This is a genomic window from Corallococcus sp. AB038B (assembly GCF_003668955.1).
GTDB classification, from domain to species: domain Bacteria; phylum Myxococcota; class Myxococcia; order Myxococcales; family Myxococcaceae; genus Corallococcus; species Corallococcus exiguus.
This window is the reverse complement of sequence record NZ_RAWO01000001.1, coordinates 1,852,516-1,909,436: the sequence shown is the minus strand read 5'-3', so window position 1 is coordinate 1,909,436 and position 56,921 is coordinate 1,852,516. Positions and strand designations below refer to the sequence as shown.

The 56,921-nt window shown below is 69.1% G+C and carries 47 protein-coding genes (2 of these 47 only partly in view); 34 read left to right on the top strand and 13 right to left on the bottom strand.

Annotated features, from left to right (window positions below; translation table 11 throughout):
• Positions 1–497, bottom strand: partial view of an endonuclease I family protein gene (locus D7Y04_RS07960; RefSeq protein WP_121758817.1) — the 5' portion only. 331 nt of this gene lie to the left of the window's left edge; the window shows 497 of its 828 coding nt (coding positions 1–497); its start codon is at positions 495–497; its stop codon lies beyond the left edge, outside the window.
• 278 nt (positions 498–775) lie between these two features.
• Between D7Y04_RS07960 and D7Y04_RS07955 the strand changes: the two genes are divergently transcribed.
• The 3 genes from D7Y04_RS07955 to D7Y04_RS07945 all read left to right on the top strand — a co-directional run bounded on the left by D7Y04_RS07955 (position 776) and on the right by D7Y04_RS07945 (position 3,582).
• Positions 776–1,738, top strand: coding sequence for a TIGR01777 family oxidoreductase (locus D7Y04_RS07955; protein WP_121758816.1), 963 nt, complete (start codon positions 776–778; stop codon positions 1,736–1,738).
• Between the two features lie 2 nt (positions 1,739–1,740).
• Positions 1,741–2,622 (top strand): alpha/beta hydrolase, encoded by an 882-nt coding sequence (locus tag D7Y04_RS07950; RefSeq protein ID WP_121758815.1) that lies wholly within the window; start codon positions 1,741–1,743, stop codon positions 2,620–2,622.
• Positions 2,623–2,985: 363 nt separating this feature from the next.
• Positions 2,986–3,582 (top strand): hypothetical protein, encoded by a 597-nt coding sequence (locus D7Y04_RS07945; protein ID WP_121758814.1) that lies wholly within the window; start codon positions 2,986–2,988, stop codon positions 3,580–3,582.
• A 10-nt stretch (positions 3,583–3,592) separates the two neighbouring features.
• Here the strand turns inward: D7Y04_RS07945 and D7Y04_RS07940 are convergent, their stop codons facing one another.
• Entirely contained in the window at positions 3,593–4,663 is a 1,071-nt protein-coding gene (locus D7Y04_RS07940) for a helix-turn-helix transcriptional regulator (RefSeq protein ID WP_121758813.1), read from the bottom strand.
• 185 nt (positions 4,664–4,848) lie between these two features.
• On the opposite strand from D7Y04_RS07940, the gene D7Y04_RS07935 reads away from it, so the two are divergent.
• Positions 4,849–5,187 (top strand): TerB family tellurite resistance protein, encoded by a 339-nt coding sequence (locus tag D7Y04_RS07935; protein ID WP_169822413.1) that lies wholly within the window; start codon positions 4,849–4,851, stop codon positions 5,185–5,187.
• Between the two features lie 51 nt (positions 5,188–5,238).
• On the opposite strand, the gene D7Y04_RS07930 is transcribed toward D7Y04_RS07935, so the two are convergent.
• Positions 5,239–6,609, bottom strand: coding sequence for a TAXI family TRAP transporter solute-binding subunit (locus D7Y04_RS07930; RefSeq protein ID WP_121758812.1), 1,371 nt, complete (start codon positions 6,607–6,609; stop codon positions 5,239–5,241).
• Between the two features lie 150 nt (positions 6,610–6,759).
• On the opposite strand from D7Y04_RS07930, the gene D7Y04_RS07925 reads away from it, so the two are divergent.
• The 8 genes from D7Y04_RS07925 to D7Y04_RS07890 all read left to right on the top strand — a co-directional run bounded on the left by D7Y04_RS07925 (position 6,760) and on the right by D7Y04_RS07890 (position 20,510).
• Positions 6,760–8,289, top strand: coding sequence for an ELWxxDGT repeat protein (locus D7Y04_RS07925; RefSeq protein WP_121758811.1), 1,530 nt, complete (start codon positions 6,760–6,762; stop codon positions 8,287–8,289).
• A gap of 76 nt (positions 8,290–8,365) precedes the next feature.
• Positions 8,366–9,442 carry an MBL fold metallo-hydrolase gene (locus tag D7Y04_RS07920; protein WP_121758810.1) on the top strand — a complete coding sequence of 359 codons (1,077 nt, stop codon included), beginning with the start codon at positions 8,366–8,368 and terminating at the stop codon, positions 9,440–9,442.
• 59 nt (positions 9,443–9,501) lie between these two features.
• Entirely contained in the window at positions 9,502–10,404 is a 903-nt protein-coding gene (locus tag D7Y04_RS07915; RefSeq protein ID WP_121758809.1) for a glycoside hydrolase family protein, read from the top strand.
• Between the two features lie 93 nt (positions 10,405–10,497).
• Positions 10,498–12,462, top strand: coding sequence for a serine/threonine-protein kinase (locus D7Y04_RS07910; protein WP_121758808.1), 1,965 nt, complete (start codon positions 10,498–10,500; stop codon positions 12,460–12,462).
• A 108-nt stretch (positions 12,463–12,570) separates the two neighbouring features.
• On the top strand, positions 12,571–14,460 hold the full coding sequence (locus tag D7Y04_RS07905; protein WP_121758807.1) for a serine/threonine protein kinase: 1,890 nt from the start codon (positions 12,571–12,573) through the stop codon (positions 14,458–14,460).
• A gap of 101 nt (positions 14,461–14,561) precedes the next feature.
• Positions 14,562–16,436 carry a serine/threonine-protein kinase gene (locus D7Y04_RS07900; RefSeq protein WP_121758806.1) on the top strand — a complete coding sequence of 625 codons (1,875 nt, stop codon included), beginning with the start codon at positions 14,562–14,564 and terminating at the stop codon, positions 16,434–16,436.
• Between the two features lie 49 nt (positions 16,437–16,485).
• Entirely contained in the window at positions 16,486–18,420 is a 1,935-nt protein-coding gene (locus D7Y04_RS07895; RefSeq protein ID WP_121758805.1) for a serine/threonine-protein kinase, read from the top strand.
• A gap of 62 nt (positions 18,421–18,482) precedes the next feature.
• Positions 18,483–20,510, top strand: a complete 2,028-nt coding sequence (locus tag D7Y04_RS07890) for a serine/threonine-protein kinase (RefSeq protein ID WP_121758804.1) — start codon at positions 18,483–18,485, stop codon at positions 20,508–20,510.
• On the opposite strand, the gene D7Y04_RS07885 is transcribed toward D7Y04_RS07890, so the two are convergent.
• Positions 20,507–21,310, bottom strand: coding sequence for a pseudouridine synthase (locus D7Y04_RS07885; RefSeq protein ID WP_121758803.1), 804 nt, complete (start codon positions 21,308–21,310; stop codon positions 20,507–20,509). The genes D7Y04_RS07890 and D7Y04_RS07885 overlap by 4 nt on opposite strands.
• A 136-nt stretch (positions 21,311–21,446) precedes the next feature.
• Here D7Y04_RS07885 and D7Y04_RS07880 point away from each other — a divergent pair, with 136 nt between their 5' ends.
• Entirely contained in the window at positions 21,447–22,736 is a 1,290-nt protein-coding gene (locus tag D7Y04_RS07880; RefSeq protein WP_121758802.1) for a threonine/serine exporter ThrE family protein, read from the top strand.
• A 10-nt stretch (positions 22,737–22,746) separates the two neighbouring features.
• On the opposite strand, the gene D7Y04_RS07875 is transcribed toward D7Y04_RS07880, so the two are convergent.
• On the bottom strand, positions 22,747–23,163 hold the full coding sequence (locus tag D7Y04_RS07875) for a DoxX family protein (RefSeq protein WP_120576085.1): 417 nt from the start codon (positions 23,161–23,163) through the stop codon (positions 22,747–22,749).
• 137 nt (positions 23,164–23,300) lie between these two features.
• Between D7Y04_RS07875 and D7Y04_RS07870 the strand changes: the two genes are divergently transcribed.
• Positions 23,301–24,476, top strand: coding sequence for an AI-2E family transporter (locus tag D7Y04_RS07870; protein ID WP_121758801.1), 1,176 nt, complete (start codon positions 23,301–23,303; stop codon positions 24,474–24,476).
• Positions 24,477–24,493: 17 nt separating this feature from the next.
• On the opposite strand, the gene D7Y04_RS07865 is transcribed toward D7Y04_RS07870, so the two are convergent.
• On the bottom strand, positions 24,494–26,680 hold the full coding sequence (locus tag D7Y04_RS07865) for a peptidase (RefSeq protein ID WP_121758800.1): 2,187 nt from the start codon (positions 26,678–26,680) through the stop codon (positions 24,494–24,496).
• Positions 26,681–26,840: 160 nt separating this feature from the next.
• On the opposite strand from D7Y04_RS07865, the gene D7Y04_RS07860 reads away from it, so the two are divergent.
• Positions 26,841–28,535: a S28 family serine protease gene (locus D7Y04_RS07860; protein WP_120599383.1), complete on the top strand. Its 1,695-nt coding sequence runs from the start codon at positions 26,841–26,843 to the stop codon at positions 28,533–28,535.
• 75 nt (positions 28,536–28,610) lie between these two features.
• On the opposite strand, the gene D7Y04_RS07855 is transcribed toward D7Y04_RS07860, so the two are convergent.
• From D7Y04_RS07855 to D7Y04_RS07845, 3 genes are all read right to left on the bottom strand, one after another.
• Positions 28,611–29,231, bottom strand: a complete 621-nt coding sequence (locus tag D7Y04_RS07855) for a glutathione S-transferase family protein (RefSeq protein WP_121758799.1) — start codon at positions 29,229–29,231, stop codon at positions 28,611–28,613.
• A 101-nt stretch (positions 29,232–29,332) separates the two neighbouring features.
• Positions 29,333–31,054, bottom strand: a complete 1,722-nt coding sequence (locus D7Y04_RS07850; RefSeq protein WP_121758798.1) for a lamin tail domain-containing protein — start codon at positions 31,052–31,054, stop codon at positions 29,333–29,335.
• A gap of 178 nt (positions 31,055–31,232) precedes the next feature.
• The gene (locus tag D7Y04_RS07845; RefSeq protein WP_121758797.1) at positions 31,233–31,706 is read right to left on the bottom strand and encodes a YqaA family protein; all 474 of its coding nucleotides are present in this window, start codon (positions 31,704–31,706) and stop codon (positions 31,233–31,235) included.
• Between the two features lie 163 nt (positions 31,707–31,869).
• Here D7Y04_RS07845 and D7Y04_RS07840 point away from each other — a divergent pair, with 163 nt between their 5' ends.
• Positions 31,870–32,202: a hypothetical protein gene (locus D7Y04_RS07840; protein ID WP_120597129.1), complete on the top strand. Its 333-nt coding sequence runs from the start codon at positions 31,870–31,872 to the stop codon at positions 32,200–32,202.
• Between the two features lie 9 nt (positions 32,203–32,211).
• On the opposite strand, the gene D7Y04_RS07835 is transcribed toward D7Y04_RS07840, so the two are convergent.
• On the bottom strand, positions 32,212–33,585 hold the full coding sequence (locus D7Y04_RS07835) for an amidohydrolase family protein (protein ID WP_121758796.1): 1,374 nt from the start codon (positions 33,583–33,585) through the stop codon (positions 32,212–32,214).
• 187 nt (positions 33,586–33,772) lie between these two features.
• Between D7Y04_RS07835 and D7Y04_RS44375 the strand changes: the two genes are divergently transcribed.
• The 8 genes from D7Y04_RS44375 to D7Y04_RS07795 all read left to right on the top strand — a co-directional run bounded on the left by D7Y04_RS44375 (position 33,773) and on the right by D7Y04_RS07795 (position 43,001).
• Complete coding sequence (locus tag D7Y04_RS44375) at positions 33,773–35,089, top strand: putative sensor domain DACNV-containing protein (protein ID WP_120597131.1); 1,317 nt, start codon at positions 33,773–33,775, stop codon at positions 35,087–35,089.
• A gap of 52 nt (positions 35,090–35,141) precedes the next feature.
• Positions 35,142–35,711, top strand: a complete 570-nt coding sequence (locus D7Y04_RS07825) for an imm11 family protein (protein WP_121758795.1) — start codon at positions 35,142–35,144, stop codon at positions 35,709–35,711.
• 50 nt (positions 35,712–35,761) lie between these two features.
• Positions 35,762–37,099, top strand: coding sequence for an AHH domain-containing protein (locus tag D7Y04_RS07820; protein WP_121758794.1), 1,338 nt, complete (start codon positions 35,762–35,764; stop codon positions 37,097–37,099).
• A 6-nt stretch (positions 37,100–37,105) separates the two neighbouring features.
• Positions 37,106–37,675 carry an imm11 family protein gene (locus D7Y04_RS07815; protein ID WP_121758793.1) on the top strand — a complete coding sequence of 190 codons (570 nt, stop codon included), beginning with the start codon at positions 37,106–37,108 and terminating at the stop codon, positions 37,673–37,675.
• Positions 37,676–37,744: 69 nt separating this feature from the next.
• Positions 37,745–39,136, top strand: coding sequence for a PLP-dependent aminotransferase family protein (locus D7Y04_RS07810; RefSeq protein ID WP_121758792.1), 1,392 nt, complete (start codon positions 37,745–37,747; stop codon positions 39,134–39,136).
• 34 nt (positions 39,137–39,170) lie between these two features.
• Positions 39,171–41,399, top strand: a complete 2,229-nt coding sequence (locus D7Y04_RS07805; protein ID WP_121758791.1) for a DPP IV N-terminal domain-containing protein — start codon at positions 39,171–39,173, stop codon at positions 41,397–41,399.
• A 136-nt stretch (positions 41,400–41,535) separates the two neighbouring features.
• Positions 41,536–42,480: a PAS domain-containing protein gene (locus D7Y04_RS07800; RefSeq protein ID WP_233601298.1), complete on the top strand. Its 945-nt coding sequence runs from the start codon at positions 41,536–41,538 to the stop codon at positions 42,478–42,480.
• A gap of 65 nt (positions 42,481–42,545) precedes the next feature.
• Complete coding sequence (locus tag D7Y04_RS07795; protein ID WP_121758790.1) at positions 42,546–43,001, top strand: TfoX/Sxy family protein; 456 nt, start codon at positions 42,546–42,548, stop codon at positions 42,999–43,001.
• Here D7Y04_RS07795 and D7Y04_RS07790 read toward each other — a convergent pair.
• Positions 42,988–44,631, bottom strand: coding sequence for an AMP-binding protein (locus D7Y04_RS07790; RefSeq protein WP_121758789.1), 1,644 nt, complete (start codon positions 44,629–44,631; stop codon positions 42,988–42,990). The genes D7Y04_RS07795 and D7Y04_RS07790 overlap by 14 nt on opposite strands.
• A 261-nt stretch (positions 44,632–44,892) precedes the next feature.
• Here D7Y04_RS07790 and epsC point away from each other — a divergent pair, with 261 nt between their 5' ends.
• Positions 44,893–45,738, top strand: coding sequence for a serine O-acetyltransferase EpsC (epsC, locus tag D7Y04_RS07785; RefSeq protein WP_121758788.1), 846 nt, complete (start codon positions 44,893–44,895; stop codon positions 45,736–45,738).
• Positions 45,739–45,781: 43 nt separating this feature from the next.
• The gene (gene cysK / locus D7Y04_RS07780) at positions 45,782–46,702 is read left to right on the top strand and encodes a cysteine synthase A (RefSeq protein ID WP_120576109.1); all 921 of its coding nucleotides are present in this window, start codon (positions 45,782–45,784) and stop codon (positions 46,700–46,702) included.
• Positions 46,703–46,733: 31 nt separating this feature from the next.
• On the opposite strand, the gene D7Y04_RS07775 is transcribed toward cysK, so the two are convergent.
• Together D7Y04_RS07775 and D7Y04_RS07770 are read right to left on the bottom strand one after the other, a co-directional pair.
• Positions 46,734–47,873, bottom strand: coding sequence for an aminotransferase class V-fold PLP-dependent enzyme (locus D7Y04_RS07775; protein ID WP_121758787.1), 1,140 nt, complete (start codon positions 47,871–47,873; stop codon positions 46,734–46,736).
• A 58-nt stretch (positions 47,874–47,931) separates the two neighbouring features.
• Complete coding sequence (locus D7Y04_RS07770) at positions 47,932–48,582, bottom strand: hypothetical protein (RefSeq protein ID WP_121758786.1); 651 nt, start codon at positions 48,580–48,582, stop codon at positions 47,932–47,934.
• Positions 48,583–48,715: 133 nt separating this feature from the next.
• Between D7Y04_RS07770 and D7Y04_RS07765 the strand changes: the two genes are divergently transcribed.
• From D7Y04_RS07765 to D7Y04_RS07730, 8 genes are all read left to right on the top strand, one after another.
• On the top strand, positions 48,716–49,453 hold the full coding sequence (locus D7Y04_RS07765; protein ID WP_233601297.1) for a TetR/AcrR family transcriptional regulator: 738 nt from the start codon (positions 48,716–48,718) through the stop codon (positions 49,451–49,453).
• An 87-nt stretch (positions 49,454–49,540) separates the two neighbouring features.
• Complete coding sequence (locus D7Y04_RS07760; RefSeq protein WP_121758785.1) at positions 49,541–50,779, top strand: acyl-CoA dehydrogenase family protein; 1,239 nt, start codon at positions 49,541–49,543, stop codon at positions 50,777–50,779.
• A gap of 2 nt (positions 50,780–50,781) precedes the next feature.
• Complete coding sequence (locus tag D7Y04_RS07755) at positions 50,782–51,861, top strand: phosphotransferase family protein (RefSeq protein WP_120576114.1); 1,080 nt, start codon at positions 50,782–50,784, stop codon at positions 51,859–51,861.
• 2 nt (positions 51,862–51,863) lie between these two features.
• Entirely contained in the window at positions 51,864–52,556 is a 693-nt protein-coding gene (locus D7Y04_RS07750) for a histidine phosphatase family protein (protein WP_121758784.1), read from the top strand.
• A gap of 27 nt (positions 52,557–52,583) precedes the next feature.
• Positions 52,584–53,873 carry a LamB/YcsF family protein gene (locus D7Y04_RS07745; RefSeq protein WP_121758783.1) on the top strand — a complete coding sequence of 430 codons (1,290 nt, stop codon included), beginning with the start codon at positions 52,584–52,586 and terminating at the stop codon, positions 53,871–53,873.
• Positions 53,870–54,796: a biotin-dependent carboxyltransferase family protein gene (locus D7Y04_RS07740; RefSeq protein ID WP_121758782.1), complete on the top strand. Its 927-nt coding sequence runs from the start codon at positions 53,870–53,872 to the stop codon at positions 54,794–54,796. The genes D7Y04_RS07745 and D7Y04_RS07740 overlap by 4 nt, the downstream gene beginning before the upstream one ends.
• Positions 54,793–56,157, top strand: a complete 1,365-nt coding sequence (locus D7Y04_RS07735; RefSeq protein ID WP_121758781.1) for a hypothetical protein — start codon at positions 54,793–54,795, stop codon at positions 56,155–56,157. Before D7Y04_RS07740 ends, D7Y04_RS07735 begins: the two co-directional genes overlap by 4 nt.
• A gap of 467 nt (positions 56,158–56,624) precedes the next feature.
• A protein-coding gene (locus tag D7Y04_RS07730; protein WP_121758780.1) for a hypothetical protein crosses the window boundary here: on the top strand, positions 56,625–56,921 show its start. Its footprint extends 423 nt past the window's final position; the window shows 297 of its 720 coding nt (coding positions 1–297); the start codon lies at positions 56,625–56,627; its stop codon lies beyond the right edge, outside the window.

Here is a 56,921-nt window from a genome sequence, read left to right as displayed (position 1 = left end):
TTGGCCTTGCTGTCGGTGGGGAACAGGTGGTGCAGATCCGCCTTCGCCGCGCCCGTGGCGCCCTTGGACTGGGGCCAGGTGTGCTCGGTGTTCATCACGTTGCTGTTGGGGATCTTGTTCGTCGCCACTTCCTTGCCCGTGTAGACGCACTTCACCTTGCCGTCGTGGTTGTCGAGCGTGGTGAAGATGATCTTCCGGGCCTGGTTGTAGCCCAGGTCCTTGTGCTTGCTGACCGCGTCGTGCAGGGCGTTGATCAGCGCCTGGTCCTTCAGCCCGTCGTAGCGGGGATCCGACTTGGGCGGCACGTCCTCCACCGGCACCTGCGGCGCGGGAACCGGCGTCGTGGGCGTCGTCGGGGCCTTCTTCGCCGACGCTCCGGACTCGAACGTGGAGACCGAAGAGAACGCCTTCGGGATGATACGGGCCGTGGAAGTCGTGGCCGACGCGGAGTTGGTCGAGGGGCGGGTCGCGGAGAGCGGGCGGGACGGGATGATCATGACGGCCCTCAAGATTCGAGGTGGGGGATGACCCATTTTCGTCCGGACGCGCCCCCGGTTGCGTGACGCATCGCATTTTCCCTTCGGGCCGGTGGGTTTCTTCCGCCCGACCCGGGACATCCCGGGAAATGCCCCACCACCGGGCTCCGGAGCCGGGGAAAAGCGGGGCTCATCGACGGCACCAGGACGGCCTGGGGGCCCATTTCCGGGAGCCGGGCGGCCCGGACGGGGTGCGCGCTATGCCTCCGGGTGTCGCAATCCATGAGGGGGTTTCGTCCATGAAGGTCGTGATTCCGGGTGGCACGGGACAGGTGGGCGCCCTGCTGGCGCGGGCGTTCACCGCGCGAGGGGATGACGTCGTCCTCATCAGCCGGGGAGGCCGGGGTGAGGCGCGCACGGTGTCCTGGGATGGACGCACCCTGGGTGATTGGGCGAAGGAGGTGGATGGCGCCGACGCGGTCATCAACCTGGCGGGACGCAGCGTGAACTGCCGCTACTCGGAGGAGAACCTGCGCCAGATGATGGACTCGCGGGTGGACTCCACGCGGGTGGTGGGCCAGGCCATCCAGCAGGCCGCGAAGCCGCCGCGCGTGTGGCTGCAGATGAGCACCGCGACGCTGTACGCGCACCGGATGGACGCGCCCAACGACGAGGCCACCGGGCTCATTGGCGGAGACGAGCCGGGCGTGCCCGCGTACTGGAAGCGCAGCATCGACATCGCGCAGGCATGGGAGCGCACACTGGCGGAAGCCAACACGCCCCACACACGCAAGGTGGCGCTGCGCACGGCGATGGTGATGAGCCCGGACAAGGAGGGCATCTTCGACGTGCTCCTGGGCCTGACGCGCCGGGGGCTGGGTGGCCCCGCGGGCAGCGGCCGGCAGTACGTGTCGTGGATCCACGGCCAGGACTTCGTGCGCGCGGTGCAGCTGCTGCTGGAGCGCGACGACCTGGACGGGCCGGTGAACCTGGCCGCGCCGAATCCCCTGCCCCAGCGCGAGCTGATGGCGAAGCTGCGTGAGGCGGCGCACGTGAGCGTGGGGCTGCCAGCGGCGAAGTGGATGCTGGAGGTGGGCGCGTTCTTCATGCGCACGGACACGGAGCTGCTGCTCAAGAGCCGCCGCGTGGTGCCTGGCCGGCTGCTGGACGCGGGATTCACCTTCGAATATCCCGACTGGGGGACCGCCGTGACGAACCTCGTCGAGCGCTGGCGCGCCGGGAGCGGGCCCGTCCGGAGCTGACCGTGTCCACGAAGCCGTACCGCGTCCGCTGGGGTCGCATCGCCGCGCTGGGGCTCGCCCTGGGCGCGCTGGGTACGGGCGGCTTCACGGCGGCGCGAGGCCTTCGCACGGCCCAGGCGATGTTGCACCCGGCGCGCGTCCCCGTGACGCGGCCCTCGGGCCCGGACGCGCTGCCGGGCCTGGAGGACGTGTCCTTCGAGGCCGCGGGGCGGAAGCTCCAGGGGTGGTACGTCCCGTCGCGCGACGGGACGGCGGTGGTGCTGGTGCATGGCTTCGCGGACAACCGCACGCGGCTCCTCTTCGAAGCCCGGGTGCTGTCGGAAGCGGGGCACGGCGTCCTGCTCTTCGACCTGCACGGCCAGGGCGAAAGCGAAGGCGACACGATTGGTTGGGGCGACAGCGAGCGCGAGGACGTGCGCGCGGCCCTGGCCTTCGTGCGGGCCCGGCCGGACGTCACCCCGGGCCGCGTGGGCCTGTTTGGATTTTCCATGGGCGGGACGGCGGCCCTGCTGGTGGCGCAGGAGGACGCGAGGGTGAAGGCGGTGGCGGCGGCGGGAGCGTTCCCGGACCTGGCGGGGGACATGGGCTCCCACTACGGCCTGAGCACCTGGGCGGTGCTGTGGGGGCTGCGCCGTTCCGGCATCGACGTGGACGCCGTGCGCCCCGTGGACGGCATGTGCCGCCTGGAAGGCCGGCCGCTGCTGCTCATCAACGGCGGCAGCGACCCGGACGGCCCCCAGAAGCTGGACGGCCGCCTCTACCGCGCCGCCTGCGAGCCCCGCGAGCAGTGGCTGGTGCCCCAAGCCGCCCATGGCGAGTACGCCCAGAAGGACCCCGAAGGCTACGCCCGCCACCTGCGCGACTTCTTCGCCCGCGCGCTCTGAACGCTGCCCTGTTCAACTTCTCACGCCTTGAGAGGACGTGAACGGGCCGCGCCAGAGGGAAAAGCCATCCAGGGATTGGACAGACATGCTCCAGTTCCTGGAAAGCCCTCCAGGGATTGGACAGACACTCCTGCTTTTGGAAAGTCTTTTCCGTTTACCGGACGAAAAGCGCCGTCCTGGGGGGTTGGATTCACAGCCCGCCCGGGTGCTTCAGCAACGGCCGTCTCACTCTCGCGCCCAGAGGGGAATCGCTAACGGAAATCGCCCTGGAGGCGATCCACGATTAATTCCTTTCAACAAATCTCCTTTGAAACCCGCAGCGCATTGCTGTGTACGAAGCACAGGAAGTGGGGGGGTAGTCGCATGAACGACTTGATGAACATGGTGGATGAGGTCCTGGGCAGCGCGACCGGTGGCGGCCTGGAGCAGCAGGCGCGGCACGCCGAGGCGTCGCTCCTGTCCATCACCGCGGAGACCCGGACGACCCCCTCGGCGCCTCCGGAAGCGAAGCTGAACGTCGAGGTCGTCAAGATGCTGTTCCAGTTCATCACCCGGGACAGCGACGTGGACCCGGTGGAGTTCGCCCAGGTGGTCTCCACGGCCCGGGCGCTGGGCGTGGCCGAGTTGGACATCACCATCCTCGGCCGGTGCGTCCACGAGGGCTGGCCCCTGCCCCCGCCGAACCTGGGCATGCTGCGCACGGCGCCCGCCGCCGTCCTCCAGGCCATCCAGATGCTCCTCCGTGGCAGCCGGACGAACGCGTCGGGCCTGGAGATGCAGCGTCAGCTGCGCGAGCTGCTCGGGGGCGCGCACGCTCCGTCCCCGTCCGCCAGGCCGATGCAGCTGGCCCCCCAGCAGCCGCGTCCGACGCCGGCGATGCCGCTGCGCCTCCTGATGTCCCCCCAGCGCCGGATGCTGATGGCCTTCCCCCGGAAGCAGCTCGGACGGCGCTCCGCCTGAGGCTGGCCGCCTACCCGCGGCGGCCCTTGGCGACGAACTCCCCGCGGCTGTGGATGCCGGTCTTCTCGAACAGCGACTTGATGTGGACCTTCACCGTCTCCACGGAGCACCCCAACCGGGAGGAGATCTCCTTGTTCGCCAGCCCCTCGTGAAGACAGTCCGCCACGCGTGACTCCTGGGCGGTGAGCTTCTCCTTCCAGTCCGGACGCAGCCAGTGGACCCGCTCGTGCATCCGCACCTGCCACAGGTTGCGGCCCCCCCAGCTGACGGCGGAGGGACTGAACGTCACGTCCAGCCGGTCCGCGCCGCGCTCCAGCGTGAGGGACTCCAGCCGTGGATCCACCGCGACATCGAAGCGGGACAACGCCCTCACCCGCTCCGCCCAGGCGCGGGGAACCCCGTCGCTGAGCTCGTGGGGCGCGAACCACTGCTCCAGCAGCGGAATGGCCGGCCCCGTGTCCGCCACCTTCCGCCCCAGGCTGTTGAGCACCAGCACCGGGTTCGCGCCCATCGCGATGGCCTTCAGCAGGTCCCGCTCGAAGCGGACGGCGTAGAGCTCCTGGAGCCGCGCCACCGCCCGGGAGATGTACGGGATGATCTGCTGCAGGAACCACTGCGCCCGGAGCGTGAAGGGCCGGGAGGATTCCCGGTACATCGCGACGCCGCCCTTCAGGTCCTGCTCCGTAAAGAGGAGTGACGCCAGCACGCGCTTGAGCTTCAGCCCCGCGCCCTGGCTGCGCCGGAAGGTCTCCGTCTCCACCAGCGGCTTCCCCCGCAGCATCTGGACGTCGCTGAGCACCATGTTGGGCTGCACCACCGTGGCGCGGAAGACGAAGTCCTCCTGCACCCATTCCGCGTAATCCTTGAGGAGGGGGTGGACGGTGTCCGTCTTCCACTGCACCCCCGCCGTCCCATCCGGATTCGCGCAGCCCACCGCCAGGTGGTCCGCCTCACAGAGCGAGAGGAGCGCCCGGGAGAGGGCCTCGTAGACGTCCTCCAGCGTCCGGGCGTTGCCCAACGCTTCCTTCAGCTCCGCGACCAACGCCTGCTCATGCGACAGGAACTTCCGCGCCTTGCCCATGGGTACAACCCCCGTTTGCAATACCCATCAAGTATTACGAGGGCTGAAACAGGGCCCATCCCTCCAAAGAGGTATGACAGGTCTGTCGGAAGCGCCTTTCCGCTCGCTGACGGGGCGACGCCGCCGGGCTGGACGGCTCCCCCCCTGGCAGGTCAGCCTGGACATCCTTGGAGGACGCAACCCACATGGCCGCCCCGCTGCCCCCTGAAGCCCAGTTCCATATCGAGGTCATCAAGCTCCTGCTCCAGGTGGCCACCAGCGACGACCGCGTCACCCGCGAGGAGATTGATTCCATCATCGACACCGCGCGCGGTTTCAGCGTGCCCCTGACGGAGCTCAGCACCCTCACCCGCTGCCTCCAGGAGGGCCATCCGCTCCCGCCGCCGAACCTGGGCATCCTGCGCGAGGACCCCAGGGCCGTGCTCGACGCCGTCCACACGCTCATCGCCGGCGACGGTCACGTGCACGAGTCGGAGATCGCCATGGCCCGGCAGATCCGCGAGCTGCTCGGCATCGCCCCCTGAAGCCTCTCACGGGCGGCCCCAGACCCGGGCCGCCACGCACCGCTCAGCGCGTCACGCCGGCATCTGCAACGGGTGCCCGTCCTTGTGCTCGGGCGCGCCCGCGAGCCTGCGGGTGAGCCGGCGGCGCACGACGTCCACGTGCTCGCGGAAGAAGTACAGGTTCTCCGCGTAGGCGATGGGCACCGCGATGCGGTTCACCTCGCGCTCGGCTTCCTCCAACCGCTTGAGCATGGCCTGGAGCATCTCCTGGTCCGGGTCCTCCTCCAGCTGGATTTCAATCTCCTTCAGCCGCGCGTACCACCGGTGGATGCGTGAGCGGACCCGCCACAGGAACACCGCGGGCACCGCGCGCCCCAGCGGCACCACCACCGCGATGATGGGCACCAGCATCACCCACAGCCGGTCCACCAGGTTCGCCGCCCAGAAGGGCAGGTAGCGCTGCAGCAGCGGAACGCCCGACGCGTAGTAGCGCTTCGCCTCGCTGCTCAGCGCGAAGCCCGCCGCGAGCGGCGCGGGGAACTCGCCTGTCTTGTCCAGGATGCCCGCCGAGCCGTGAATCTCGCTGGCCGCGCGCATCAGCAGGTATGCGAGCGCCGGGTGCAGCGTGTCCTTCGCCAGCAGCAGCGCGTTGGGAGAAAGCAGCACCACGTCCTGGTCCGGCACGTCCTTGGCGAAGTCGAACACGCCCCGCGGCAGCACGTGGCGTGACAGGTACGGATAGCGGCGCGTGTACGCCTCCGCGCGATTGAAGCTCAAGAGGCGCACGTCCTTCACCGCGGCCAGCTTCTGGATGCGCGGCGACTCCGCCATCGACACCAGGAACACCGCGTCCACCTTGCCCTGCGTCAGCGCGTCGATGGCCGCGTCCCTGTCCAACGGCAGCAACTCCGTGGGCGCCGTGTCCACCTTGTTCGCCTGGAGCAGCGTCATCGCCAGCGCGCGCGTGCCGCTCTCCTCGGGCCCCACCGCGATGCGCTTGCCAGCGAGGCCGCGCACGTCGTCCACGGGCTCGCCCCGGTAGAAGACCCACAGCGGTACGTAGGAGAGGCTCCCCAGCGACGCCACGTGCTCCGGCACCTCCTGGCCCTTGCCACCGGTGGTGCCGCTCTGCGCGAAGGCGATGTCCACCCCGCTGTCCTCCGCGCTGAGCAGCGCCACGCTGCCCACGGAGCCCTTCGTGTTGCGCAGCTCCAGCGTCACCCCGTGCTGCGCGAGGAACTTCTGGTAGCGCTTCGCCATGTAGTTGAAGCCGCCCTCTTCCGGCGCCAACGCCATCACCAGGGTCTTGGGCGGCGCGGGCTTGACGAAATAGAACGTCACCGCGAACGCCACCGCGATGAGCAGCGTCGCGGGAGCGACGGCGATCCACAGGTCGCGCCGCAACGTGCGCTTGAGCTGCGCCTTCAACGTGTCCGTCTTCATGAGGCCGCGCAGTATACCGACCACGCCGTGCGGGGCCCCGCCGTACACCGCGTCGGTCCAGGCAAGCGAGCACGTCACGACCCGGGGGCACTTGGCGCAACCCCTTGCGCGACACACCCTCCCTCCCAGGCCTTATTGAAGGGGTGTGGCATGGGTTGGCGCGGCGGGTGGGTGTTGTCCTTGCTGGTGGTGGGGGTGGGCTGCGGCGGGGCGCTCCCCGAGGAGCAGACGGAGGCCGGACTCGCACAGGAGCCTACCTCAGCCCCAGAAGTGACAGCGGAGGGCCTCTGCCTTCCCACCGCCGCGGGCACCCAGCGGGTGAAGACCATCCTCCCCCCTTCGGAGATTGGCATCCCGCGCTTCGCGATGGGGCCGGGCGGCTTCGTGGACTTCAAGGGCACGCTGCACTTCGCGGTGAACTACGAAGATGGCCGCCGCGGCCTGTGGCGGAGCACCGGCACGGACGCGGGCACCACGCAGGTGAAGGGCTTCCCGGCGACGGGCAGTGGGTCACTGCTGTCACAGCTCACCGCCACCCCGACACAGCTCTTCTTCCAGGCGCCGGACGCGGCACACGGCAGCGAGCTGTGGGTGAGCGACGGGACGACGGCCGGCACCCGGCTGGTGAAGGACGTGACGCCGGGCCCGGAGGACTCGTACCTGACGCACCTGACGGCGGCCGGCTCCACGCTGGTCTTCTTCAAGGAGACGTACGACGCCACTGTCTTCACCACGCGCTACGAGCTGTGGAAGTCGGATGGCACCGCCGCGGGCACGGTGCGCCTGCGCGACTTCGGCACCAGCGTGGACGTGAGCTACCTGGACGCGAAGCAGGGCAACGCGCTGCTGTTCTTCGTGCGTGAGCTGGAAGGCGCCACCTCCCTGTGGCGGACGGATGGCACCGCCGCCGGCACCGTGCAGGTGAAGCGGCTGGACGCGGGCCCCGACACCTACCCCAACGACGTGCGCACCTCCGGCGCGCTCACGCTCTTCCGGCTGAGTGAAAGCAGCGGCCTGACGGAGCTGTGGAAGACGGATGGCACGGCGGGCGGCACCCTGCGGCTGGCGTCCTTCGGCCCCACGCGCGCGGTGGACGTGCTGGGCTCGCTGGGCGCGTACGCGTACGTCACGACGACGTCCTACAGCACCCAGTACATGGTCATCTACCGCGTGCCCCTGGCGGGCGGGAACCCGGAGCCCGTCGTCACCCTGCCCAACGACTACACGTCGCAGGGCGACGCGCTCCCCTTCATCAATGCCGTGAGCCAGGCGCCGGGCGGAACGAAGCTGTACTTCTCCGTGACCATCGGCAGCAACGGCCCCGCGCCGCGCGACACGCAGCTGTGGGTGACGAACGGCACCGCCGGGGGCACCACGCTGCTGCGACGGCCGCTGAGCCTGTCGGACGAGTACGGCTCACCGGTGTACGCGGTGGCGGACAACCTGGTCTTCTTCAGCGCGTATGATGATGCGACGGGCATCGAGCCCTGGGTGAGCAACGGCACGGTGGCCGGCACGCGCCTCCTCAAGAACATCGACGCGCAGGCCTCCTCCTACCCACACGAGTTCTTCCGTCAGGGCAACCGCGTCTACTTCAGCGCCTATGACGACACGCTGAACGCCCAGCTCTGGTCCACCCAGCTCAGCCACGCCTGCGTGGCGCCGGAAGACGCACAGTAGGCGCATGGAGCCTCCCCGCCCGGTCTCCAGGCGGGTGGCCGTGCCCGGCGGAGGCGTGGGTGTTAGACACCTTCTCATGCCCACCGTCAGCGACAGCGCGCGCAGCGCGGGACTCCGCCTCGAACGCAGCCGGGCCTCCCGTCAGTTCGAGGGTCACGGCTTCCGCAACACCGCCCCCGTGGGGGCCGGCATCCAGGGGAGCCCGCTGCCCCTCCTGGGCGAATACTTCTTCGGCGGTACGCAGCGCACGCCGCCCGCGCCGCTGCCGGTGGATGATCCGCGCGGCGCCTGGACCCGCGCGCCGGACACCGGCCTGCGCGTCACCTGGCTGGGCCACAGCACGATGCTGCTGGAGGTGGACGGGGCGCGCGTGCTGACCGACCCCGTCTTCGGCGACCGCGTCTCTCCCGTGTCCTTCGCGGGCCCCAAGCGCTTCCACGCCACGCCCGTCGCGCTGGAAGCGCTGCCGGACCTGGACACGGTGCTGGTGTCGCACGACCACTTCGACCACCTGTGCCGGAGCACCATCCGGGCGCTGGCGAAGCGGCGGGTGCCCTTCGTCACCGCGCTGGGCGTGGGGCGCCACCTGGAGTCCTTCGGCGTGGCGCCGGAACTCATCACCGAGCTGGACTGGTGGGAGGAGCACCGCGTGGGCCCGCTGGCCTTCCGCGCGACGCCCTCGCAGCACTTCTCCGGCCGCGGCCTGGGCGACCGCAACAAGACGCTGTGGGCGTCGTGGGTGCTCACCACGGACAAGCACCGGCTGTTCTTCAGCGGCGACACCGGCCTCACCACGGAGTTCGAGGAGATTGGCCGGCGATGTGGCCCCTTTGACCTGGTGATGATGGAGGTGGGCGCGTTCCACCCGAGTTGGGGCAGCATCCACCTGGGCCCGGAGAACGCGCTCAAGGCGCACGCCATGTTGGGCGGCGGCACGCTGATGCCGGTGCACTGGGGCACCTTCAACCTGGCGCTGCATGCGTGGGACGAGCCCGTGGAGACGCTGGTGAAGCTGGCCACGGAGCAGCAGGTGCGCCTCTTCACGCCGGGCCTGGGCCGGAGCCTGGAGCCCTCGCGCGTGGAGGGTGTGACGCCGTGGTGGCGCGACGTGGGAGAGCCCCGCCTCGTGGCCCCGGCTGGCGCCGTGACGTGAAGGCCGCGTGACGCCAGGGCTCGACGCCCACCCGACGCCCGGGCGTAGAGTCCCTGGCCATGCGCCCCTCCCTCCGGATCCCCGTCGCGCTGTCCCTGGCCGTCCTGCTGTCGCCGCTCGTGGCGTGCGACCCCGCGGCCGGGGAGCCCTCCAAGCCAGATGATCAGACGCCCGGCGTGACGAAGAGCGCGAAGCGGGGCCTCGGGTATGGCTATCACTCGGCGGAGGACCTGAAGGCGCTCTCCCCGGGGATGAGCTGGTGGTACAACTGGTCGCCCAAGCCGGAGAGCGGCGCGGCCAGCGTCTACGTCTCGGAGAAGGTCTCCTTCGTGCCCATGGCCTGGGGCGGCACGCCCACGGTGGCCCAGCTGGAGTCGGAGATTCCGGCGGGCGCGCAGGTCCTGCTGGGATTCAACGAGCCCAACTTCAAGTCACAGGCGAACAAGACGCCCCGCCAGGCCGCGGCGCTCTGGCCCGTGCTGGAGGAGGTGGCCCGCCGCAAGGGACTCAAGCTGGTGTCCCCGGCGGTGAACTACTGCGGCGACTGCGTGACGGAGGACGGCGTTACCTTCACCGATCCGGTGGTGTACCTGGATGCCTTCTTCAAGGCCTGCGCGAACTGTCAGGTGGATGCCATTGCCATCCACTGGTACGCGTGCGACCTGAGCGCGCTCAAGTGGTACGTGGGGCAGTTCAAGAAGTACAACAAGCCGCTCTGGCTGACGGAGTTCGCGTGCGGCGACCGGCCGCACAACGAAATCACCGTGGACGTGCAGAAGAAGTACATGGTGGATGCCATTGGCTATCTGGAGACGGAGCCCTCCATCGAGCGCTACGCGTGGTTCTCCGGCCGCAACAATGAAATCCCCTCCATCAACCTGCTGGGCGCCTCTGGTGAGCTGACCGAGCTGGGCCGCCTGTACGTCACGCTCGCCGCCGGGGCCGCGCAGCCGTCGCCCTGACCGGGGTGAGGTTCCAACCTACACACAGGGTTGGACAGACGCGAAGACGTCTATTCGGTGCTCCTGGGATTCTGGGGCTAAGGTAGACGGCCCATGACGCTCGACGCGGGGGACACCTTCGGAAGGTATGAGCTGGTGTCCTGGCTGGGCCGGGGCGGCATGGCGGAGACGTGGCATGCCCAGTTGGTGGGCGCGGCGGGCGTCACCAAGTCCGTGCTGATCAAGAAGGTCCTTCCGGAGTACGCGGACGACGAGGCCTTCATCTCCATGTTCATCAGCGAGGCGCGCATCTCCGCCACGCTGTCCCACGGCAACGTCGCCCAGGTCTTCGACTTCGGGCAGGTGGAGGGCGAGTACTTCCTCGCCATGGAGTTCGTCGACGGCAAGCCGCTCGACAAGGTGCTCAAGCGCGCGATGCGCAGCGGGCTGCCCGCCCTGCCGATTCCCGTGGCGGTCTTCATCGCGATGGAGATGTGCCGGGGCCTGCACTACGCGCACTCGCGCACGGACAGCAGCGGCAAGCCGCTGGGCATCGTCCACCGCGACATCTCTCCGGACAACGTGCTCGTCAGCTACGAGGGCCAGGTCAAGATCGTCGACTTCGGCATCGCCAAGGCGCAGTTGCTGCGCGGCTTCAAGACCGCGCCGGGAGTCGTGAAGGGCAAGTACCTCTTCTTCTCTCCAGAGCAGGCGCGCGGAGAGGACGTGGATGCGCGCACGGACGTCTGGGCCACGGGCGTGGTGCTGTATGAGTTGCTGTGCGGCCGGTTGCCCGTGGATGGTCCGCCGCATGTCGTGATGATGAAGATTGCTCACGGCGAGATTCCACCGTTGAGCCAGCTGCGGCCGGACCTGCCGGAAGCGCTCAACCGCATCGTCCTCCAGGCGCTGAGTCCGGATCCGGCGCAGCGCTTCGCCACCAGTCACGCGTTCGGGGATGCGCTGGCGGGGTTCCTGTATGCGAATCATCCCCGCTTCTCGTCGTTGAGCCTCGCGCACCTGCTGCGCGTGCTGTTCCGGGGAGACCTGCTGAACGAAGGCCGGGAGCTGGCGGTTCCCGACGACTTCCTGGAGGAGCTCAAGGCGTGGCGGAACCCCGTGACGCCAGACCAGGTCCCCACGGTCCCCCACCTCCGGGCCATCAAGACGCCCCGTCCGTCCCCCGCGCCGGTCGTCCGCACGCGCGAGTCCCAGGAAGAGGAGGCGCCAGCCACGCCCACGGCTGAGATTGCGCCAGTCCGCCGCTCCCGCCTGCCGTGGGTGGGGCTCGCGGTGGGGAGCTCGGCGCTGCTCGCGCTGGGTGGCGGCATCTGGTGGACGCAGGTCCGCCGCGTGCCAGAAGTCACGCAGGGAGAAAGCTCCCCCGTAACGCCCGTGGTGGCGACGGTGTCGGATCCAGCACCTGCACCCGTGGGCACGGATGCAGGAGTGACGCTGGAGCCGCCTCCGACTCCTCCCCCGTCCCCGCCCCCAGCAGCCCTTGCTTGGAGTGAGCCCCGGGTGCGCAGCCTGCTCGATGACGTGTATCGCCTGAGCAGGAACAGCAAGGAGCTGACGCGGGCCGCGAAGCTGGTCCAGACCTGCGTGGACGCGGTGCCTGACAACGTGGACTGCCGGCTGGCGGCGGGCCTCACCTATGAACGGCTCCGTTCCATCGACAAGAGCGTGAGCCACTACCAGGCCTTCCTGCAGTACGCCTCCCCCACCGATCTCCGGCGGAGCGCCGTGACGGATCGACTGGCGGCCTTGCTGCAGCGCAAGCCCCAGGCGCAGACGCCCGCCAACGAGGCGGAGCTGGAGTCCTCCCGAAGCGCCGTCCTGATGCACCTGACGCGAGGCCACCTGAAGGAAGCGCTCGACGCAGCCAACCAATGCGTGGCGCGGCTGCCCCGGGAGCCGGACTGTTACCTGTTACAGGGTGACGTCCTGGCGAAGATGAATCAGGCCTCGGAGAGCACGCGAAGCTATGAGCGCTTCATGGCGTACGCGCCCGCGAATCATCCGCGACGTCCCGATGTCGTGCAGAAGCTCGTCGAGCTGCGGGCGACCGCCCCCTGAGAGCCCATCCGGCTTCACGCCGTCTGCGGGAGGGACTGCTCGCGAGCCCAGCAGGCAGGGGGCCTTCATTCGGGCTTTTCAGGGTTCCGTATAGGATGCGCGCCCCATATGGAACTGCAAGCCGGAGATACCTTCGGACGGTATGAGTTGGTGTCCTGGCTGGGCCGGGGCGGCATGGCGGAGACGTGGCGCGCCCAGTTGGTGGGTGCGGCGGGCGTCACCAAGTCCGTGCTGATCAAGAAGGTCCTTCCGGAGTACGCGGACGACGAGGCCTTCATCTCCATGTTCATCAGCGAGGCGCGCATCTCCGCCACGCTGTCCCATGGCAACGTCGCGCAGGTCTTCGACTTCGGGCAGGTGGAGGACGAGTACTTCCTCGCCATGGAGTTCGTCGACGGCAAGCCGCTCGACAAGGTGATCAAGCGCGCGAAGAAGGCAGGCCTGGGCTCGCTGCCCATCCCCGTGGCGGTCTTCATCGCGATGGAGATGTGCCGGGGCTTGCACTACGCGCACTCGCGCACGGACGGCAGCGGCCAGCCGCTGGGCATCGTCCACCGCGACATCTCTCCGGACAACGTGCTCGTCAGCTACGAGGGCCAGGTCAAGATCGTCGACTTCGGTATCGCGAAGGCGCAGCTGCTGCGCGGCTTCAAGACGGAGCCCGGCGTGGTGAAGGGCAAGTACCTCTTCTTCTCTCCGGAGCAGGCGCGTGGAGAGGAAGTCGATGCACGCACGGACGTCTGGGCCACGGGGGTCGTGCTGTACGAGTTGCTGTGCGCGAAGCTTCCGGTGGAAGGGCCACCCCAGACGGTGATGATGAAGATCGCCGAGGGGCAGATTCCCGCGCCCACGACGCTCCGGCCGAACCTGCCCAAGGAGCTGAATGCGCTGGTGATGCAGGCGCTGGCTCCGGACCGTGAGCAGCGCTTCGAATCCAGCCATGCCTTCGGGGATGCGCTGGCGGAGTTCCTCCATGCCCACTATCCGCGCTTCTCCTCGCTGAGCCTCGCGAGCCTGCTGCGGGTGCTGTTCCGCGCGGACCTGACGCACGAGGGCCGCGAGCTGTCCGTGCCCAAGACCTTCCATGACGAGGCGAGGAAGTGGGGCGAGCCCTCGCTGGCGAAAATCCTGGATGCTCCACCGCCGGAGCAGGTCCAGACCCGGCGGATGGTGCGCGCCGTCGCGAAGCCTCCGCCCACGGAGACGACGCAGCCGGATGCGCCCACGGTTCCGACAGGTCCTTCGCGCAGGGTGCTCTACGGCGCGAGCGCGGCAGGAGGCCTGGCCGTGGCAGGGGCCTGTCTCTGGTTCCTCGTGGGCTCGCGTTCGCCGCAGCCCGTCGCGCAGCCCGTGCCCCAGACGGTGGCGGTCGAAGCCCCCGCCCCGAAGGTCGAACCCGAACCGCCCGCCCCGAGTCCGGTGCAGGAGCCGGAGCTCGTTGCGGAGGTTCCGGCGGAGGTTCCGGACACAAGTCCGGCCGAGCCAGAAGCCACGCGGCCCGCGCATCCCACCCGCAAGTCGTCCAAGCCCGTCCGCGCGACCCAACACGTCCAGGCCGAGGAGCCAACGCCAGCTCCGGTCGTCGAGCAGCCCACGGTCGTCGCGGCCAGCGCCGTCCAGGAGCCGCCCCCCGCCGTTCCGGAGAGCGAGCCCGCGCCCAAGAAGGGAGTCTTCGGACTGCTCGATTCCAAGCGGCAGGAAGTGCAGCAGAAGGTCTCCTCGCTCGTGAAGACGAAGCAGCAGGAGGTCCAGCAGAAGGTCTCCGGCCTGATGCAGAGCAAGGACTACGACGCGGCCCTGGAAGCGGCCAACGACTGCGCGGCGAACAACCCAGACATGCCGGAGTGCTACCTCATGCTGGGGGCCGTCCACGCGAAGCTCAACCATCCCCGGGAGAGCACGCAGCACTACGAGACCTTCCTGAAGCTCGCACCCGCGGACCACCCGCGCCGGGCGAAGGTCGTCGAGATGCTGGGAAAGACCGGCAACGCGGGTTGAGCGCTCCGCCTTTCCACTCGCCGACATCCCAAGCGGCCGAGCAGGAGAAAGACAGTCTCGATTCTGTCCTCCCTGGAATCTGGGTTTAGAATGTCCGCCCCATGGCACTGCAAGCGGGCGACGTCTTCGGGCGGTATGAGTTGGTCTCCTGGCTGGGCCGGGGCGGCATGGCGGAGACGTGGCGCGCCCAATTGGTAGGCGACGCGGGCGTGACGAAGCCCGTGCTCATCAAGAAGGTCCTGCCCGAGTACGCCAACGACGAAGCCTTCATCTCCATGTTCATCAGCGAGGCGCGCATCTCCGCCACGCTGTCCCATGGCAACGTCGCCCAGGTCTTCGACTTCGGCCGGGTGGATGGCGAGTACTTCCTGGCCATGGAGTTCGTGGATGGCCAGCCACTCCACCGCGTCCTCAAGCGTGCGTTGAAGAGCGACCTGGGTGCCCTGCCTGTTCCTGTCGCGGTCTTCATCGCGATGGAGATGTGCCGGGGCCTGCACTACGCGCACACGCGAATGGACAGCAGCGGCCGGCCGCTGGGCATCGTCCACCGGGACATCTCTCCGGACAACGTGCTGCTGGGCTACGAGGGCCAGGTCAAGATCGTCGACTTCGGCATCGCCAAGGCGCAGCTCATCCGGGGCTTCAAGACGGCGCCCGGCGTAGTGAAGGGCAAGTACCTCTTCTTCTCTCCGGAGCAGGCGCGCGGTGAGGACGTGGACGCGCGCACGGATGTCTGGGCCACCGGCGTCGTGCTCTATGAATTGCTCTGCGGGAAGCTGCCGGTGGAGGGGCCACCGCACGTGGTGATGATGCGCGTGGCGCGAGGGGAGGTTCCCGCGCCGAGCGTGCTCCGGCCGGACCTGCCGCAGGAACTCAACGACATCGTGATGAAGGCGCTGACCCCGGACCGGGAGCAGCGTTTTGAATCCAGCCACGCCTTCGGGGATGCACTGGCGGGGTTCCTGTATTCGAACTTCCCGCGCTTCTCCGCCATGACCATCGCGCACCTGTTGCGCGTGCTGTTCCGGGGGGACCTGGCGCAGGAGGGCCGGGAGATGTCCGTCCCGGGCTCCTTCTTGGAGGAGCTGAAGTCCTGGCGACAGCAGACCCTGCCGGAGGAGCCGGTGACACCGCTGCCCTCGACAGGGCGCCAGACCCGGCGCCTCCGGGCAGCCAGCCCGCCTGTAACAGCGCCGACTCCGCCTGTGTCCATCGTGGCGCCTCCTGGACCCTCACGCCCGCTGCTCTACGGGCTGAGTGCGGGAGGACTGCTGGTCGTGGGCGTAAGCCTGTGGGCCCTCTTGGATGCGCACTCGCCAACGACCACCGAGGGGGCTCCACCTCCCACGCCCATCCAGCAACCTTATGCAGTCGCCGAAGCCCATCGCGGCCAGTCCACCAACAAGCAGGAAGGCCCTGAACCGACAGCTCAGGCCACCAAAGCTGACAAGCCGACTGCCGCCCTGGAAAAAGAAGCCTCAGAGGTCAAGACGACGCTGCTCTTCATCCACCACTCCTTGGCGGACAACAGGCTCGACGAAGCGCATGCCGAAGCCAGGCGCTGCATTGAAACCTACCCCGAGAATCCAAGCTGCCAGAACGCCCTCCGCATCACTCAAGCAAAACTCGCCAACACCAACACGGATTCCGACGTAAGCCCAAAGCAACCGTCCCCGTCCCAAGTTTCCCGCCCGACAAGCCCCTCCACCTTCTCGAAAAACATCAACGAGATACAGATCACCGTCAACGACCTCAACAAGCAAGGCCGCATCCACGACGCCTTGGAGGTGGCACAAGCCTGCGTGAACGGCGACCCCAAGATTCCTGAATGCCACCTCATGCTTGGCGTGCTCTACGCCAAGCTCAACGAGCGCAAGAAGAGCGAACAACATTATGAGACATTCGTGACGCTGACTCCTGACGGCTATCCCAAGAGAGACCGTGTCATCGAGATCCTGAAGAACAACTTCCCATAAAACTGTCTGCACTCTCCGTCCTCCTCAGCTGAACTCAGGCCCCCCATCCATGGCACTCCAGGCAGGCGACACCTTCGGGCGATATGAACTGGTGTCCTGGCTGGGCCGGGGCGGCATGGCGGAGACGTGGCGCGCCCAACTGGTGGGCGACGCGGGCGTCACCAAGCCGGTCCTCATCAAGAAAGTACTTCCCGAGTACGCCAACGACGAAGCCTTCATCGCCATGTTCATCAGCGAGGCGCGCATCTCCGCCACGCTGTCCCACGGCAACGTCGCCCAGGTCTTCGATTTCGGCCGGGTGGATGGCGAGTACTTCCTGGCCATGGAGTTCGTGGACGGCCAGCCGCTGCACCGCGTGCTCAAGCGCGCGGCGAAGAGCGGCATGGGCGCCCTGCCCGTTCCCATCGCCGTCTTCATCGCCATGGAGATGTGCCGGGGGCTGCATTACGCGCACACGCGCACGAACAGCAGCGGACAGCCGTTGGGCATCGTCCACCGGGACATCTCCCCGGACAACGTGCTCGTCAGCTACGAGGGTCAGGTCAAGATCGTCGACTTCGGCATCGCCAAGGCGCAGCTGCTGCGCGGCTTCAAGACGGCGCCCGGCGTGGTGAAGGGCAAGTACCTCTTTTTCTCCCCGGAGCAGGCGCGCGGAGAGGACGTGGATGCGCGCACCGACGTCTGGGCCACCGGCGTCGTGCTCTATGAATTGCTCTGCGGCCGGATGCCCGTGGAGGGCCCGCCCCCCGCGGTGATGCTGCGGATCGGGCGCGGAGAGTTCGCGGCGCCCAAGGTCTTGAGGCCAGACCTGCCTGACGCATTGAATGAACTCCTCCTCCGGGCCCTCGCGCCCACCCGGGAGATGCGCTTCGAGTCCAGCCTGGAGTTCGGCGATGCGCTGGCGGAGTTCCTCTATTCGAACTTCCCGCGCTTCAACGCGATGACCATCGCCCACCTGCTGCGCTCCCTCTTCAAGGGAGATCTGAAGCAGGAAGGCCGCACGCTGCCAGTGCCTCGTACATTCCTGGAGGAGATGAGTACCTGGCGGGCCCCCCTGTCCACGGAGCCCAAGGCGCATGGCGAACGGCCCTCCGTGCGCATCGAGTCCGAACCTCCCGGACCGCAGGCGCCCGCCCTCTTCCAAGAGCTATCGCGCCAGTCCCTCTTCGCACTGGCCGCGGCGGTCGTGCTGGGCTTGGGCGCATCCTGGTGGTTCCTGTCGAACGCGGACGCCCCGGAGCCTCAACCCTTCTCGAACTCGGTTACGAACGTCCCTCCGCCCGTGCGAATGGCGCCTCCCGCCACGGCCGAAGCACCGCCCACTCCCACGAAACCCCCGCCCCCTCCAGACAGCGCCACGGCGGCCGCAGCGAAGCCCCAGCCGGCCACTGTCGACGATTTCCTGGAGCAGGCGCGTGGCTTCATCAAGCAGAAGGACTTCAACACCGCACGGGTCTTCGCCAGTGACTGCGTGGCTCGGCATCCCGATGCAGCCCAATGCCATCTGTTCCTGGGCGTGATCCAGGCCCGGCTCTGGAACGAGCAGGCCAGCGCGCACCACTTCCAACAGTTCGTGCGGCTCACTCCGGAAGGGGACCTCCAGCGCAACCGCCTCATCGCATTGTTCGACAGCTGGAGCTTCAATCCCGCTCCAGACGAACTGCTGGCCCTGCTGGAGCCGCCGCCCGGAAACGGCTCGCGGGCATCGGGCACCGTGGTCCGCAGTGATCGCGAGTGGGTCAAGGAATTCTCCCGGCAAGCGGCCGCCCAATCCCATTCAGCCAGCGGCGCCTCCGCGCTCGGCCCCGCGACCCTGTGCGTCGTGCTCGACGCCCGTCAGGCGGACTGCCACCTGGTCCTGGGGGATACCTACCGGCGCAGCAACAAGATCAAGGAGAGCCGCGAGCACTACCTCGCATTCCTGTCGCTGGCCCCACGGACCCATTCCCAACGGGAGCGCGTCAGCCTGGCGCTCAAACGCTGAGGGACGCACTGCCGTCATTCATTGTCATCTTCCGGCGCGTCCGCGCTTAAGATGCCCGACCCATGGCACTCCAACCCGGCGACACCTTCGGACGGTATGAACTGGTGTCCTGGCTGGGCCAGGGCGGCATGGCGGAGACGTGGCGCGCCCAGCTCGTAGGCGACGCGGGCGTCACCAAGCCCGTCCTCATCAAGAAGGTCCTCCCCGAGTACGCCAACGACGAAGCCTTCATCTCCATGTTCATCAGCGAGGCGCGCATCTCCGCCACGCTGTCCCATGGCAATGTCGCCCAGGTCTTCGACTTCGGCCGGGTGGACGGTGGGTACTTCCTCGCCATGGAGTTCGTGGACGGCCAGCCGCTCCACCGCTTCCTCAAGCGCGCGATGAAGAGCGGTATGGGCACCCTGCCCGTTCCCATCGCTGTCTTCATCGCGATGGAGATGTGCCGGGGGCTGCACTACGCGCACTCACGCACGGACAGCAGTGGCCAGCCATTGAGCATCGTCCACCGGGACATCTCCCCGGACAACGTGCTCATCAGCTACGAGGGCCAGGTCAAGATCGTCGACTTCGGCATCGCCAAGGCGCAGCTCATCCGGGACCTCAAGACCGAGCCCGGCGTGGTGAAGGGCAAGTACCTCTTCTTCTCTCCGGAACAGGCGCGCGGAGAGGAAGTGGATGCACGCACGGACGTCTGGGCCACCGGCGTCGTGCTCCATGAATTGCTCTGCGGGAAGCTTCCCCTGGAGGGACCGCCCGCGGTCGTGATGATGCGCATCGCTCGCGGCGAGCTTCCATCGCCGAGCGAGTCACGGCCGGACCTTCCGGCGGCACTCCAGCGCATCCTCCTCAAGGCACTGCATCCGGACCTGTCCCAGCGCTTCGAATCCAGCCATGCCTTCGCGGAGGCACTCGCTGGATTCCTGTACGCGAACCACCCGCGTGTCTCCTCGCTGAGCCTCGCGCATCTGCTGCGGATGTTGTTTCGTGAAGACCTGCTGTCGCATGGCCGCGAGCTGTCCGTCCCGGACTCCTTCCAGCAGGAGCTGGAGTCGTGGCGCGAGCAGGAACCGGCACTCGCGAAGAAGCCCCCGCAGCCCAGGCCGCTGCTCCATACCGGCAGGATTCCCCTCCCCGAATCCTCCAGCGTCGAAATCGTGGAGGAGGAGGCCCCGGCCGCGCTCGCCCCCGCGACATCGCGCAAGTGGATGCTGGGATTGAGCACCACGGGCGTGGCGCTCGGGGCCAGCGTCCTGTGGTTCTTCTCCTCCGCCGTGCCGCCGGAGCCCCTTGGAGCCGCGAGCCCCATCGAGCGTCCCTCCAGCACGGTTCAAACCCTTCCCAATGATGCACGGCCTTCCGCGGTCCCCCAGACGATAGGCAGCGCGCCCCTCACGGTGGCACCGCTCCCGGAAGCGCCCCTGTCGCTGGCCAACTACCAGGACCGCGTCCAGGCGCGCGTGCAGCAGGGAGCGATCCAGGACGCCGTGGATCTGGCGCACCAGTGCGCGAAGCAGTTCTCCCAGGAAGCGGAATGCCAGCTCCTGCTGGGGATGCTGTACACGCGACTCAATGACAGCCGCACCAGCGTGACGCACTACCAGCGCTTCCTGGAGTACGCCCCGGATACGCATCCCAGCCGCGCGAAGGTGGTGCGCATCCTGGACGATGCGAAAGCCCTCTCGTCGGCCTCCGGCCGCATCGTGAAGCCGGAGACCTTCGCCGACATGATGGAGACCGGCCTCACGGCCTTCCGCGACGAGAAGTACCCGGAAGCCGTCGCCACCTACCGGAACGCGCTGGCCATGAAGCCGGGCTCGGTCGAGGTGAAGCTCGAGCTGGGCCTGACGCTCATCAAGCTCAAGCCGGGCACGTCCAAGGACCACAGGGAGGCCGTGATGCTCCTGGAGGCCGTCACCTGGAAGGATCCCGGCATCCGGCGAGCCTGGCTGGGTCTGGAGACCGCCTACACCCTGGTCGGCAACAAGGCCAAGGCCAAGAGGGCCCACGACCGCTACATGCTGATGTCCCCCAAGAACCTGGCGAACCCAGCGAAGGCGAGAGAGCGGCTCAAGAACATCGGCTTCTAGTCCGCACCGGGCTGGAACCCCAACCCCTCCGCCACCTCCGCGTCCGTCAGCTCGCGCCACGCTCCTTCCGCCACGTCCAGCACCACCTGCCCCACCGACTCACGGTGCAGCGTGAGCACCGGGTGCCCCACCGCCGCGAGCATCCGCTTCACCTGATGGTGCCGTCCTTCCGTGAGCGTGAGCGCCACCACGTCAGGGGCACGGAGCATGGCTTCCGCCGGGCGCGTGGGACCGTCCTCCAGCGTCAATCCCTCTCGCAGCCTCGTCAGCGCCGCCTCCGGGGGCTGCCCCTCCACGCGCGCCACGTACCGCTTGGACAGGTGCGTCTCCGGCGCCGTCGCGTGCCGCACCAGCCGCTCGTCGTTGGTGAAGAGCAAGAGCCCCGTGGTGTCCCGATCCAACCGCCCCACCGCGTACCACTCGAAGCCTTGAAGCTCCGGCGGCAGCACCGCGCGCAGCCTTTCGAAGACAGTGCCCACGCCTTCGGGATCCGACCCGTGCACCACCGGCCCCGAGGGCTTGTGGAACATCAGCGCCCGCACCTGGCGCGTCAGCGCGCGCTCCACGCCGTCCACGCGCACCCGCATCCCCTGCCCCACCGGCGCGAACGGCTCCCGCTCCACGCGGCCGTCCACCTCCACGCGGCCGTCGCTTATTGCCTGCTCGGCCTCGGTCCGGGGCAGCACGCCGGCCCGGCCCAACGCTCGCGCCAGCCAGTCCGTGCCCGGGCCCGCCGGGGTCTCCGGTCCCCTGCGCCTCGCGGCCTCCAGCCACCTGGGCGTCCGTTGCTTGCGCGCCATGCGTCCTCCCGTGTGCCGCCCGCTGTATCAGATGCGTCACGCCAGCGGATTTCCCCGAACACCCTGGAGATAAGTACGAGCAGGAGGGCTTCCAGGGGGGCTCCGCGCCGTTTGACTCCCCCAGGCGGCTCTGCGCATGTGCGCGCCCGCCGTGTCCACGCGTCCCTCCGAAACCGCTGAAGCCCCGCCCGAGTTCGTCGCCTCCCTCGCGCCCCCGCCGCCCGGCCCCGCGGTGGCCTTCGTGCTGCGGCTGGGCCACGCCCTGCACCGTCACGGCACGCCCGCCCACCGCCTGGAGGGCCTGATGATGAAGGTGAGCGAGCGGCTGGGCCTGGAGGCCCGCTTCTTCTCCACGCCCACCTCCATCTTCGCCTCCTTCGGCCCCCCCGAGGACCTGCGCACCAGCCTCATCCGTGTGGAGCCCGGCGACATGGACCTGGAGCGCCTCATCCTCCTGGACATGCTCGCGGACGACGTCATCCACGGGCGCCTCACGCCCGCGGTGGGCGCGCGCCGCGTGGAGGACATCCTCGCCCGGCCTCCGCGCTACGGCCCCGCCCTGCAGCTGCTCTGCTGGATGCTGGCGGGCGCTTCCGCGGCGCTGCTGTTCGGCGGCGGATGGAAGGAGATGGGCGTCGCCGGCGTCAGCAGCCTGGCCATTGGCGCGCTGGACCTGCTGACCCGCAAGCAGCCGACCACCGCCCGCGTGCTGGAGCCCGTGGCGGCCGTGCTGTCCGCCGCGTTCGCGGGGCTCGCGGCCCACTTCTTCGGCCCGCTGCACGGCGAGGTGGCCACGCTCGCGGGCCTCATCGTCCTGTTGCCCGGCCTCACGCTCACCATCGCCGTCAACGAGGTGGCCACGCGCAACCTCATCTCCGGCACGTCGCGCCTCACCCACGCCGCGCTCATCTTCCTCCAACTGGGCTTCGGCGCGGCCCTGGGCAGCCGCGTGGCCACGGTGCTGCCTCCCGTGCCCATGCCCACGCCATCCCTGCCCGCAGTGCTACCCCCGGGGGTCGCCATCGCCGCGCTCGTGGTGGCGGGCTTCGCCATCGCGGTGCTCTTCCGCGCCCGGCCGCGCGACTGGGGATGGATTGCCCTGGCCGGCGCCGCCGCGTTCATGGGCGCGCGGCTGGGAGCGCTGCTGCTGGGGCCTCAGCTGGGCGCCTTCGCGGGCGCGCTGCTGCTGGGCATCGGGAGCAACGCGCTGGCGAGGCTGCGCAACCGGCCCGCCGTCACCACCGTGGTGCCGGGGCTGATGCTGCTCGTCCCCGGCAGCGTGGGCTTCCGCAGCCTCGCGTCGCTGCTGGAGCGCGACGTGGTGGCCGGCGTGGACACGGCCTTCTCCATGCTGATGGTCGCGGTGGCGCTGGCGGCGGGCCTGCTGTCCGCCAACGCCATCATGCCTTCGCGCAAGGTGCTCTAGAGGGCCGGCCTCAGGCCAGCCGCAGCAGGTACACACCCGCGAGCGCGACGATGAAGTACGGCACCAGCACCGCCGCGCCTGCGTACTCCTTCGCCATGCGCTGACCGAAGAAGAGCGCCAGCAGCGACACCGCGGAGAGCACCGCGCCCAGGTACGCAAAGAACGGATTGCCGTTCACCAGCAGCGCCACCGCGCCCGCCCCGCTCAGCGCCCCGGCTGCCAGCTCCATCAGGGTGATGACCGCCAGCATCGGCGTCACCACGCCCTTCAGGGGCGACTTGGAGAAGTGGCCGGTCAGCCACCCCAGGTTCCCCTTCCAGTCCACGACCTTGTCCAGGCCGGACTGCAGGAAGAGGATGGCCAGGAAGGCGGCGCACAGGAGCTGCGGAAGCCAGAGCGTGAAGCGGGCGGAGTCGAAGGGCGGCATGCGCGCACTCTAGCGCTCCCTCTGCCGCTCCCAAGCCCCGTGAGCAGGCAGGCTGCCGGGCCGAGGGGAATGTTCTGGAGACAATCCGGCCGGGCAGGCTCCCGCCGACAGGTCCGGCTCCCTAACTTGGCAAGGCCATGGCCTCCGATCAGGTAGCGCGACGCGTCTTCGTGGGTCTCATCCTGCTGTCCATCGTCCTGTTGTGCCTGGTCATCCGGCCCTTCGCGGAAGCGTTCTTCCTGGCGGCGGTGCTGGCGGGCACCTTCTACGGACTGCACACCCGGCTGAAGAAGCGGCTGCGCGGCCACGGCAACGTGTCCTCCGGGCTCATCGTCAGCGGCATCCTGCTGGCCCTGCTGCTGCCCCTGGGCGGCCTCACCGCCTTCGTCGTCGCGGAGGTGTCCGAGGGCGCGCGCTTCGTGACGGGGGCCGTGCAGAAGGACGGGATGACGGGCCTGGTGGAGAAGCTCCCCAGCGGCATCCAGGGCCCGGTGAGCAAGCTGATTGAGCGGCTCCCGCTGGAGCAGGCCGAACTGGACCAGAAGCTCCAGGAGCAGATGACGACCCAAGGGGGCACCGCCGCCAAGGCCGTGACGGGAGCGGTGGCCGCCACGGGCACCATCATCCTCCAACTGACGATGATGCTCATCGCCCTCTTCTTCTTCCTCACCGACGGCGCGCGGCTGGTGCAGTGGATCGAGAGCGTGTCGCCGCTGCGGCGCGGACAGACGCGGGAGCTGTTGCGCGAGTTCAAGAGCACCTCCGTGTCGGTGCTCGTCTCCACCATCGCCACCGCGGGCGTCCAGGCAGCGGTCGCGCTCATCGGCTTCCTCATCGTGGGGGTGCCCGCGCCGCTGTTCTTCGCGGGCCTCACGTTCTTCCTCGCCCTCATCCCCGCCGTGGGCGCCGCGGTGGTGGTGCTCTTCGCCGCGGGCCTGATGTTCCTCAGCGGCCACCCGTGGGCGGCCCTCTTCCTGGCCATCTGGGGCGTCATCGTGGTGGGGCTCGTGGACAACGTCGTCAAGCCGCTCCTGGCCCGGAAGGGCATGAACCAGCACGGCGCCATCGTCTTCTTCGCCCTCTTGGGCGGACTGGCGGCGTTCGGCGCGGTGGGCCTGCTCTTGGGGCCCCTCATCGTCGCCTTCTTCCTCTCCGTGGTGCGCATCTACGAGCGCGACTACGGCCGGCCCAACGGACGGATGGGCGACCCGGCCACGCCGGGAGGCCCCATCCAGCCGGGCTCCCAGCATGTCGTGCTCACCACGGAGTCCGGCACGCCCATCACGGACACCGACACGCCGTCCAACCACTGACGGCCCCTGAGCCCCGCTCAGGGCGTGGACTTCACCGGCGCCGCACCCTTCTTCGCGGGGGTCGGCGCCGGAGCCGTTTCCGGCCCCAGCTCCTTGAAGGCCTCGCGCACCCCGTCCGGCGAGCCCGCCACCTGCGCGGCGACACGGCTGGCCTCCGCGGGGGACAGCCGGCCCAGCAGGCTGCGCTCCAGGTGCTGATCCACGAAGGCCTGGGTGGTGTCCTCCTTCAGGTCCACCACCGCCCCCTTCGCGTCCAGCACCGGCACCACGCGAGGCGAATTGAGCAGCAGCACCGTGGGCACGTCCACGGCCTTCACCCGGCGGGCGACCTCGTCGCGCAGCTTCGGGTCGAAGTGGATGCCCTTCTCCTGCACCAGCGTGCGGATGCCCTCGTAGTCGCCGGTGGCCTTGATGACCATCAGCTTCGAGAGCAGCTCGCCCACGGCCTCGCGCATCTTCGCGTAGTCCGGAATCACCAGGTACGTGCGGCCGTCTTGCGTCACCTGCTTCACCGCGCCCTTCTCCTCCAGGAACGTCACCGTCATGTGGTGGCCGCGCTGGTGGTCCTCCTCGAAGGCGTTGCCCGTCTCCACGCGGCGCAGGTTGGTGAGCCCCTCCACCAGGAAGTCCCGGTACATCTGCCGGGCGATGGCCTCGTGGTCCGGAGACAGCTCCGCGAGCGCCGGGTCGAACGCGTGCCAAAGCGCGACCAAGTCCGCGCGCGCCTCCTCCAGCGTGTTGTCGTACTCCTTGAGGAAGACGGATGGGGACTGGCCCTTCAACTTCGGATCCACCTGGCCGGAGGCGTGGCCCAGCACTTCGTGGAAGGCCACCAGCCACTTGCGCGCGGTGACGGAGTACTTCTGGGCCTGCTCGCGGTCCTCCGCCGTGCGGGAGAACTCCAGCGCCAGGGGCAGCCGCGTCACGGCGGAGGCGGCGTCCATGACGTTGGTGATCATCACGCTCTTGCTGCCGTACTTCTCCCGGATGTGCTGCTCGTTGGGCAGGTTGATGCCCGCGGGCGGCTCCGGGTTGGACGTGATGAGGTTGATGGCCTTGGCCACCGGCAGCGAGACCTTCTTGCGGCGGTACTTCTGCGGCCAGGGCAGCCGGTCCTCGAAGTACTGGGCCTTCTGGCCCATGAGCACCATGATCTGGTTCTCCGCCGTGTCGCGGTAGTTGACCAGCCCTTCCCACTGTCCCTTGTGGCCGCGCGGGTCGACGTAGGTCTCGATGAAGCCCAGGTTGGCGTCCACCTTCGGGTCCACCTTGAGCCACGCGATGTTGTACGCGTCCCAGTCCTTGGGGCTGCCCGTCTGGAAGTAGCGCACCAGCTTGCCCAGCGCGGCCTTGTGCGCGGGCTCGGCGGACTTCATCGCCTCCTGGAGGTGCGCGATGACGCGCGAGAGCTCCTTCGCGTACAGCCCTGGCTTCACCTTGCCGTCCGGCGTGCCCGCGCGGAACACCTGCTCCACCAGCTTGCCGTCCTGCTTCACCACGCGCGAGTTGAGCGGGTACTTCTCCTTGAAGCCCACTAGGTCCTTCTCCGTCACACCGGGGCCGTAGGCGGTGTTGGAGGACGCGGTGAGGAGGTCCTGTCCCGGCGGCGGGGCCTTGGAGGTGAGCTGCGGCTCGAAGGACGCGTCGAAGAGGGTGGGCGTCAGTTCCTGGAGCCAGACCTGGAGCGCGGCGTCGTCCCTCACCGGCCAGGGCGCGCCGGCCTGGCGGGCGCGGGAAGCACCGGCCGCGAGCTGTTCCGCGGTGAAGGCCGGGACGAACTTCTGGCCGGTGGTGCTGTCGTGGTTGCCGCCGTGTCCGTAGAAGCGCAGCAGGTATTCCGCCAGCTTTGCGTCGAAGCCAGACGCGGAGCTCTGCGCATCGCGGCCGAAGAGCCAGACGCCCTCCAGCAGCTGCTTCGTCGGCACCAGCTTCCAGCCCAGCTGATCCAACGCGATGTCCTCGCCCGCGTGCGCCGCGAGCGTGAGGGACCACGCCACGCGCTTCTCCGCCAGGGACAGCTCCGCGATGCCCGGCGCGAACATCTGGGCCACGGCGGTGTTGCCGGAGCGGGCGCGGAGGAACTTCCCTCCGGGCACGGTGAGGGAGGGCTGCGCGGCCTGCGTGAGGCCGGCGTCAGGAGCAGGCGACTTCTGCGGGGTGGCGGGCGCGGCGGCGAGGACGGCGGCCAGCAGCAGGGGCTTCATGGGAGGCTCCAAGGAGACGTGACGGGACGTGGCTACCCCGCGCGAGGAGTGGACTCAAGCGGTCAGCCGTCCGGGCCTCCCGGGGCCGGACAGAGCGTGCGGCGGCAGGCGTCGTGACGGGCTCCTGACCTAGAATGGCGGCCCTTCGCTGGAGACCCCGATGGCCCGAGCTGCTCGCTTCCCTCGTGTGTTGTTGATGCTTCCCCTGCTCGGCCTGCTCGGAGGTCCGGTCGCCTGTGGCGATGACGAGCCGGACGACCCGCGCCCCGACAGCGGCACGCAGGCCGTGGACGCGGGCTCGGATGCCGGCTCCGACGCAGGCTCCGATGCGGGCACGGACGCCGGCACGGACGCCGATGCGGGTCCCGACGCAGGCACGGAGACCGATGCGGGATCCGACGCGGGCACGGAGAACGACGCGGGCACGGAGAGCGACGCGGGCACGGACGCCGATGCAGGGACTGACGGCGGCGTGGTGACGTGCACTCCCAGCGGCTGGGTCGACACGCCCCCGGACCTGAGCGTCATCCAGAATACGTCGTTGGACATCCGGACCCGGTTGGAGGCCATCCCGGGCCTCATCGTGGACCAGGACCGGACCGGCGGCAGTGTCCCCGCGGGCTACCGGCACTTCGTCCTTCGGTACAACCAGCCGTCGGACCACGCCCACCCGGAGTGCCAGCGCTTCGAGCAGCGCCTGACGCTGATGCACAAGGCGGACGCCAGCCCGATGGTGCTCTCCACCAGCGGCTACAACGTCTCCACCGGCACCGGCCGCAGCGAGCCCACGCAGCTCCTAGCCGCCAATCAGGTCGCCGTGGAGCACCGCTTCTTCCCTCCGAGCATTCCGTCGCCCGCGGACTGGAGCCAGCTCACCATCCGCCAGTCCGCGGATGACTTCCACCGCATCACCCAGGCGCTCAAACCCATCTACACCGGCAAGTGGGTGTCCACCGGCGGCAGCAAGGGCGGCGAGACGGTGGTGTTCTTCCGCCGCTTCCATCCGGACGACGTGGACGCCACCGTGGCGTACGTGGCGCCCATCGCGAAGCGCGACGACGAGCGCTTCGTGACGTTCCAGGAGACCGTGGGCGGCGACGCGCAGCTGGCCTGCCGCGAGCGGCTGTGGGCCTTCCAACGCGAGGTGCTCACGCGCCGGAGCCAGATGCTCTCCCTCGTGGACGCCTTCGCCGCGAGCAACAATCTGACGTATTCGCAGCTGGGCCGGGAGCTGGTGCTGGAGCACGCCGCCATCGAGACCTACTTCGCCTTCTGGCAGTACAGCAGCGCGTCGAGCTGCACCGGGAGCATCCCCGCCACCACCGCGACGGATCAGCAGCTGTTCAACGCGCTGAACTCGGTGGTCGGCATCGATTCCTTCTCGGACCAGGGCATCGGCCCCTACGCCGCGTACTACTACCAGGCCGCGGCGGAGCTGGGCTGGCCCCAGCCCTATGAGAAGCACCTGGGCGCGCTCATCCACTTCCCAGACACCGACACCGGCGAGGTGTACTCGCCGCCGGGCATCCCGTTCGTGTTCCGTCCCCAGGCCATGCCGGACATCCAGGACTGGGTGTCCGCGCAGGGACAGCGCCTGATGTTCATCTACGGCAGCTATGACCCGTGGACGGCGGCGGCCTACGTGCTGGGCAATTCGCAGGACTCCTACCTGTACACGGTGGAGGGCGGAAACCACAACGCGCGCATCAGCCAGCTCCCGGCGGCCCAGCAGGCGGAGGCGAAGGCCAACCTCAACCGTTGGATGGGCATCGCCCCGCTGAAGCGCGCTCCCAAGTTCGTGCAGTCGGAGGAGCCGCCCGCTTTCGGCCCCCACGTGCCGCCCCGCCTGCGCTAGGCGTCGCGGAACCAGTCCGACAGTCGGACAGGCCAACGGGCCGTCCCGGATGCACCGGGGCGGCCCGTCGTCTTTTCAGCGGCCCATCTTGTACGGCCCGCCCCGCTCCAGGGCCCGCTGGTACGCGGGGCGCGCGTGGAGCCGGTCGAGGTAGGCCGTGAGGTTCGGCAGCTCCCCGAGCAGACGGAAGGACTTCGCCGCCTCCAGCACGAAGCTCAGCTGGATGTCCGCGCCCGTCAGTCCATTGCCCACCAGGTACTCGCGGCCCTGGAGCGTCTCTTCCAGGTAGTTCAGGTGGTTCTTCAGCTCGGAGTCGATGCGCGGCTTGATGGGCGCCGCGGCGTCGCCCAGCCGCTTCACGTAGAGCAGCTGCACGATGGGCAGCATCGCGGAGCCTTCCGCGTAGTGCAGGAAGTGCGTGTAGCGGTCCAGGTCCTCCGGCGCGGGCGACAGCCGGCCCTGGCCATGCTTGCGGATCAGCGACTCAATGATGGCGCCGGACTCCGCCAGCACCCGGCCGTCGTCCTCCACCAGCGGCGACTTGCCCAGCGGGTGGACGGCCTTGAGCTCCGGCGGAGCGAACCCCGTCTTCGGGTCACGCTCGTAGCGGACGACCTCGTAGTCGAGCCCCAACTCCTCCAGGAGCCAGAGGATTCGCTGCGAGCGGGATTCGGAGAGGTGATGGACCTTCAGCATGATGGGGGGGCTCCTCGCGTCCGGAAGCGGGACGTTCCGGGGGGACACTCTCCCAGGTCGCTCCTCCGGACCAGCTTCGTCCGGAGGAGCGGTGTTCAGGACTAGAACGCGGCGCCGCTGGCGCGCTTGCCAGGAGAGCTCGTCAGGCTGGACACGCCCGTGTGCAGCACGAAGCTGGCCGTGGAGGACGCGTCCGGGCTGCGGTTGGCGGACACGCCGTCCGTGCCCGCGAGCGACGCGGCGAACGTGGCCGTGCTCACCACGGTGCCCGCGCTGTTCTTCACCGTGACGGTGTCACCGCTGTTGCCCAGGACCAGGGAACCCGTGGACGCGGCCACCGCGCCTGGCGTGCCGGCCGGGATGCCGGACGCGCCGCCGAACACCACCACCGCCTTGCCCGCCGCCACCGTGGTGCCGCTGGCGAAGGTGTGGCGCACGGCCGTGGCGTCCGACACCGTCCAGCCACTCAGGTCCACCGCCGCCGTGCCGCTGTTGACCAGCTCCACGAACTCGCCGTTCACGTCCGAACCCGGCTCGTTGATGAGCACCTCGTTGATGAACACGTTGCCCGTGCCACCGGTGCCGCCCGTGGTGATGGTGAAGGCCGCGTTGGACAGGTCGGTGACGGTGGCGTTGCTCGCGTCGCTCACGCGCACCCACGCGGTGGTGCTGGCGCTGGAGGGCACCGTCCACGCCACGCTGCCGGAGGACGCGCCCGTGCTGGACGTGATGGTCGTCCACGTGGAGCCGTTCAGCGAGTACTCCACCTTCACGTTGGAGACGCCGGACGCCGACCAGGTGATGGTGCGCGCCGAGCCGGCCGTCCAGCTCTCACCGCCGTTGGGCGACAGCACCGTCACGGAGGAGGACGTCGCGCCGTCGCCCGGGATGAGGAAGTCCTTGATGACGCCCATGTGCTGCATGCCGGACGCGCCGCTGTCGCCCGACAGCGCCGGGGAGATGTCGGAGAGCGGCGAGTACACGCGCGTGTCCACCACCAGGCCGTTGGCGAAGGTGCTGGAGCCCATCACCACCGACGTCTGGTAGGCGCGCAGGTCGTTGTCCACCAGCACGTGGTCGTACGGCGAGTTGCGGCCCGCGTTGGTGTTGGTGTTGCCATTCTTGTCCGCCGGGTACGGCGACGCCGTGGACACCACGCTGGAGAAGGTGCTGAAGGTCGCCTCGCTGCGGCTGCCGGTGTTGAAGTCACCGCCGATGACCAGGTAGTCGCTGGCGGGCACGTTGGCGTTGATGAACTTCACCAGGTTGTTCGCTTCCGTGTTGCGGACGCTGGAGCTGGTGGTCAGCAGGTGCACGCTGATGGCCCACAGGTCCTTGGGCCCCGGGATGTCGATGCGCGCCCACGCGAAGTCGCGGTTGGACACCTGCGTGTCGTCCCACTCGCCCGCGGCGATGATGGGGTAGCGGCTGATGATGCCGTTGGGAATCTGCGCACCGGCCTCGCGGTAGTACGAGAAGCTCGTGCCGAACGCCGTGTCCACGAAGGCGCGGAGGTCCGCCGCGGAGTCCGTCTGGTAGTTGAATTCCTGAATCATCACGACGTCCGCGTCCGTGCCCTGGAAGATGCGGAGGCCGTGGCCCGGGTTGTAGTCCTGCCCATTGCCGCTGCTCAGATTGGCCGCCATCAGGCGCAGCCGCACGTTCGCCAGCGAGTCCTCACGCGCGACGAGCTCCGGCGCCGTCTCCTCCGCGTCCGCCTCCACGGAGCCACCGCACGCGCTGAGCGCCGCGCACACCAGCGTGAAGGACCACGTACGCCAGGAGGCGGCAGGCCGCCGGAAGAGGTCTTGTTTCAGGCTCACGATGTTTCATCCTGCTCCCGGAAAACCCGGAAGCCGTAGAGGTTCAGGGACGTCACGGCAGCGCCGCGGACGCAGTATTCCGCGTACACGACGCCACCGCCGTTTATCCGTCACATTCCTTGAAACGTTTCGTGAGCGGCGCATCCCCCCCGGCAGGGACGCGCAATGTTACGCATTGTTACATGGCTGCCGTGGTGGACAGCGCGACGAAGGCGTAGCGCAGGCCCTTACCCAGGGTGACGAAGACGACGAAGGGAAAGGGGCGCACACCCACGAAGCCACCCGCGAGCACGAACGCGTCACCCAGGATGGGCAGCCACGACATGAGCAGGGCGGGAGCGCCCCAGTTGCGCAGGTTCGCCTCCACGCGCGCCATGCGCGGGCCTTCCTTCTCCCGGCGGCGCGACACCCAGCGGCCCACGGCGCCGCCACCGCCGCGCGACACCCACTGGCCCAGGATGTAGAGCGTCACCGCGCCCAGCACGTTGCCCACGGTGGCCACCACGGTGGCCATCACCGGCGGCGTGCCGTTGTAGATGAGGGCGGCGAGCATCGCCTCGGAGGGCACCGGCACCACGGAGCCCGCCAGCATGGCGACGAAGAACATCCCGGGAAGGCCCCAGGTGGACAGGATGGACGGCTCGGCGGGCATGGGCGGCCTGGGCCATACACCCGGCACGGGGCGTTCGTCTCGTGCGGCGTCAGCGCTCCCCTGCCCGCCACCCCGCCCCCACGGGGCTGGAGGCTGTCCGGCGACGCGGCGCTCCCAAGGGCAGGGGTTGTAGGCCCGGGTGGGGGTCCCCATCGTCCCCGCCATGCGACGCTCGACGCGCGAACGGTCAGGACTGCGGTCCATCGATACGGAGGACGAGCGGATCGCCTCCCTGCTGGTGGCGGAGAACCCGGCGCTGCACTTCGAGGGCTCCCGGAACCTGGTGGTGCGGCTGCGCGACGGACGCACCTTCGTCCTCACCGTGCTCACCCTGGAGGCGCTGGAGGCACGGCTGGGAGGCGCGCCGTCCTACGTGGCGACCGGCATGGTCCTGGTGCGGCGGTTGTCGGACGGCGCCCTGCTCCACGCGGTGCGCTCCGCGATGGACCGGGGACTGGAGCACTTCGGCACGCTCCAGCCGCCGATTGAAGAATGAAGCGCCGGCTCAGGGCGCGGGAGGAGCGGTGAGCTTCCCGGCCACCTTGCGACCCTGGCGCCACACGCCGGTGATGCGGTCCGCGGCGATGATGCTGGCGGAGGGGTCGCCCTCCACGAGGAAGAAGTCCGCGCGCAGGCCGGGCTTGATGCGGCCCCGGTCCTTGAGCTTGAGCAGGTCCGCCGCGTTCCCGGTGGCGACGGCCAGGGCCTGACCCGGCGTGAGACCCGCGCCGACCATCAGCTTCAGCTCGCGGTGCTCCGCGTAGCCGGGGATGCGCAGCGGGGTGGCGCCGGAGTCCGTGCCGAAGCCCACCTTCACGCCCGCGTCGTACAGCGCCTTCAGGTTGGCCTGGTTGGTGGAGAGCGCGTGGCGCGCCTCCTGGGCCTTGGGGTCCTCCAGGGTCTTCTTGCGCCAGGCGGAGTCGTTGAACTGCGCGCGCAGCTCCGGGGACAGCGCGGGCTGGAGGACGGGGTCATCCACGAGCAGGGGCTGGTCCGCGTAGACGACGGTGGCCTCGTCCAGCTCCAGGGTGGGCACGTACCAGACGCCGCGCTTCTTCATGGCCTGGATGAAGGCCGTGTCCACGGGCTGGTCGCGCACGCCGTGGGCGATGATGTCCACGCCCGCGTCCACCACGGCCTTCGCGTCCTCCAGGTCGTGGATGTGGGCGGCGACGCGCAGGCCCTGTTTGTGGGACTCGTCGATGACGGCCTTGTAGATGTCCGGCTTCATCTTCGGGAGCTTGCCCAGGAACGTGTCGACCCAGACCTTCACCAGGTCCACGCGGTTCTTGGCCAGTGTGCGCACGGCGGCGCGGGCCTCCTCCGCGGTAGTGGGGCGGAAGAGCTGATCCGGCGCGCTGTTCGTCATCGCCTGGGGAGGCCCACCCTCCGGCACGCCGATGCCCTGCCCCGCGCCGAAGAGGTCCGCGCCGGTGAAGGTGTCCGCGTGGGCGTCCTTGCGAAGCTCATTGAACAGCGGCCGGTTCATCCCGAGCGCCGTCACGGTGGTGACGCCATACGCGGCGAACTGGCGCAGCTGCTTCTCGACGTTCTCCCGCGTGTAGTTCTGGGAGCCCGTGGTGGTGCCGGACGTCTGGCCCACGTGGCTGTGGTCGGAGATGAGGCCGGGCAGGAGCGTCTGGCCCTTGAAGTCGATGACCTCCGCGCCCTTGGGCACCTTGACGTTGATGGCGAGCCCCACGGAAACAATCTTCCCGTCGCGCACCACCACCGCAGCCTCCTCCAGCGGCTGGCCTCCGGAGCCATCCAGCACCGTGCCGCCCTGGAAGACGACGGTGCGCGAGGCGGCGGGCGCCGCGCTGGCGGACAGCGGCAGCGCGAGGGCGAGCAGGGCGGCGGTCAGGTAACGCGAGCGCATCAGGAAGGTCTCCAGGGGGAAGAGGGAAACCCTAGGAGCGCGTCCGGGTGGCGACAACCCTTCGTGGCGGCGACTGTCGTGACGTCGGTGCTACAGGCCGGGCGCACGGTGAGAAACCAACGCCGCATCGCGGCGCGCGAGCGACTTCCACCGGGAAACACGGCGCCGTGATTATGCTGCCCGCCCGATGGATGAACCCGGCCTGCAATATCCCGGAGAAGCCCTGCGAGGGTGGCTCCGGCAGTTCGCCAAGACGCCGCTCGCCGAGCCGACGCTGAAGCTGCTGGTCGTGCTGGCGGACACGGTGTTCTTCGCGAGCCTGGGCCGCGAGGAGGGCGAGGCCACGCGCGTGCGCATCGCCTATCACGCGCAGGGGTTGCAGGGCCTGCAGGCGGTGCGAGAGACGGTCTACATCGGCGGACAGAAGGGCAAGCGGCAGGCGTGGGAGACGCTGCCCCTGGAGGCCAAGTCGAGCATCACCGACTTCAGCGTGGAGGCGCTGGTGAAGCTGGCGCCCGCGGCGAACCTGCCGCGCACGGCGGTGGTGGTGGGGCCGCGAGACGGCAAGCTGCGCATCCAGGGGCTGGCGCGCCGGGTGGAGTACACGGAGTTCCACGCCGAGGGCGAGGAGGACGTCTTCATCCTGCACGCGCCGGAGCCGGGCCACCTGGTGGTGAGCACGCAGGGGCGCGAGGTGTTCCGCTACGAGCAGGGAGCGCCGGTGCCGCCGGGCCGTCGAGTGGCATTGCACGACCTGCTCTTCCACGAGGACAGCGCGGTGCGCGCGGCGCTGATGGAGATGTGCGCCACGCTGGTGGAGTCCCTGCCCAAGGTGCAGCCGCTGATGGGCGGCAACCGCGAGTGGTACGTGTCCAACGCGGTGCAGGGGCTCATCCGGAGGATGGCGGGCCTGCATCACGGAGGGCTCATCGCGTTCCTGCCCAAGCAGCACGACGTGGAGCGCTTCCGGGCGCGAGGCAAGTACGTCCTGCCGTCGGAGCAGGGCTCGTTGTTGCGCCAGCGATTGCAGCGCTTCGTGCAGGCGAGGGCGGACCTCATCAACGGCGCCTGGCAGGCGGAGGCCGGCAAGGCGGCGGAGGAGGAAGAGGATCCGGAGTTGAAGAAGGCCGCGGCCGAGCACGACGACAAGGTGACGGAGAGCGACTTCCAGGCGCTGGTGGAGAGCATCGGGCAGTTCACGGCGGTGGACAACGCGCTGGTCTTGGGGCCGGAGCTGGAGGTGCTCTGCGCGGGGTATCAGATTGCGCTCCCGAGAAGCGGCCCGCCGCAGGTCTTCGAGGCGCGCACGCTCCAGGGGCGTCCCGGGCCGCACTACCCCATCCACCAGCACGGCTCACGCCACCGGGCCGCGGCCGTCTTCGCCAACCAGCACTCCGGAGCCATCGTGTTCGTGGCGTCCCAGGACGGCCCGCTCCGCTGCCTGCACCGGCCACCGGGCAAGAAGAAGGTGCTGCTCTGGAGCCTCCTGCTGACGGAGGACTGAGGCCGGCTGGGTTGTTGGGTACTTCTCGCCCTGGACGTTGAGCCCCCCCACCATGTCCAATCGTTTCTTCGAGCTGCATGGCGACCCTGAAGAGGGGTATTGGTATCTGGATGATCCGGTCGACAAGAACGGAGTGGAGATCGAAGACGCCTGGCGGCTCAGGGCAGGCACGCCTGTCGAAATAACGGGGCCGCTTCGAATCCCCTTCATGGAGCCCGGAAAGCCTCGTGACTTCTCGATGGCAGGGCTGTGCATGGCTCCGGTCGTCCACGTCAAACTGGCCATGCTCTTCGCGGAGCTTGCTCCCAACGACGTCCAGTTCCTGTCGGTGGACATCCCAGGGCAACCCGAACAATTCAGCATGCTCGTGGCGACCCGGATGATCCGCTGCATTGATGAGCGTGCATCGGAGGAGGCCCGGCGCTGGGAGCCCAAGGACGGACGGCCGGAGAAGGTCGGTCAGTACCGCTCCGTGTACGGCATGCGCATCGACCCGTCGCAAGTAGGCAGCGCCAAGGTCTTCCGAACCTGGGGTTGGTCCATTGCCCTCATCGTCTCCGAGGACCTCAAGACCGCGCTGGAGCACACCCGCGCCACCGGCATGCGGTTCACGGAAGTGTAGTGAGCAAGTGCTGCACAGGAGCCTCATCTTGACGGAGGACTGAAGCAGACATGAATCGACTGGGCTGGGCACTGCTGCTGGGACTGCTCCTGTCGGGCTGCGCGACGACGCGGGTCGTGCACCTCGATGTCGATGGCGGCGAAAGGGTCGTCGTCACGCCACGGGAGGAGGAAGGCGCATCTCCCTCCGAGGCCCGGCTGGAGGAGGACGAGTTCAAGGCGGCGGTGAAGACGCTCGCAAGAGACGTGCGGCCCTTCGCTCATCCCCTGCGGCAAGCACGCGAGCTGTTCGGCCTGCCGGAGCGCAGCGGCCTCTTCGGCTTCCGGGAGCGCACTCGGCAGATCATCCCACTGGGCGAGGAAGAGGCGCGGGAGCTGCGGCTCCTGGACGCGTCCGACGACCTGACGCGCGGCTACCGGCAGTGGTGCGGCAAGAAGCGCAACCAGCAGGGAGACTGCCTGCGCCTGTTGGAGGAAGGCCCCTTGCTGGGCAGCGACGGCCGCTATGCGCTGGCGATGGCCATCGCGATGGATTCCGTCTGGAACGAGACGGCCGAAGCCCTGGCCGGCATGGCAAGCCCCCAGGCCGTCATGGCCACGATGACGTCCGCCGTGACGATGTACCTGCTGCTATGGGCCATGCCGGAGCCTGTCTCCAAGGGATTGGCCGCGCTCATCACCGCCACGGCGATTGCCTACCTGGGCGTGGACACAGTGTGGACCCTCCTCGACGGCTGGGTGACGCTGGTGCGCCACGTGGACCAGGCCACCTCGTTCATCCAGGTGCGCGACGCGGGCGAGGCCTATGGAGCAGTGATGGGTAGGAACGCCGCGCGCATCTTCGTCATGCTGGCCACGGCGGCGATTGGCAACACCGCAGGACTCGCGATGAAGGCCCCCACCCTGCCAGGCTCCGCGCAGGCGGCGGTCGCGGTGGAGACGCAGGCAGGCCTCCAGTTCGTGTCCCTCGCTGGGGTGCGCTCCGTGGCCATGGCTGCTGACGGTTTCACCATCGCGCTGGCGCCCAACGCGGTGGCGATGTCATCCCGGTCCGGGAAGCCCCAGCGTCACCACCTGGCCACCATCCGCAATGAGAAATCCTCAAGGAATGGAGGGCCGTGGACACCCCAGTTCCGGCGCATCTTCAAGCGAGCCGGCATGGAGCTGAAGGACCCGGAGAACATCGTCGAAGTCGCAGGCCACCGGGGTCCGCATCCCCAGGAATACCATGACTTGGTATTCCAACGGCTGGTGCAATTCACAAAGGACTGTCGCACCGTGGTGCAATGCCGTGAAGCACTCACTGGTGCGCTGCGAAAGCTGGCGGAAGAAGCCTCTACAGCTGGGACACCGATCAACAAGCTTCTGACCGTGAAGCAAGGACGTTAGCAACCCATGTCTGCCCGTTACTTTGACCTTAAGATGGACGTTCAGGAAGGCATCTGGGTTCTAGATCCGCCATGGAACGATCTTCGCCAGGAAGAGGAAGACCCGTGGATGTTCACCCGAGGGACTCCCATCCAGGTCCAGGGGCCACTGACCGTTCCAATCGTTGAACCAGGCAGGCCACTGGATTTCTCTTGGATTGCATTCGGGATGACCCCTGTCATCCACGTCAAGCTCGCCAACGTCCTGCTGGAACATGCAGCGAATGAGGTGCAACTCATCCCCGTCACCGTTCCCAAGCACCCGGACCATTACGTCATCCTCGTCACGACCCAAGTCATCCGTTGCATCGATGAGCAGGCCTCTGAAGGAGTCCAGTTCTGGGAGCCGCAGCACGGTCAGCCCTGGCGGATCGGTGAGTACCTCTCAGTGGACATCATGCGCATCGACAAGTCGAAGGTAGGTGACGCGAAGATCTTCCGCCCCTGGGGCTGGAGCTCCTCGCTCATCGTCTCTGAGGACCTCAAGACGGCGCTGGAGCGAACCGGCGCCACCGGCATGCGGTTCAAGGAAGTGTAGCGCCTGCTGTGGAGGAAGCCCGCCAGGGCCCTAGCACAAGCTCCGGATTGTCATGGTACAATCCGACTTATGTCCCAGTCCAACTGGAAACCGCGCCTGAAACGCTCCGAGGGCCCTCTGTACGGGGCGCTCGTCGATGCGCTCGCGGCGGACATCAGCGCGGGGCGGCTTCGCGCGGGGGACCGGCTTCCCACGCACCGGGAGCTCGCGAGCACGCTGGGGACGTCTCTGGGAACGGTGACCCGGGCTTACGCTGAAGCGGAACGGCGGGGACTCATCTGGAGCCAGGTGGGCAACGGGACGTTCGTGAAGAACCTGCGGGACGGAGACCGCTATTCGCCCCAGCTCGACCGGACGCGCATCGACCTGGGGCCCACGGCCGTGCCCATCGTCCCCGGCGACATGGGACACCTCGCGTTCGCCGCCGCGCTTCAACGGCTGAGCGAACGCGCGGACCTGGGCGCGCTTAGCGGCTATCAGGCCCATGCGGGCACGGAAGCCCAGCGGGCAGCGGGGGCCCGCTGGTTGGAGCTCGCGGGTGTGCCTGCCACGCGCGAGAACGTCATCGTGAGCAGCGGAGCCCAGCACGCGACCCTGATGGTGTTGTCCCTGCTCGCGAACGCGGACGGCTTGCTGGTGGAGGACGTCACCTATCCCGGGGTCCTCGCCGCCGCGGAGTGGCTCCGGCTGCCCACGCATCCGGTGGCGCTCGACGCGGAGGGGCTCGTGCCCGAAGCGCTCGCGGAGACCTGCCGGAGGAGCAAGGCGCGGGTGCTCTACTGCACGCCCACGAACCACAACCCGACCACGGTCGTCATGCCCTTGAAGCGGCGGCAGGCGCTGGTGGAGGTCTGCCGGAAGTTCGACGTCACCGTCATCGAAAACGGCGCGTTGGCCCCGCTCGTGGCGAAGGCGCCCGCACCCCTGGCCGCGCTCGCGCCCGAGCGGACCTATCACCTGGGCAGCCTGTCCAAGGCGGTGCTGCCCGCGCTGCGCGTCGGCTACATCCGGGCGCCGGGTTCGTCGTGGCAGACGCTGGAGCACGCGGCCGCGGCGACGGTCTGGTCAGGGTCTCCCCTGCTGAATGAACTGGCCACGCAGTGGGTGACGGACGGCACGGCCGAGTCCCTGCGCGACGCGCGACGCTCCGAAGCCACGGCCCGGCAATCCCTGGCGGCGAAGGTGCTCAAGGGCCATCCCTATGTCGCGCACCCCAGCGCGTACTTCCTGTGGATGCCCATCCCCGAACAGCGCCGCGCCACGGAGCTGGTGGAAGCCGCCGCCGCGCGCGACGTGCTGCTCGGACCCGCGCATCTGTTCGCGGCCCGTCCGGGTCAGGCGCCCAATGCGCTACGGGTGTCGCTGGCCGCGGCCGGCTCCCGCGAGGAGCTGGAGCGGGGATTGAAGACGCTGGCCGAGCTGCTCGGCGCCACGTCCCCAGCACCGCGACGCCTGACCTGACGTTTCCCTTCACCTCGTTCCGAAGAGAGTGCCCATGACGCCTCCCCTGCTCCACCGTGGTGGACTCCTGTCGCGTGCGCGCCTCGCGCTCCTCCTCGCGGGACTCGCCGTCCCCTGGCAGGCAATGGGAGTGGAAGCCGGGGACGCACTCCAGGCGCGGCTCGACTTCTCGGAGGCATCGCTCCGCTGGCCGGACCGCATCCGGGACACCCTGACGCCGCCGCGGTGGCTGCCCGAGGGCGACCGGTTCGTGTACTGGTCCAGGGTGGAGCCCTACCGGGACACGTGGGTCCTGGTGGATGCGCGGCGCCGCACCCAGCAGCCCCTGCTGGATTCGGAATCGCTGCGATCCCAGCTCACGGAGCTGTTCGGCAAGCCGATGACGTTGCCCGTCGTCATGCCCTTCACGCTCACCACGGATGCGAAGGGAATCGTCTTCACCGTCCAGGGCCGGGCCTTCTCCCTGGGCCTCACCGACAAGCGGCTCGTGGCACTCGAACCCACGCATCCTGTCGCGATGTCGCTCGTGCCCGGCAGCAGCCTGTCGCCGGACGGAGCGACGGTCGCGGTACAGCGGGACGAGGGGTTCGCCATGGTGGACGCGAAGGGCGCGACACGGCTGGAGCGGACCGGCACGGAGGACTCGCCCTGGCGGCTGCCCGAAGCCGCATGGTCTCCCCAGGGCCGGTTCCTCGCGGTCTGGCGCGACGACATGCGGGGCATGCACCGGCTTCCGCTGGTCGACTACAGCACTCCCCTGGAGAAGGTGACGTGGGCCCCCTACTCCAAGACGGGCACTCCGCTGATGCGCTCGGAGCTGCACTTCGTGTCGGTGGAGACGGGGCGGGTGACGCCCGCGCCCGGTGACGCGGTGGAGAGCTACGACTGGTTCGCGGGCTGGCGTCCGGACGGCAGCGAGGCGCTGGTGCTCCAGCTGTCGCGGGATGGCAAGCGGCTGGACCTGGTGGCGGTGGAGCCGGTGACGGGCAAGCGGCGCCGCGTGCTGAAGGAGGAGCGGAAGGAGACCTTCGTGGCGGCGCTGGAGTTCTCGGTGGGCGGATGGGCCCAGCAGGTGAAGCCGCTGCCGGACAATCAGCACTTCCTCTGGATGTCCGAGCGCGATGGATGGCGTCACGTCTACCTGTATGACTATTCCGGCAGGCTCGTGCGCCAGCTCACCCAGGGCGCGTTTCCGGTCCACATGGTGGCGGGCATCACATCGAAGTCAGACGCCTTCTTCGTCACCGCGTCCGCCGAGCCCGGAGCCCCCTATGACCGGTCGGTGTATCGGGCACGAATCGCGGGCGGGGCACTGAAGCGGCTGACGCCCGAGCCCGGGCTCCACCGGCCCGTGTTGGCCCCCTCCACGGGCTACTTCGTGGATGGGCACTCCACCCGGGAGCAGCCCAGGGTCTGGGACGTGGTGTCCACGGAGGGGCGCCCCTCCTTCCGCTACGCGAAGTCAGACACGAGCGCCCTGGCGGAGCTGCACTACACGCCGCCGGAAGGCATCACGGTCAAGGCCACGGACGGCGTCACGCCCCTGTACGGCGCGCTATACAAGCCGAGGGACTTCGATCCGAAGAAGCGCTACCCGGTCATCGACGTCATCTACGCGGGGCCGTTCACGACGGTGGTGCCCTGGAGCTACGTGGGCCCGCTTGAATCGATCATCGCGCACTCGCTGGCGCAGCTCGGGTTCATCGTGATGGTGCTGGACGCGCGAGGCACGCCAGGGCGGGGCAAGGCCTTCCAGGACGTGAACTACGGCCGCGTGGGCCAGACGGAGATTCCAGACCACGTCGCGGCGCTGAAGCAGGCAGGAGCCAGCCGGCCCTACATGGACCTGGAGCGGGTGGGCATCCACGGCCATTCCTGGGGTGGCTACTTCGCGCTGCGAGGCATGCTGACGGCGCCTGGGTTCTTCAAGGCAGGCTACGCCGGAGCACCGGGCGCCCTGACGGAAGAGGCCATCATCAACGAGCCGAACATGGGCCTGCTGGCGGACAATCCAGCGGGCTACGCGGCGGGCTCCAACGAAGCCCTCGCGGACAAGCTCCAGGGAGCGCTCAAGCTGATGCACGGAACGAGCGACGTGAACGCATCGCTGTCCACGACGATGCGGATGGCCCAGGCACTGGTGCGCGCGAACAAGCACTTCGACCTGCTGATCATGCCCGGCGAGGGACACGGCCCCGAAGGCAGGTACTACCGGGACGACGTGCGCCGCTTCTTCCTGCGGGAACTGGGTGAGCCCCGGTGAGGACACCAGCCATCGTGTGATTCACTCCCCGACAGCAGGTCGGTCGCTCCCCTGCGACAGCCGTGCCCGGTGCTTCCCCCAGATGGAGCGTTCACCTATGACGCCTTCCCGTAGGTGACCACCGGGGGCGAACCACGTGACGGCGGACGAACTGTTCAACGGGCCCGGAGAGATGGCCGCCCGGATGCGCGAGAAGGACTGGGCGGCCACGCCGCTCGGTCCCGTGGAGGACTGGCCCATCTCCCTGCGGACCCTCGTAAAGACCCTGATCCATTCGCTCCACCCCATGGTCCTCATGTGGGGCCCCCAGCTCGTCCAGCTCTACAACGACGCCTTCATGCCCAGCTTCGGCAGGGGGAAGCATCCCGAGGCGCTCGGGAAGTCCGCCACCGAGGTCTGGCCGGAGGCCTGGCCCATCATCGGACAACAGCTGGAAGACGCGATGCGCGAGGGGCGGCCCAGTTGGAACGAGGATCAGCTCGTCCCCATCTTCCGCAATGGCCGCATCGAGAACGTCTACTGGACCTACAGCTACTCCCCCGCCTTCGACGACGACGGGAAGGTCCACGGCACGCTGGTGGTCTGCACGGAGACCACTTCCCGGGTGCTCGGAGAACAGGCCCTGCAGCGCAGCCAGGAGCGGCTCCGCCGCGTCGTGGAGGCCTCCGGCGCGGGCACCTGGGAGCTGGACGTGCGCCGCGGCCAGATGCAGGTGGACGAGCGGATGGCTCAGCTCTTCAGCCTCCCGGAGCCAGGGATGTTCAGCCTGGAGCGGGTGCTCGACCGCGTCCACCTCGACGAGCGCGCGGCTCTGCGCGAAGGCATCGCCGCCACGCTCGCGGGAAGGACGCAGGGCCTCTACGTCGTGGAGCACCGTGTGGTGGAAGCCCAGGGACACCCCACCCGATGGATCGAGGTCCGCGGACAGGTGACCTTCGACGCCGAAGGCCGCGCCCTCCAGTTCGTCGGAACGGCGCTCGACATCAGCGACCGCAAGCAGGCCGAGGCGGACAGCCTGCACGCACGCCAGGAGCTCCAGGGGCTCCTCACGTCCCTCGGCGGCGGCACCACGTCCGGGTGAGCCTGCGCGACGAGGACCCCGAGCGCATCTTCCACTTCGAGCTGCCGTTGGACTAGGAGAGCCCCATGCCCCGCTCGGACAGCTTCATGGAGTACACGGTCGAATTGCTGAAGCCGCTCGGCCCGGTGCAGGCCCGCTCGATGTTCGGAGGATGGGGCCTGTACTTCGGCGGCCGGATGTTCGGCCTCATCATCCAGGGTCAGCTCTACCTGAAGACGGACGAGGTCACCCGCCCCGACTTCGAGGCCGAGGGCTGCCGGCCCTTCATCTACCAGAGCCGGGGCAAGGAACAGCCCATGAGCTACTGGACACCGCCCGCGGACGCCGAGGACGACGGCCGCCGGATGCTGCCCTGGGCCCGCCGCGCCGTGGACGCCGCCAACCGCGCCGCGATGAAGAAGGCCGCCAAGAAGGCACCGGCGGCCAAGAAGGCCCCTGCCGCGAAGAAGGCACCGGCGGCCAAGAAGGCCGCCGCGAAGAAGAAGCCCGCCGCGAAGAAGAAGCCCGTCAGGCGGTCTTGATGTTGGCCACGTCGCCGAGCCCCAGCTCGACGATGGAGACCTCGCGCATGCGGAACTTCTGCACCTTGCCGGTGACGGTCATCGGGAAGCTGTCCACGAACTTCCAGTGGCGGGGAATCTTGAACGTGGAGATGCGGCCAGTGCAGAAGGCCGTCAGCGCCTCCACCGTGAGCGAGGCGCCGGACTTCAAGCGCACCCACGCCATCACCTCCTCGCCGTATTTCACGCTGGGCACGCCGATGACCTGCGCTTCGGAAATCTCCGGGTGCGTGTGGAGGAACTCCTCCACCTCGCGCGGGTACACGTTCTCACCGCCCCGGATGATCATGTCCTTGATGCGGCCGACAATCTTGACGTAGCCCTCTCCGTCCATGGTCGCCAGGTCACCGGTGTGCATCCACCCCGCCCGGTCGATGGCCGCCGCCGTGGCCGCCGCGTTCTCCCAGTACCCGAGCATCACGCTGTAGCCACGCGTGCACAGCTCCCCCGGCTGCCCCTGCGGCACCACCGCGCCCGAGTCCGGATCCACCACCTTCACCTCCAGGTGCGGATGCACGCGGCCCACCGTGGCCACGCGCTTCTCCAGCGTGTCATCCAGCGGGTTCTGCGTGGACACGGGCGACGTCTCGGTCATGCCGTAGCAGATGGTGACCTCCCCCATGTGCATCCGCGCCTGCACCTGCTTCATCACCTCCACCGGACACGGCGAGCCCGCCATGATGCCGGTGCGCAGCGTGCGCAGGTCGAACTCGCCGAAGCGCGGATGGTCCAGCTCCGCGATGAACATCGTGGGCACGCCGTAGAGCGACGTGCAGCGCTCGGCCTGCACCGTCTGGAGCACCGCCAGCGGGTCGAACGCCTCGCCCGGAATCACCATGGCCGAGCCGTGCGACGTACAGGCCAGGTTGCCCATCACCATGCCGAAGCAATGGTAGAAGGGCACCGGGATGCACACGCGGTCCTCCGGCCCGTAGCGCAGCACCTCGCCCACGAAGAAGCCGTTGTTGAGCACGTTGTGGTGGGACAGCGTCGCGCCCTTCGGGAAGCCCGTGGTGCCGGACGTGTACTGGATGTTGATGGGGTCATCGAACTGGAGCGACAACTCCCGCGCCTCCAGCACGTCGTCCCCAATGCTCGCGCCGCCCTTCACCAACCGGTCCCAGTCCGAGTCCAGCACCAGCGCCTCGCGCAGGCCCGCGCACCGGGGCCGCACCTCCGCCAGCATCTGGGTGTAGTCCGTCTGCCGGAAACCCTTCGCCAGCAGCAGCACGCTCACGCCCGCATGGTTGAGCGCGTACTCCAGCTCCGACGTGCGGTACGCGGGGTTCAGGTTGACCAGGATGGCGCCCGTGCGCGCGAGCGCGTACTGCGACACGGTCCACTCGAAGCGGTTGGGGGACCAGAGCCCCACCCGGTCGCCCTTCTGGATGCCCAGCGCCAGCAGGCCCTTGGCCACCGCCGTCGTCGCGTCCCAGAACTGCCGCCAGGTGACGCGGTAGTTCTGCGAGGCCACCACCAGCGCCTCGCGGTCACCGTAACGCTCGACGGTGCGGCGCAGGTTCTGACCGATGGTCTCCCCCAGCAGCGGAGTGGTGCTGGTGCCATGCGCGTAGGACAGGGCGGTCGTCATGGCCTCATCGTCCCCAGCGTGCCCCGGGTCGGCAAGCGGCGGCGCGGAGCGGAGTCCGCTGTGAGCCACCGTGGCGCCCCGCGCCCTGCCCCCTGAACGACCGGACAGCCGCGACGTTTTCCCGCCAACGGCATCCACGTCCGGACCCCAGTCGTTAGGCCCCGGCACGCCGGGAAAAGACCAATCCCGCCCCCATCAGCCTTTCGGGCGGCGGAAACAAAGAAAACGCCGTCACGGCAGGCTATTCTGACGCAACGCCCCATGGACGATCCGAACGCCCGATTGGTTGCCACCCTGCTGGAGGCGCGACAGCGCCACTGCTTCCCCCCGGACGTGCGCAAAGCGGCGCCGGAGTTCGTCGCGCAGGTGCTGGGGTTGCTCTTCCCCCACTTCGCGGAGCGGCTGGAGTGCAACGCCGCCGCCGTGCGCCGGGACGTTACCGCCGTGGAGGCGAGCCTCCAGCGCATCCAGGCGCTGCTCGCGCCGCACTACCCCGTCTCGGACGCGGGCATGTCCTCGCGCTTCATGGCGAAGCTGCCGGACCTCTATGAGTGGCTCCAGCAGGACGCGCGTGCCATCTTTGAAGCGGATCCCGCCGCGCGCAGCGTGGACGAAGTCGTCCTCACCTACCCGGGCTTCTACGCCATCGCCATCTACCGCGTGGCGAACGCGCTGCACCGGCTGAACTTCCCCCTGCTGCCGCGCCTGCTCACCGAGTACGCCCACCAGCGCACCGGCGTGGACATCCACCCGGGCGCCACCATCGGCCGCAAGTTCGTCATCGACCACGGCACGGGCCTGGTCGTCGGCGAGACGACGGTGATTGGCGACAACGTGAAGCTCTACCAGGGCGTCACGCTGGGCGCGCTGATGGTGGAGAAGGCGCTGGCGGACAGGAAGCGCCACCCCACCATCGAGGACGACGTGGTGGTGTACGCGAACGCCACCATCCTCGGAGGCGGCACCGTGGTGGGCAAGGGCAGCATCATCGCCGGCAACGCGTGGCTCACGCAGAGCGTGCCCGCCCAGTCCGTCGTCACCCGCCGCAGCGAGGTGCGCGCGCGCCACGGCGAAGAGGGCCTGGACGTCCTCGACTACCAGATTTGAGTTTCCACCACGCAGTGCCCGTTCCCCATTCACAGGAGACGCCATGAAGGTCGACAACATCCTGCAGACCATTGGCAACACGCCGCACGTGCGCATCAACCGGCTGTACCCGTCGCGCGTGACGGTGCACCTGAAGCTGGAGCGCGCCAACCCGGGCGGCAGCATCAAGGACCGCATCGGCCTGGCGATGATTGAGGACGCGGAGAAGAAGGGCATCCTCAAGGAGGGCAGCGTCATCATCGAGCCGACGAGCGGCAACACCGGCATCGGCCTGGCCATGGTCGCCGCGGTGAAGGGCTACAAGCTCATCCTGGTGATGCCGGAGTCCATGAGCATCGAGCGCCGCCGCGTGCTGGCCGCCTACGGTGCCCAGTTCGACCTGACGGAGCGCGCCAAGGGCATGAAGGGCGCCATCGCTCGCGCCCAGGAACTCGTCGCGCAGACGCCCAACGCGTGGATGCCCCAGCAGTTCGAGAACGAGTCCAACATCGAGGTCCACAAGCGCACCACCGCGCAGGAAATCCTCAACGACTTCCCGGACGGGCTGGACTACCTCATCACCGGCGTGGGCACCGGCGGCCACATCACCGCGTGCGCCGAGGTGCTCAAGGCGAAGTGGCCCAAGCTGAAGGTGTTCGCGGTGGAGCCGGTGAAGTCCCCCGTCATCAGCGGCGGCCAGCCGGGCCCGCACCCCATCCAGGGCATCGGCGCGGGCTTCATCCCGAAGAACCTGCACACGGAGGCCCTCGACGGCACCATCCAGGTGGATGAGAAGGACGCCTTCGAGTTCGCCCGCCGCTCCGCGCGCGAAGAGGGCATCTTCGTGGGCGTGTCTTCCGGCGCCTCGCTGTCCGCGGTGAACCAGAAGCTGGCGGAGATGCCGGACGGCAGCCGCGTGCTCGCCTTCTGCTACGACACCGGCGAGCGCTACCTCTCCGTGGAGAACCTCTTCCCCGCGCAGTAGCCGTCGTCGTGTACCCCGGTCCGGGTGGAACTCACCCGGGCCGGTACGCGCGCACCAGCTCCACCAGCCGGTCCATCTCCTCGGGCGTGTTGTAGAAGTGCGGCGACAGGCGGATGCGCCCGCGCCGGACGGAGTGGGACACCGTCTTCTCCGCCAGGTACGCGCTGAGCGCCCGGACGTTCGCGCCCGGCGGCAGGAAGGTGAGGATGCCCGCGCGGTCCTTCGGCTCTGGGCCCACGTCGCAGCCCAGGTTGCGCAGGCCCGCGTCCAGCCGGGCCAGCAGTTCGCCAATGCGCGCGCCGATGGCGTCTGTCCCCACCTCCAGCAGCAGCTCCAGCGCGGCGCCCATCGCGTAGATGCCGGGGTACGCGGCGCTGCCCTCCTCGAACTTCGCCGCGTCCGCGCGCAGCTCGAAGTGCGAGCGATTGAAGTTCCACGCGTCCGTGGTGCTGCGCCAGCCCACCAGCGCGGGCCGCACGCGCGGCAGCACGTCCTTCGCCACGTACAGGAAGCCGATGCCGGAGATGCCCAGCATCCACTTGTGGCTGTCCGCGCTGAGGAAGTGCACGCGGCTCTTCTTCACGTCCACGGGGATGCAGCCCACGCTCTGGATGCCGTCCACGCACAAGAGCACGCCGTTGCGCTCACACACTTCGCCCAGCGCATCCAGGTCCGTGCGGTGGCCGGTGGCGAACTGCACCGACGACACCGCCACCAGCCGCGTGCGCGGAGTGAGCACGGACGCCACGGCCTCCGGCGTCACGCCGCCATTCGGAGTGGGAATCTCACGGACCTCCACGCCCCGGGCCTTGAGGTGCAGCCACGGGTAGACGTTGGACGGGTACTCGAGGCTCGTGGCGACGGCGACCTCGTCCCCGGGCTTCCAGTCCAGGCCTTCCGCCACCAGCCCCAGTCCGTGGCTGGTGTTGCGCACGAAGGCGACCTCTTCCGGTGACCCGCCGATGATGCGCGCCGCGAGCCCGCGCACCTTCTCGCTCTGGGCTTCCCAGCCGCGCTCGTTCAGGACGCCGTGATTCACCACGTCGTCCATCCAGGCCTTCACCGCGGCGGCGGCACGCGTGCTGGTGGGCGCGACTCCGGCGTGGTTGAGGTAGAGCTGTTCCTTCAGGACGGGGAACTCGGCGCGGTAGGACTCGAACGAGACGCTCATGGGTGGCGAGTGTAGCCACCCATCCACCACTCACGTCACGCTCCGTAGGCCCCGTCGACTACAGGACGACCAGCAGGCCCAGCGACGCAGTGGGGTACACCGTGCGCAGACCCAGGTTGCTGGAGCCCACCTGGAGCTCGCGCACATCCGTGAAGGTGAAGCCCGGGCCCGCCCGCGCCGACAGGCCCACGCGCCCGGAGCCCGGCCGCCACATCACGCCGAGCGTCGGCTCCAGGAAGGCCGTCGTCGTGTAGTCCTTGCGGTCCGGCATCGCCGCGCCGTCCGGGCGCGCGACGAACTCCTCCAGGCCCAGCGTCATCCCCACGAACGGACGCACCGTGCCGTCCGCCAGGAAGGCCAGCGTGTAGCGGCTGTCCACGCCCACGCCGAAGTTGAGCTTCACGTCGGCGCCACCCACGTTGGAGAAGCGCGCCTTCGCCCCCAGCGACCGGTTCCACCCGCCCGCGCGACCCAGGAGGCCGAACGCGAACCGCGAGTCCCGCGACGGCGCGACCTCCGCCCGGATGCCGTACAGCGAGCCGTCCAGCGCGGGCGGCTGCAGCTCCAGCAGGAACGCCCCGCGCCGCTGCTGCTCCTGCCCCGTGGACGAGGACGCCATGTCCTGGGCCATCGCCGGCACCGACACCAACGCAGCACCCACCGCCATCGCCTTCACCCACTGCATCGACCGCTTGGACTCGACTCGCATGGCCCGTCTCCCTCGGTTTAGCCGGACGACTAACTTAGTCACGCGACTAACTAAGACCGGCAACGCGGGATGTCAAGGCGACGAGCGGTCGCCGGCCTTGCGGGGGTGGGAGGCGGTGCCCTATGGGTCTGGGATGCCATCCCCCCGCCGTGGCAAGACGCCACCTCCCCCCGCCGCTCCGGAGCCTGACGCCCGGGCGCGCCTCATCGCCGCCGGCCAGCGCGTGTTGGGGGAGCGCGGCTACGACGCCGCCACGGTGAAGGAGGTGGCTCGCGAGGCCGGGGTGAACCAGGGCCTGGTGCACTACTACTTCGGCAGCAAGGACGCGCTGCTCTTGGCCGTCACCCAGGAGGCGAGCCGGCAGTACCTGTCGGAGCTGGAGCGGCTGCGCGCGCAGACTCCGGCGGAGGAGCTGGCGCAGACGGCCTTCGCCTGGGGCGAGAAGCTGGCCACCGACGCGCCGGGAACGTGCCGGTTGCGTTACGAGCTGTTCGCACTGGGCCTGCGCAACCGGGAGCTGACACCCGCCGTCGCGCAGCTGTTGGGCCAGGGCGACGAGGAGATTGCCCGCACCGTGGCGCACGTGCGCACGGGCCACGAGTCGGCTCCCACCGCCGAGGACCAGCACTACGCGGTCATCATCAAGGCGTGCGTGGACGGGCTCGCGCTGCACCACCAGTTGGACAAGAGCTTCGACCCGCTGCCCGTGTACGCGCTGCTGCGGCGGATCATGCTCGCGAGCATCGAGCAGCCCGCCCCGCCTCGCGCACCCGCGCGCAAGCCGAAGGCCCAGGGCCGTCGCGGAACGCGTTCGCCACGCGGAACGCGCTCGTCACGCGCGCGCAAGGCACCGGCGCCTCGCCGCCGCTGAAGGCAGCGGCCAGGCCAGCGCCAGCCCCAGAACAGACATTCAACATTCAGTGGCATCGCCAACCCGGCGGGGCGCAGGATGCCCCGCATGGACTTCCAGCCTTCCGCCAGGACGAGCGAATACCTGGAGCGCGTGCAGCGCTTCATGGCTGACCACATCGAGCCGGTGGAGGGCGAATACCTCCGGGCCCTGCACGCGATGGAGGCCGGTGGGGATTGGCGCCAGTGGAAGGTGCCGCCCGTGATGGTGGAGCTCAAGGCCCGCGCGAAGGCCGCGGGGCTGTGGAACCTCTTCCTCCCGGACGCGAAGCTGGGCGCGGGCCTGAGCACGCTGGAGTACGCGCCGCTCGCGGAGCAGATGGGCCGCAGCTTCATGGCGCCAGAGGTCTTCAATTGCAGCGCCCCCGACACCGGCAACATGGAGGTGCTCTGGCGCTACGGCTCGCCGGAGCAGCAGGAGCAGTGGTTGAAGCCGCTGCTCGCGGGCGACATCCGCTCCGTGTTCTGCATGACGGAGCCGGACGCCGCGTCGTCGGACGCCACCAACATGCAGGCCACCGCCGAAGTGGACGGCGACCACGTCGTGCTCAACGGCAAGAAGTGGTGGTCCAGCGGCCTGGGCCACCCCAACGCGAAGGTGGCCATCTTCATGGGCCGCACGTCGCAGGCGGGCGCGGACCGCCACCACCAGCACTCCATGGTCCTGGTGCCCATGGACGCGCCGGGCGTGGAAATCATCCGCATGCTGCCCGTGTACGGCGACCATGACGCCCCGCATGGCCACGGCGAGGTGCACTTCCACGACGTGCGGCTGCCGGTGTCCGCGCTCATCTCCGGACCGGGCATGGGCTTTGAAATCGCGCAGGGCCGCCTGGGCCCGGGTCGCATCCATCACTGCATGCGCTGCATCGGCGCGGCGGAGCGGGCGCTGGAGCTGATGATCGACCGGGGCATGAACCGCACCGCGTTCGGCAAGCCGCTCATCAACCTGGGCGGCAACCGCGAGCGCGTGGCGGAGGCACGCATCGCCATCGACCAGGCGCGCCTGCTCACGCTGTACGCGGCGTGGAAGCTGGACGACGTAGGCGCGATGGGCGCGATGACGGAGATCTCGGCCATCAAGGTCGTGGCGCCCAACGTGCTCCAGAAGGTGGTGGACGACGCCATCCAGTTGCACGGCGGCGCGGGTGTGTCTCGCGACACGCCGCTCGCGGGCTTCTTCGCCCAGGCTCGCAGCCTGCGCATCGCGGACGGCCCGGACGAAGTGCACAAGGGCGTCATCACCCGCATCGAGCTCGCGAAGCGCGGCTTCAGCAAGGGAGGTTGAACATGACGGCTCCGGTCTCCATCCCGCTGGACGAGGGCAAGGCCGTGCGCTCCGGCGAGGCGCTGGACGTGCCCGCGGTGGACGCGTGGCTGAAGGCCCAGGTGCCCTCGCTCCAGGGCACGCCGGAGGTGACGCAGTACACGGGCGGCGCCTCCAACTGGACCTACCGGCTCAAGTACGAGAACCGCGACCTCATCCTGCGCAGGCCGCCCTCGGGCACCAAGGCGAAGTCCGCGCACGACATGTCGCGCGAGTACACGGTGCAGCAGGCGCTCAAGCCCGTGTACCCGGTGGTGCCCACCATGGTGGGGTTGTGCCAGGACCCGGCCGTGCTGGGCGCGGAGTTCTACGTGATGGACCGCATCCCCGGCCTCATCCCGCGCAAGCACCTGCCCAAGGGGCTGGACCTGGACAAGGCCCGCACGCGCCAGCTGTGCCTCAACGTGGTGGATCAGCTCATCGCATTGCACGGCGTGGACGCGCAGGCAGTGGGTCTCCAGTCGCTGGGCAAGGGGCCGGGCTATCCGCAGCGGCAGATTTCCGGCTGGTCCGACCGCTACGAGAAGGCGCGCACCTGGAACGTGCCCCGCATGAAGCACACGCGCGAGTGGCTGGCCGCGCACGTCCCGCCGGACATCAAGACTTGCGTCATCCACAACGACTGGCGCTTCGACAACGTGGTGCTCAAGCCGGAGGACCCCACGCAGGTCATCGGGGTGCTGGACTGGGAGATGGCCACGCTGGGCGACCCGCTGATGGACCTGGGCAACACGCTGGCCTACTGGGTCCAGGCGGATGACGACGCCTTCCTGCGCATGACGCGAAGGCAGCCCACGGACCTGCCCGGCATGCTCACGCGCGAGGAGGTGGTGGCGTACTACCTGGAGCGCACCGGCCTGAAGCCCGCCAACTGGACCTTCTACGAGGTCTACGGCGTGTTCCGGCTCGCGGTCATCGCGCAGCAGATCTACTACCGCTACCACCACAAGCAGACGCGCAACCCGGCGTTCAAGAACTACTGGCTCATCGTCAACTACCTGGCCTACCGCTGCCGGCAGCTCATCAAGAAGGCGGGGGGCTGAAGATGGGCGCGCTCTACTTCATCCGCCACGGACAGGCGTCCTTCGGCGCGAAGGACTACGACAAGCTGTCGGACGTGGGCGTGCAGCAGGCGCGCGTCCTGGGTGAAGCGCTGCGCACGCGGCTGCCGAAGGTGGACGCCGTGGTGACGGGCACCATGCTGCGCCACCGCGAGACGGCGGACGCGTGCCTCCAGGCACTGGGCCAGCCGGTGGAGCCCGTGCGGACGCCAGGGTTCAACGAGTTCGACCACGAGGAGGTCGTGCACCGGCACACGCCGCGCTACGCGGACTTCGCCGTGCTGCGCGAGGAGCTGGCCGCGATGAAGGACCCTCGCCGCGCGTATCAGGACCTGTTCACCCAGGCCGTGGGGCGCTGGGTCGCGGGCGGACACGACAGCGAGTACCGGGAGTCCTGGAGCGCGTTCAAGGCGCGCTGCCTGGAGGCGCTGGCGGCGCTGTTGGCTTCGCTGGGGCCCTCCAGGACGGCGCTGGTGTTCACTTCCGGCGGACCCATCACGGCCATCAGCCAGGACCTGCTGGGCATCCCGGACGAGCACGCGTTCCGGACGAACTGGACGCTGGCGAACTGTGGAATCACGAAGGTCATCTACAGCGAGCGGGGCCGGTATCTGTCCACCCTCAACGAGCACGGACACTTCGAGGGCGAACACCGCGCGCTCATCACCTACCGCTGAGGTGGTGGGCTCGCGTAGCGTGAGCCCATGACGCGGTGCCTGCTCAACATCGACCTGGGGGAGCTGCCCGGGGAGGACGAACAGCTCTACGCGCTCGCGCACCTGGCGAACATCGCCTGCGGAGGCCACGCGGGGGATGCGGCGTCCATGCGGCGGGCGCTGGAGCTATGCGAGCGCCACGGCACGCTGGCGGGCGCGCATCCGTCCTACGCGGACCGCGAGGGCTTCGGGCGCAAGGCGCTGGACGTGGCACCGGAGGTGCTGCGCGCGCAGGTGGCGGAGCAGTGCGGACAGCTGGCCACGCTGGCTCGCGAGCGCGGCGTGCCGGTGCGTCATGCGAAGCCGCATGGAGCGCTGTACCACGCGGCCAACAAGTCCCCGGAGCTGGCGCGCGCGGTGGTGGACGGCGTGGTGGAGGCACTGGGGACGGACGTCACGTTCGTGGGGCCCGGCACTGGAGCGTTGAGGGACGCGGCGCGGGCGGCGGGGCTCGGGTATGCGCGCGAGGGCTTCGCGGATCGGGGCACGTTGCCGGACGGTTCATTGATTCCGCGAGGCCAGCCCGGCGCGGTGCTGACGGACGTGGCGCAGGCGCGCGAGAACACGGTGCGGCTGGCCACGGGCGGCACGGTGGACACGCTGTGCGTGCACGGCGACACGCCGGGCGCCGTGGTGCTGGCCCGCGAGGTGCGCGCGATGCTGGACGCGATGGAGCAGCCACCGGAGCCACTGGGAGACAGCGCGCTGCGGCTGGTGCTGCCGGAGTCGGTGGACCGGGGCCTGGCGCGCGCAGCCCTGTCCGCGCTACCGGGCGTGCGGGACGCGGTCATCACCGAGTCCCATGCCTGCGTGTACTTCGACCCCGAGACACCACCTGAGTCCCCGGCGCTCGTGCTGATGCGGCTGCGCGTGGCACCGGTCACGCACGTGGAGCATCCGCTCATCCGCATTCCCGTTCGCTACGACGGCGAGGACCTGGTGAAGGTGGCCGACCACGCGGGCCTGTCCGTGGAGGAAGTGGTGCGGCGGCACACGGCTCGCGAGTACAGGGTGCGCTGCGTGGGTTTCCTCCCGGGCTTCGCGTACTTGGGGGACGTGGATCCGAGCATCGCGTGTCCCCGCCTGCCGGTGCCGCGCACGCGGGTGCCAGCGCTCGCGGTGGGCATCGCCGGGAAGCGCACGGGTGTGTATCCATTCGCGTCGCCTGGAGGCTGGAACCTCGTGGGCACCGCGCTGGACTTCACCGCGTTCGACCCCAAGCGAGGCACGGAACTCCAACTGGGAGCCCGCGTGCGCTTCGAACAGGTGCGGCCATGACAGCGTGGCTTGAGGTCACAGGCCTGGGCGCCCCCGCCACCGTGCAGGACGGTGGACGGCCCGGCGTCATGCACCACGGCGTGCCGCCCGGCGGCGCGTGGGTGCCGGAGCTGCTCGTCGCGGCGAACCGGGCGGTGGGCAACGCACCTGGCGCCTCGGCGCTGGAAGCCTTCGGCAGGCTGGAGCTGCGCGCCCGAGGCCGCGACGTGCGCGTGTCCGTGGATGGCGAAGCCCCCAGCGTCCTCGCGGACGGCGCCACGCTCACCGTGCCCGCGCCCACCCAGCATGCCGTGCGCTACGTGGCCGTGGACGGCGCGCTCGCCGTGCCCGAAGTCCTTGGCGGCCAGGGCACGCTGTGGGTGGCCCGCCTGGGCGGCTGGGAAGGCCGTCCCCTGCGCACTCGCGACCGGCTCCCACTGGGCCCTCCCGCCACGCCAGTTGCCGCTCCTTCCGAGGCCGACCTGTCACGTCTCACGGAGGCCCTGGACCCCTCCGCCCCACTGCGCGTGCTCCTGGGCCCGGATGCGTCCCGCTTCAGCGACGCGGCCGTGGCGCTGCTCCTGGGCAGCACCTTCGCCGTGTCGCCCTCCAGCGACCGCGTGGGCCAGCGGCTGGACGGACCTCCCGTGCCCCACGGCGACGAGGGCGGGGGCACCTGCCGCCCCATGGTGCGCGGCGCCATCCAGGTCACCCTCTCCGGCACGCCCATCGTGATGGGCCCGGACCACCCCACCACCGGGGGCTATCCCCTCATCGCCGCCGTCATTCGCGCGGACTGGGGCCGCCTGGGGGTCCGCCGTCCAGGCGCCCCGGTGCGCTTCCAGGCAGTGACCCTGGAGGTCGCTCGCGACGCCTGGAGGACCCACCCTGCCCGGCCCGCCGGGGCAACTTCCGACCCGGCCCGGCCGATACTGGGGGCATGACTCCTCCGAAGATTGGTCCGCGCCCCACCACCACGCCCCGCACGCAGGAGCCGGCCCTCCCGCCGCGCCCCCGCAACGAGGTGAAGCCCGGCGCCAACCAGGGAGCCTCCCTCTTCGAGTCGTCCACGGCCAAGAAGGCCCCGGTGGCCCTGTCCACCCCCGCCGCGGCCCCCCAGCAGGGCGGCCCGCGCCCCACGCCGGGCAGCTACCCCACCGCCGCGGACGTGGCGAACATCGCCGCGATGCAGGACCCCGTCGCGCGCAACCTGGCCATCACCCAGGGCTACCACGACCTGTCCGACGCCATGGGCACGCTCCTGGGCAAGGAGAACGCCAACTGGTCCACCTTCGCCACCTGGGCCTCGAAGCAGGCCGGCGTGAGCATCCGCCAGGAGGACATGCCCAAGCCCTTCGTGGACGCCCTCAAGGGCGGCGGAGTCGTGGGCGAGGCCATGTCCAAGGTGGACGACCTGCTGCGCAAGCTGGGCCTGCCCGCCATGCCCACCGGCGACATCGCCAAGGCCGGCGCGGACGCGCTCAACAACGTCAGCAAGGCCATTGGCGACGGCAACCAGTTCGTCTTCAAGGAGGTGGGCCACGAGTTCGCCCGCTTCGTGGAGACCTTCCAGGGTGACACCCAGCTGGACCCCGCGAAGCTCCAGCAGTACCTGGACGGCTTCCCCTCGGACAAGCCGCTGCTCAAGGAAGCCTTCGGCACCTACGCGCAGGCCATGTTCGAGAAGGACCCGAACAAGAAGGCCGAGATGATGCTCCGGGCCAACGACACCGTGGGCCTGCATGAGCAGACCCAACTCCAGGGCTTCGTGGAGAAGGCGCTCAACGCCCCGGTGAAAGAGGTCTTCGCCAACATCCTCAAGAAGAGCATCGCGGCGGGCGCCAACGCCCTGCCCTTCCCCGCCAACCTCGCCGCCAAGGCCGCCATCAAGACGGGCGCGGTGGACCTCGTCGTGAACCCGCTGGTGGACAAGCTGGCCGGCGTGTTCCGGGGCATCGCCACCGAGCACATGATGAAGCTCGCGGTGCCCGGCGGCGCGCTGAAGCTGGGCAACGATTTGCCGCCCCCCGCCGGCATGGAGTCCACGCTCTTCCCGCCGCACCTGCGCACCATCGAGGATCCGAAGCTGAAGGAGCTCCTGGGCCGGCTGGACAAGACGCCCGACAGCCTCACGGGCACCGCCGCGAAGGACTGGAGCAAGCTGGACCAGCGGATGAACTACATCGTGGACCTCTTCCGCTCGCGCCAGTCGGATCCGCACCTCTTCGACCAGCCCTTCGGCAAGGAGGCCCACTACCCCGTGGCGCCCTCCAAGCCGCGCCCGGCCGCACCCGCGGTGTCGTAGGCCCCGCTCCTCCGATGTCGAAGTGGCTGCTGGCAACGATGGCGCTGTCCCTCCCGGGCGTGGCGTGCTGAGCGGAGGGCGCGTCGTCCCAAGCACTGCAAGCTCGCCGCGAGCAGCCCGCTGAGGGACGAGGTGGAGCAGGGCCTGTGCCGGCGCTGGAGCCCCCAGCAGATTGCCGCCTGCCTGCGTACGGGCCGGACCCGCGCCCGAACGGATGCGCTTGAGCCCCGTTCCGCTTGAATCAGGGAGGCGGGTTTCGCGCGTTCACGCGTCGACGCGTGAATTCACGCGAGGACGGTGCGGCCTCACGCGTGAAACCCAGGCAGGGTGTCCACATGGCGTGCCAAATGCCTGGAATGACATGAGCAATGAGTTGGCATTGCGGTTGCTATGGACTGGATCGTCTCGGTTCGCGGCCCAGACAAGATGCCCCACCCCGCCGCAGCACGTCCAAGAGAGCGCCCACCATGACCACGTACAACATTGACTTTGATTTCTCGTCCTCTGACCAGACGAGCATCCTGAAGAAGCTCCAGGCCCAGAACTACACGCTGCTGGGCTACAAGGGCGCACAAGGCCCCAACCAGCTCAGCGTCGGCGTCCCCACCTGGTTCTCGGTGCCGTTCGGCAACATCTTCGGCTTGACCGACATCAGCTACACGCCGGTCTACAAGATCTACGTGAGCACCCAGGCCAACATCGCCGTGGACACGACCATCGTCATGCAGTCCCTGTCGGCCGAGATGGAGCTGGGAGGCTCGCTG

What these genes read in the sequence shown, in the direction of transcription:
- D7Y04_RS07955 (WP_121758816.1), top strand. Translation starts at nt 776, where the DNA reads ATGAAGGTCGTGATTCCGGGTGGCACGGGACAGGTGGGCGCCCTGCTG.
- D7Y04_RS07945 (WP_121758814.1), top strand. Translation starts at nt 2,986, where the DNA reads ATGAACGACTTGATGAACATGGTGGATGAGGTCCTGGGCAGCGCGACC.
- D7Y04_RS07940 (WP_121758813.1), bottom strand. Translation starts at nt 4,663, where the DNA reads ATGGGCAAGGCGCGGAAGTTCCTGTCGCATGAGCAGGCGTTGGTCGCG.
- D7Y04_RS07935 (WP_169822413.1), top strand. Translation starts at nt 4,849, where the DNA reads ATGGCCGCCCCGCTGCCCCCTGAAGCCCAGTTCCATATCGAGGTCATC.
- D7Y04_RS07930 (WP_121758812.1), bottom strand. Translation starts at nt 6,609, where the DNA reads ATGAAGACGGACACGTTGAAGGCGCAGCTCAAGCGCACGTTGCGGCGC.
- D7Y04_RS07925 (WP_121758811.1), top strand. Translation starts at nt 6,760, where the DNA reads ATGGGTTGGCGCGGCGGGTGGGTGTTGTCCTTGCTGGTGGTGGGGGTG.
- D7Y04_RS07920 (WP_121758810.1), top strand. Translation starts at nt 8,366, where the DNA reads ATGCCCACCGTCAGCGACAGCGCGCGCAGCGCGGGACTCCGCCTCGAA.
- D7Y04_RS07915 (WP_121758809.1), top strand. Translation starts at nt 9,502, where the DNA reads ATGCGCCCCTCCCTCCGGATCCCCGTCGCGCTGTCCCTGGCCGTCCTG.
- D7Y04_RS07910 (WP_121758808.1), top strand. Translation starts at nt 10,498, where the DNA reads ATGACGCTCGACGCGGGGGACACCTTCGGAAGGTATGAGCTGGTGTCC.
- D7Y04_RS07905 (WP_121758807.1), top strand. Translation starts at nt 12,571, where the DNA reads ATGGAACTGCAAGCCGGAGATACCTTCGGACGGTATGAGTTGGTGTCC.
- D7Y04_RS07900 (WP_121758806.1), top strand. Translation starts at nt 14,562, where the DNA reads ATGGCACTGCAAGCGGGCGACGTCTTCGGGCGGTATGAGTTGGTCTCC.
- D7Y04_RS07895 (WP_121758805.1), top strand. Translation starts at nt 16,486, where the DNA reads ATGGCACTCCAGGCAGGCGACACCTTCGGGCGATATGAACTGGTGTCC.
- D7Y04_RS07890 (WP_121758804.1), top strand. Translation starts at nt 18,483, where the DNA reads ATGGCACTCCAACCCGGCGACACCTTCGGACGGTATGAACTGGTGTCC.
- D7Y04_RS07885 (WP_121758803.1), bottom strand. Translation starts at nt 21,310, where the DNA reads ATGGCGCGCAAGCAACGGACGCCCAGGTGGCTGGAGGCCGCGAGGCGC.
- D7Y04_RS07880 (WP_121758802.1), top strand. Translation starts at nt 21,447, where the DNA reads ATGTGCGCGCCCGCCGTGTCCACGCGTCCCTCCGAAACCGCTGAAGCC.
- D7Y04_RS07875 (WP_120576085.1), bottom strand. Translation starts at nt 23,163, where the DNA reads ATGCCGCCCTTCGACTCCGCCCGCTTCACGCTCTGGCTTCCGCAGCTC.
- D7Y04_RS07870 (WP_121758801.1), top strand. Translation starts at nt 23,301, where the DNA reads ATGGCCTCCGATCAGGTAGCGCGACGCGTCTTCGTGGGTCTCATCCTG.
- D7Y04_RS07865 (WP_121758800.1), bottom strand. Translation starts at nt 26,680, where the DNA reads ATGAAGCCCCTGCTGCTGGCCGCCGTCCTCGCCGCCGCGCCCGCCACC.
- D7Y04_RS07860 (WP_120599383.1), top strand. Translation starts at nt 26,841, where the DNA reads ATGGCCCGAGCTGCTCGCTTCCCTCGTGTGTTGTTGATGCTTCCCCTG.
- D7Y04_RS07855 (WP_121758799.1), bottom strand. Translation starts at nt 29,231, where the DNA reads ATGCTGAAGGTCCATCACCTCTCCGAATCCCGCTCGCAGCGAATCCTC.
- D7Y04_RS07845 (WP_121758797.1), bottom strand. Translation starts at nt 31,706, where the DNA reads ATGCCCGCCGAGCCGTCCATCCTGTCCACCTGGGGCCTTCCCGGGATG.
- D7Y04_RS07840 (WP_120597129.1), top strand. Translation starts at nt 31,870, where the DNA reads ATGCGACGCTCGACGCGCGAACGGTCAGGACTGCGGTCCATCGATACG.
- D7Y04_RS07835 (WP_121758796.1), bottom strand. Translation starts at nt 33,585, where the DNA reads ATGCGCTCGCGTTACCTGACCGCCGCCCTGCTCGCCCTCGCGCTGCCG.
- D7Y04_RS44375 (WP_120597131.1), top strand. Translation starts at nt 33,773, where the DNA reads ATGGATGAACCCGGCCTGCAATATCCCGGAGAAGCCCTGCGAGGGTGG.
- D7Y04_RS07825 (WP_121758795.1), top strand. Translation starts at nt 35,142, where the DNA reads ATGTCCAATCGTTTCTTCGAGCTGCATGGCGACCCTGAAGAGGGGTAT.
- D7Y04_RS07820 (WP_121758794.1), top strand. Translation starts at nt 35,762, where the DNA reads ATGAATCGACTGGGCTGGGCACTGCTGCTGGGACTGCTCCTGTCGGGC.
- D7Y04_RS07815 (WP_121758793.1), top strand. Translation starts at nt 37,106, where the DNA reads ATGTCTGCCCGTTACTTTGACCTTAAGATGGACGTTCAGGAAGGCATC.
- D7Y04_RS07810 (WP_121758792.1), top strand. Translation starts at nt 37,745, where the DNA reads ATGTCCCAGTCCAACTGGAAACCGCGCCTGAAACGCTCCGAGGGCCCT.
- D7Y04_RS07805 (WP_121758791.1), top strand. Translation starts at nt 39,171, where the DNA reads ATGACGCCTCCCCTGCTCCACCGTGGTGGACTCCTGTCGCGTGCGCGC.
- D7Y04_RS07795 (WP_121758790.1), top strand. Translation starts at nt 42,546, where the DNA reads ATGCCCCGCTCGGACAGCTTCATGGAGTACACGGTCGAATTGCTGAAG.
- D7Y04_RS07790 (WP_121758789.1), bottom strand. Translation starts at nt 44,631, where the DNA reads ATGACGACCGCCCTGTCCTACGCGCATGGCACCAGCACCACTCCGCTG.
- epsC (WP_121758788.1), top strand. Translation starts at nt 44,893, where the DNA reads ATGGACGATCCGAACGCCCGATTGGTTGCCACCCTGCTGGAGGCGCGA.
- cysK (WP_120576109.1), top strand. Translation starts at nt 45,782, where the DNA reads ATGAAGGTCGACAACATCCTGCAGACCATTGGCAACACGCCGCACGTG.
- D7Y04_RS07775 (WP_121758787.1), bottom strand. Translation starts at nt 47,873, where the DNA reads ATGAGCGTCTCGTTCGAGTCCTACCGCGCCGAGTTCCCCGTCCTGAAG.
- D7Y04_RS07770 (WP_121758786.1), bottom strand. Translation starts at nt 48,582, where the DNA reads ATGCGAGTCGAGTCCAAGCGGTCGATGCAGTGGGTGAAGGCGATGGCG.
- D7Y04_RS07765 (WP_233601297.1), top strand. Translation starts at nt 48,716, where the DNA reads ATGCCATCCCCCCGCCGTGGCAAGACGCCACCTCCCCCCGCCGCTCCG.
- D7Y04_RS07760 (WP_121758785.1), top strand. Translation starts at nt 49,541, where the DNA reads ATGGACTTCCAGCCTTCCGCCAGGACGAGCGAATACCTGGAGCGCGTG.
- D7Y04_RS07755 (WP_120576114.1), top strand. Translation starts at nt 50,782, where the DNA reads ATGACGGCTCCGGTCTCCATCCCGCTGGACGAGGGCAAGGCCGTGCGC.
- D7Y04_RS07750 (WP_121758784.1), top strand. Translation starts at nt 51,864, where the DNA reads ATGGGCGCGCTCTACTTCATCCGCCACGGACAGGCGTCCTTCGGCGCG.
- D7Y04_RS07745 (WP_121758783.1), top strand. Translation starts at nt 52,584, where the DNA reads ATGACGCGGTGCCTGCTCAACATCGACCTGGGGGAGCTGCCCGGGGAG.
- D7Y04_RS07740 (WP_121758782.1), top strand. Translation starts at nt 53,870, where the DNA reads ATGACAGCGTGGCTTGAGGTCACAGGCCTGGGCGCCCCCGCCACCGTG.
- D7Y04_RS07735 (WP_121758781.1), top strand. Translation starts at nt 54,793, where the DNA reads ATGACTCCTCCGAAGATTGGTCCGCGCCCCACCACCACGCCCCGCACG.